Genomic DNA, 57,081 nt, shown 5'->3' with positions numbered 1-57,081 from the left:
GCGCTGGCACTCCACACCGGTTCACCGTTTTGCGCGTCGAACAGGTCGACGTGAACCACCACCACCTGTTCCTGATAAGTCCGCACAATCGGCGTGCTGCCATACATGCCGTAGCCCGGGCCATAACCATAGCGGTTGTAGCCGCCGTAACCGCCGAAGTAACCGTAATCGTCCTGGACCTGACGCAAGCGGGTTTCCAGGCGCAGGTCTGCGCTGACGAACAGGTCCGCCGGCCGATTGTCATGCAGGGGCCGCAGGCCGCGCTGGTCCAGCGCGTTGCTGACGGCTTCGGCGACCTGCGCCGAATCCGCCCAGGTGGTGCCCGGCGGCAGTTGCCCATTGAGCCATGCCCAGCTGCGATAACGCCCGTAGTCCCGCGGTGGCGCCGGGTAGGCGCTGCGATCAAAGGTAGTGGCCGCCTGAGGCGGTGCCGGCGGCAGGGGTCTGGAACTTGCCACGTACGGATTGCTGCCCTCGCAGGCAGCGAGGCCCAGGCAGATCAACAGCAACCCTGAACAACTTTTCATTTCGAGCTCCGATCAGACCGGCCGACAGATCCAGTGCAAATAACGTCCAAGCCCGGCAAAGGCTGGATGGCGACGGTGGGCCAACTCCATTTCGAGCAGGTCCACCAGTTCGGCGCGGGCCTGGAATTCCACCGGCATGTAATCGTGAAAAACCCGCACGCCACTCTGGCTTTCGACCTGCCACAGGCCCTCAAGTTGCGCCGCCAACTCCCGTGGGTCCAATGGCTGTTGCGGGGTCAGGCTCTGCTTTTCGCCGGCCATGTCGTTCTTGCGCATCTTGCGGAAATGGCCCTTGAGCAAGTTGCGGTAAATCAGCGCGTCACGGTTGTAGAAGGCCAGGGATAGCCAGCCGTCGGCCTTGGTCAGCTGATGCAGCACGGGCAGGATGGCGTGCGGCTCGGCCAGCCATTCCAGCACGGCATGACACAGCACCAGGTCGTAGGGTTCGGTGAGCTGGCCGAGCAGTTCCTGCCAGGGCGCCTGGATGAATGTGGCAGTCTGACCCGCGTCGGCAAAGCGTTTGCGGGCGCCTTCGAGCATGGGTTCGGCGGGTTCGGCCAAAGTCACCTGGTGGCCACGCTGGGCCAGCCACAACGACATGTGGCCAAGGCCAGCGCCGATATCCAGAACCCGCAGCGGCCGATCCGGCAGGGCCTCGGCCAGATCGGCCTGCAGTACCGCCAGACGAATCGCGCCTTTGGCGCCGCCGTAGATTTTTTCGGCGAAGCGTGTCGCCAGTTGATCGAAATGACGGTCACTCATCAGCCGAACCTCCGCTCGCTGTCCGCCAGCTTGCTGCGCACAACGTCATTCATGTCCAGGCCCAGTTCGCCGCAGAGCAATAACAGATAGAGCACGATATCGCCGATTTCCTGCCCGGCATGGGCCAGCGTGTCCGCTGGCAGCTGCCGTGACTGGTCTTCGCTCAGCCACTGGAAAATCTCCACCAGCTCGGACATTTCGACACTCGCGGCCATGGCCAGGTTTTTCGGGCTGTGAAATTGCCGCCAGTCATTGCGATCACGGATGGCGTGCAGGCGTTCGGTCAGTTCAACAAGGTTCATCGGGCTCTCCTGAAGGCGTATAGCTTCGGGGGGATGACGGGGGAAGGCAAGTGCCTGGCAGCGTTGTCGGTCTTTGCTCCATAATCATTCGATGGCGAGCTTCGTGGCGCCTGTGAAAATTCGCTGGCAAGCCAGCTCCTACAGAAGACAGGACGTTCATTCCATGCAGGTAGAAGGTTTTTTCGAATGGCTTGGCCAGATCCTGGGGACAGCCATCCGTTTCATCGTTGACGCCCTCAGCGGTCTGTTCCAACTGGTGAGTCGCGCCAGCAGCCATTTTGTCGAAGGCTTGTCCGAGGCGCTGGGCATGGACACCTCGATCATCAGCATCGTTACCCTGATCCTCGGGTTGGTGCTGTTATGGTCGGCGATCCGCGCGTTCATGAACGCCTCGATCATCATGGGGATCATCTGGTTGATGCTGGGGTTGTGGCTGCTCAGCTGGATCATGCACTGACCCCGGCAATGGATCGCTGCAGATTCTGCAGGGGTCGCTACAATGCCCGCTCCCCAAGGAGCCTGCATGTCCAACCTGATCGCCGACTGGCGCGACCGTCCAACCCATCGTCGGGTCTGGGCGCTGGCTGCGCCGATGATTCTCTCGAACATTTCCGTACCGCTGGTGGCGCTGGTCGACAGCACCGTCATTGGCCACTTGCCCCATGCCCATCAGCTCGGGGCCGTGGCGGTCGGGGCCAGCCTCTATACCTTCCTCGCCTGGGCCATGGGTTTTCTGCGCATGGGCTCCACCGGTTTTGCCGCCCAGGCTGCGGGGCGCGGGGATGGCGCGGCGCTGCGGCAGATTCTGTTGCAGGGCCTGCTGCTGGCCCTGGGGCTGGCGGTGGTCCTGGGTGCCTTGGGTGTTCCATTGAGCGGGGTGGCGCTGCACTTCATGCAACCGTCGGCGGAACTCGACCAGATGACCCGCGAGTTTTTCCACACGCGGTTGTTCGGCCTGCCAGCGGCACTGGCCAGTTATGCGCTGGTCGGCTGGTTCCTGGGCACGCAGAACGCCCGTGCGCCGCTGGTGATCCTGCTGACGACCAACCTGGTCAACATTGCCCTGAACCTGTGGTTTGTCCTTGGCCTGGAATGGGGAGTGGTGGGTGCGGCCAGGGCTTCGGTTATCGCCGAGTGGATCGGCGCGCTGATCGGCCTGTTGCTGACCCGCCAGGCCCTGCGCGCCTATCCCGGGCATATCGTCTGGGCCGGACTGGCGCTCTGGCGGAGTTGGCGACCGCTGCTGGCAGTCAACCGCGACATTTTCATCCGCAGCCTGGCGCTGCAATCTGTGTTTTTCCTGATCACCGTGCAAGGCGCCCGGCTGGGCGATGCGACCGTTGCCGCCAATGCCCTGCTGCTCAACGGCTTGCTGCTGACCGCACACGCGCTCGACGGCCTGGCCCATGCTGTGGAAGCCCTGTGCGGACACGCCATCGGCGCGCGCGACCGCGATGCCCTGCGCCGCTCCCTGGTGGTGGCCTGCGGCTGGTCATTGTTGGCGAGCCTGGGTTTTGCCGGCTTGTTCTTGTTTGCCGGACACCTGTTCATCCAGATGCAGACCGACATCACCAGCGTGCGCGACACCGCGTTCCTGTACCTGCCGTACCTGGCTGTGCTGCCGCTAATCGCGGTCTGGAGCTACCTGCTCGACGGGCTGTTCATCGGCGCCACCCGCGCCAGGGAAATGCGCAACGGCATGCTGTTGACGGTGGCGTTGCTGGTACCGCTCGCCTGTGCGCTGCAGGGATATGGCAACCATGGTTTGTGGATAACCTTTGTGCTGTTCATGCTGCTGCGCAGCCTGACGCTGGGTTTGATTGCCTGGCGCCTGCGCCGCAACGATGGCTGGTTCGCCCGTGCGCACTGAACCGGCGTCGTTTACAGCGCCAGCTCAGGGTGAGTCGTTCTGCCATAGATTGCGCAGGCTTTCGAGGCGCTCTTGCTGGCTAGCGCCCGATAATGGCCACACCGGCAAGGCGTCGGGATATTGCAAGCGCAGCCACATCCAGCCATCGAGCACCGGGCGTTCGCTGAATCCCAATGCCAGCCCCTCTTCCAGATGGCTCCACAGACGCGTGAAATCAGCCCCCGTTGATCGATTCCAGCGCAAGGCATGGTGTTCGAGCAGGCAGGTCTGCAGTTTTTCCCTCTGCCATGGGCTGAGATCTTCCTCGACCGCCAGAGGGCGTACGGCCAGCCCCGGGTTGAGCAACTGCTGCCAGCCCTGACAGCCAAGCGCGCGATCCGCCCAGGTGCCGCCGAACCAGCGCAACTGGCTGATCGGCCCCAACCAGCGACTGAGCTCCTCGGCATCGCAGGCATCAAAAAAATAACTGGCGGTGTTCGGGTTGTAGTAACTCAGCAAGGCCCGGTGATTCACGTTGAACGAGACAGTGAGCATGCGCCGCAAATGCGCCAGCAATGTCGACGCCGGGGCTTCACAGAACATCAGCAATCCGCGCCAGCGCTGCCCGTCGACGCAATACAGATCGGCCAGGGCCGGACAGGTCCGCAGATCGATGAGTACCGGACCCAGCTCCTGCAAAGCCTGCCACTCCGTGTCTTCGAACAACCGAAACCGACGGGCATGGGCAAAGGTGTCTTTCAGGGGCACACCCGCCTGCGGCGCGCCTGGCATGTCCAGTAACAACCATTGCGGGCTCGCATCCGGCGCCTGTACCGCAGTCATGCCGCACCGCTCTGGCCAAGGCGCGTCGTCGTGCGGCAGATGCAGAGCGCCTGAGCGCAATGATTGAAACTGCCGCCACCGGGCAGCAGGCACAGCAACATCAGCGGCTCGCCCGAACTAAGCCACTGCGGCACACCGTCGAGCGAGCAATCGTCGACACCCGTGGCGACGGCCACCTCATCCTGCGCCTCGACTGCTTCGACAGCGGCGGGGCCGCCGTGCAGAAACCCTGTAATCAACGGTTGGTCCGGGTCCCCTTCGGTGAAGCTCACCACCACCTCCGTGCCTTGCGCCAACCGCGCGCTGCTCGCAACCTTCAATGGCGCAGCCAATGGCAACCAGCAGTGGCTCGGCGCTGCGCCTTCGCCTTGATAAAGCCAGTCAAATTGCACTGCAACTGGCCTGGATGGATCAGGTTGCGGCTCATCAACATCGACCACCCATGCCCGTTGCAGGCCGTGCATCCTTGGCTTCATCGCCACATGAGGCGTTTCAAAAGGCAATACCCAGTGCTCCGCCCGCACCTTGTTGCTGTAGGTCTGGGTCGCACCCTGGGCGCCTTGATGCTCGATATGGGTCAACAGCCACGGCCGGTTCCATTCCCCAACCGGATGGCCGGACAGCGGCATGAACTGGCCGCTGCGCAGCGTTGTCAGGTCAGTGTCACCCTCAACGCGCTGCACCGCGCCATCGCTGCAGCGCTTGAACTCGAAACGCCGCACTGCCGGTTGCCCGCCCGCCGCACGGAAAACCGCACCCTCAGCGACCTGGAAATGCCCCAGCCCCTCGCCGAACACCACGCAATGCCTGTCAGCCCGGTGTTCAAAGTGATAGTGCAGGTGCTCCTGGGCGCACAAGCGCTGAAGAAACTGCAGGTCCGATTCCCGGTACTGCGTGCAGAAATCCCGGGGCGGGAATTCGCCAGCCAGTTCGAAGCGCCGCGCCTGATCGACAATACCGTGCTCCCTGAGCACCTGATCAAGAATTTGCGGCACCGTTCGGCCACTGAAAATGCGCTGGCTGAAGCGCTGGGCAAGACAGGCGAGTTTTGGTCCCAGCCGAACCTGACAGAGCCTGATCCCCAGGCCGTGATCGCGCTGGACCAGTTCATGCAATTGTCCATGAATGGCGTTTCCCGCCGGCCCGAAAAACAAGGATGCCGAACGGTACAGCAAGCTGGCGAGGTCGAGCGTCGGGTCTTCGATCAGCAGGTCCACGTCGAACACGAAAGGCTCGCTGATGGATTCTCTACCGGCAAAGGACAGAACCTCGAAGGCATTGGACAGACCTGCTACGTCCAGACGAAATGACGGCTCGTTGACTGGATCGACCATGGGTTTTTCTCTACAGGAGGGACAGCCGGGGATTCTCGCCGAGAGACATGGCCGAGTAGAGAGGGGAAATACAACTTAGGAAAAGGCCTACGCGAAAAGAGGACGAAATAGATTGGATAGCCGAGACGTGGTCCATTTCGCTGGAAAAAAGAGAAATGTCGCACCAGGTCATCTGAAATTTCCGCAGCAAACGGTACATTTTCAGACAACCTGATGAGAACGGTACTTACCCTCAGGAAGACAGGTAAGACGAACGGGTCAGGCCCAGGCGCAGGGCATCGAGGAACTGGGTGCGCTCGCTGGCACTGATGCGGGCACTGGCGCACTTGTCGCGGTAGTGGGTCATCAGTTCTTCCGGCGACAAGTGCACGTAACGCAGCATGTCTTCGATGGTGTCGTGGGTCTCGATACCGGCGTGATAGATGCTGCCATCCGCATTCTGGTAGATGTTCACCGAGTCGGTGTCACCGAACAGGTTGTGCATGTCACCGAGAATTTCCTGGTAGGCACCGACCAGGAACACGCCCAGCAGGTAGTCCTCGCCCTCGTTCAAGGCGTGCACCGGCAGGCTGGTCTCGATGCTCTGCTCGTCGACGTACTGGTTGATCTTGCCGTCGGAGTCGCAGGTCAGGTCTTGCAGTACCGCGCGACGCAGTGGCTCTTCGTCGAGGCGGTGCAGCGGGATGATCGGCAAAACCTGGTCGATGGCCCAGGTGTCCGGCAGGCTCTGGAACACCGAGAAGTTGCAGATGTACTTGTCGGCCAGCTTGTCGTTGAGCTCGTCCAGCACCTGGCGGTGGGAACGCTGACGTGCCTTCAACGAGTTATGCAGGCGACGGCACACGGCGAAGTAGCATTGCTCGGCCAGCGCTTTTTCCGCCAGGGTCAGTTTGCCGTCGGCGTACTGGGCGGCCACGTCGCTCATGTAGTGCGTGGCGCGCCAGTAGGTTTCGGTGACCATCTCGATGTCGGTCGGGCCCAGCAGGTCCACCAGCCACTGCACGGTTTCCGGCAGCGCTTCCTTGTTCTCGATCTGTGGCACGTCGTCGTTGTGCTTCTCGACGTCGGTCACCTGGATCACCAGCATGGCGTGGTGGGCGGTCAGGGAGCGGCCGCTTTCGGAGAAGATGTTCGGGTGTGGCAGGCTCTGCGCGTCGCAGAACTCCTTGAGCATCCCGACCACGACACCGGCGTAATCGTCCATGTCGTAGTTGATCGAGCTGGCGTTACGCGAGTGCGTACCGTCGTAGTCCACGCCCAGTCCACCGCCGACGTCGATGTGATCCACCGGCAGGCCGAGGTTGCGCAGTTCGCCGTAGTAACGGATCGCTTCCTTGAAGCCATGCTGGTAGTCGGCCAGGTTGGCGATCTGCGAACCCATGTGGAAGTGCAGCAGGCGAATGCCCTGGTCCAGGCCGGCCGCGCGGAAACGCTCGACCACTGACAGCAATTGCGCCGCCGACAGGCCGAACTTGGATTTCTCGCCACCTGTGTCAGCCCACTTGCTCGACGCCAGGGACGACAGGCGCACCCGCAGGCCAACCTGTGGCTTGACCTTGAGCGAGGCGGCTTCTTCGATCACCAGGCCGACTTCGGATTCTTTCTCGATCACGATGAACACGTTGTGGCCAAGCTTCTGGCCCATCAACGCCAGGCGGATGAACTCGCGGTCCTTGTAACCATTGCAGACGATGGTGCCGCCCTTCGGCGCCAGCGCCAGCACCGCCAGCAGCTCAGGCTTGGAGCCAGCTTCAAGGCCGATGGAGACGTTCTGGGTGGCGATGATGTTCTCGATCACCGCTTCTTGCTGGTTAACCTTGATCGGATACAGCGCGGTGTACTTGCTCTGGTATTCCAGGCGCTCGATGTTGGCGTCGAACGCACCGGTCAACTGACGCACGCGGTCTTGCAGGATGTCCGGGAAACGTACCAGCAATGGCAGGGACAGGCCGCTCTTGCGCAACTGGTCGACCTGCTCGAACAGATCGATCGGTGAACTGCTCGGACCGTTGGGACGAACTTCGACGCGACCGGCGTCATTGATCGCGAAATACCCGGCCCCCCAATGGCGAATCCCGTAAACACTGCGGCTGTCCGCAACTGTCCATTGGCTGCCATCGTCTTTGCGTGTGCGTCGTACGGACATTGAAGTCCCCTATAAAGAAGTCATAGTGCGTCGCCTGGATTCAGGCCGGCGCAGTCTAAAGAATGAAAATGACGGTTCGTCAACGAAGGGATAGACCTCGCCGACCGCAGTGAGTTTAGAAACCGGTCATGAACAGGCTCTGTGAAAACCATGGTGACGACGCCAGGCCTGCAGGTGGGCAGGTCTGGATCAAGCCGCGGGTGGTTTTCACAGAGGCTGCTAGCCGCCGGACTTCTTCGCCTTGAAACCGTGCTTGATCAGTTCAGCCAAGAGTAGCTCGACATGATCACCCTGGATTTCAATGATCCCGTCTTTCAACGCTCCCCCGGTACCACAGCGCTTTTTCAACGTCGTGGCCAGCTCCTTGAGCGCGTCTTCCGCCAACGGCACGCCGGTGATGGTGGTCACCGTCTTGCCGCCACGACCCTTGCTTTCGCGACGCACGCGAGCGATGCCGTCTCCGGCCGGGATAACGGTCTGTTTGCAGATGCAGGCGTCCACCGGTTTACTGCATTCCGGGCAATGACGACCTGCGTCGGTGGAAAATACCAGGCCACCAAGGGCGGCGAAGGATGCGGCTTTTTTGGCCACCGGCAATCCTCTTGGGAGGACAAAGACTGGTCGCGGCAACCTGGGCAGGTGCCATCGACCGCGAAGCCCCACTCAGGCAGGGGCAGCGCTACTGAAACGGTACAACATTGCTGAAACGCAATTGCTCACGAACGATGACGCCTTCTGTAGGAGCGAGCTTGCTCGCGATGGACGTCAACGATAATGCGCGGCATCAGGCAGCACGCGTTACCCTTGCGTTTTTCGCGAGCAAGCTCGCTCCTACAACAACCAGCAATACCGGTTCAGTTTGAAAAGGTCGCGCAGTGTAACGGCAAAAACGCCGATTGCTAAGAGCCAATCGGCGCCAATTTATGCCTCTTTTGCGACGTCTTCGCCGCGGGCCCGGAGATAGCGCTTCAAGGCGGCCAAAGAGTCCGGGCAGTAAGGCTTTTGCTCGATATCGCGCAGCACTTGCTCGATGGGTATGAAGCGCGCTTCCAGCACTTCTTCCGGCTGCAGGACCAGCGGGCCGTCCCACACCGCCGAAAACGCCGAACACCAGAGGCGATTGCCGGTGTCCTCGAAGAAAAAGTGGTCATGCACGGTCAACTCCACCCCGCTCACGCCCAGTTCCTCTTCAAGCTCCCGAGCGGCCGACTCGGCATAGGTTTCGCTGGCGAGCACCATGCCGCCCGCCGCTACGTCCCAATAACCCGGATAGATCGCCTTGCTCAGGGTGCGCCGGTGCACGCAGAGCTCACCGGCGGAGTTGAACAGCATGATGTAGGTACCGCGCCCGATCAGCCCGCGCTCGCGCAGGTCGGAACGGACCAGGGCGCCGAGCAGATTGTCCTGCTCGTCGACCCAGGCGATCTGTTCGGCATCCGAGGCCGCCCGATGGGCGGCTTCGCGCTGGCTATCGATGGAGCTATCGGCCATGGCTCAGCCCTGATTCAGCAATTGACGCAAGTCGATCACGGCGGCGTTGGCCCGGGAAATGTAGTTGGCCATCACCAGCGAGTGGTTGGCCAGCACGCCGAAGCCGCTGCCATTGAGGATCATCGGGCTCCACACCGCTTCCTGTGAGGCTTCCAGCTCACGAATGATCTGGCGCACGCTGACCGTGGCGTTCTTCTTGGCCAGTACATCGGCGAAGTCCACTTCGATGGCGCGCAGCAGGTGGGACAAGGCCCAGGCCTGGCCGCGAGCTTCGTAGAACACATTGTCGATCTGCAGCCATGGGGTTTCGACGATTTCTTCGTCGACCTGCGGCACCTGCCCCGGCGCCACGACTTCGGTTTTCAGCGCGGTATTGAGCTTGACCCGGCCAACGCTGGCCGACAGTCGTTGCGACAGCGAACCCAGGCGGGTACCGACATCACCCAGCCAGTTGTTCAGGTTGTCGGCACGGGCAAAGAACAGCGCGCTCTTCTGGTTCGGATCGGACAGGCGAGTCTGATAGCGGGTCAGGGAGTTGATACCTTCCTGGAACTCGGACTCACTGGAAGGCAGCACCCAGCTTTTATTGTCGAAGTTGAAACGCGGCTCGGCCTTGGCCAGGTCGGCGTCTTCGGTGGACTGCGACTGCGAACGGGCGAAGTCTTTACGAAGCGCACGGCTCAGGTCGCGCACCTGCACCAGCACGCCGTATTCCCAGCTCGGCATGTTGTCCATCCACAGGCCCGGCGGCAGGCGGTCGTTGGAAATGTAGCCGCCTGGCTTGTTCAGCAGGGTACCGGCGACGCTCTTGAGGGTTTCCACCGTGGTGTAGCCAACCACCATCTGCTTGCCGTCCCGTTCGGCGGCCAGTTGCGCATTCTGCTGTACCGGAAACAGGTCAGGTTCCGCGCTCCAGTACCAACCCAGAGCAATCGTCACCAGCAGGTAGATGCCAATCAGTGTGGCCAGCGCCCGGCTGAAAAACAGGCCGCCCAGATAACTGCGGGTAGCCGACTTCGGTTCAGCGGCACGTTCAGGCGCGCTACCGGCGCGGTTCTTCCAGTCCAGCATGGCGATATCCTTTCAATTACTTGAGTTCATCGATTCGACCACAACCATACAACAACGTGCCTTTGCCCGGCACCCGCCGATGGCTTTACAGCGAAATTTATCCAATGACTTCTAAGGGATTCCCTTAGCCCACAAAAGGCGGGCGACCAAACGGTCAGAAACTGAATGGGTTGCTGCCCAAGATTATTAACGGGCAGCACTCATGTAATGGAAAAGAGATGCTAGCATAGAGCCACCAGTCGACCTCAGCTTGCCCCCTAACCAGTAGTCAGGATATGACCGAGCCCGAAGAGCCCAGCCGCGAGCGCCTCAAGCAGCACTTTGCCCAGCGGGTAACTCATCAAGCACGCCAGGTACTTGAGATATGGCAGCGCCTGCAGCGCTCTGAATGGTCGACCCAGGAACTGGCAGAACTGAGCGAGGCCAACCTGCGCCTGCTGCGCTTCGCCGAACGCTTCGAACAACCGGATCACACCCAACTGGCGCGCCACATCGGCCAGTCCCTGGAGGCTGTCGACGCCAATCGCGGACGCCTCAGCAGCGGCCTGATCAGCGACCTCAACCGGTTGATGCAACGCCTGTCGCGCACCGGCCTGCGCCATGGCGATCAGCTCGACCAGACGTTCCTGCCGCCGTTACGCAAACCGATCTACGTGATGCTGCAGGATCATGACCGCGCCGAGCGACTGGCCAAGCAGCTGGAGTTTTTCGGGCTCAGCGCCCAGTCCCTGGAGAGCGTGCCGGCCTTCCGCTCCTCGATGGTCGAACGCCTGCCGGCAGCCATCGTCATGGACGTCGACTTCAGCGGCCCTGGCGTCGGCCTGAAACTGGCGGCCGAAGCCCAGGAAGGTCTCGACCAGCGTTTGCCGCTGCTGTTTTTCAGCCTGCATGAAACCGACACTCCGACCCGCCTCGCCGCCGTGCGCGCCGGCGGCCAGGAGTTCCTCACCGGCACCCTTGAAGCGTCGAGCCTGCTGGAAAAAATCGAAGTCCTGACCTGCGTCGCCCAGTACGAGCCCTATAAAGTGCTGATCATCGACGACTCGCGCGCCCAGGCCTTGCACACCGAGCGCCTGCTCAACAGCGCGGGGATCATCACCCGGACCCTGATCGAGCCAATCCAGGCCATGGCCGAGCTGGCGGATTTTCAACCGGACCTGATCATCCTCGACATGTACATGCCGGCCTGCACCGGTACGGAACTGGCCAAGGTGATCCGCCATAACGACCGCTACGTCAGCGTGCCGATCATTTATCTGTCGGCCGAGGACGACCTCGACAAGCAACTCGACGCCATGAGCGAGGGCGGCGACGACTTCCTGACCAAACCCATCAAGCCCCGGCACCTGATCACCACCGTGCGCAACAGGGCCGCACGGGCACGCAACCTCAAGGCGCGGATGGTGCGCGACAGCCTCACCGGCCTGTACAACCACACGCACATCCTGCAATTGCTTGAAGACTGCAGCTTTCGCGCCCGCCGCGAGGGCAAGCCGCTGAGCTTTGCGATGCTCGACATCGACCACTTCAAGCGCGTCAACGACAGCCACGGCCACCCCATGGGTGACCGGGTGATCAAGAGCCTGGCGCTGTTCCTCAAGCAACGCTTGCGCAAGACCGACTTCATCGGCCGCTACGGTGGTGAAGAGTTTGCCATTGTGATGCCCGACACCGACCTCGAAGCGGCCTGCAAAGTGCTCGACGAAATCCGGCAGCGCTTTGCCGAAATTCATTACCCCGCTCAACCCCAGGATCTCTGGTGTACCTTCAGCGCCGGGGTGGTGGATCTGTGCGAAGACTCCGACAGCCTGTTGATGGCCACTCGGGCAGACGAGGCGCTGTACGGTGCCAAAGGCGCGGGACGCAACCGGGTGCAGGCCGCCCGCAGACCAAAGCAAAGTGCCATCTTTTCATCGGAAGAGACCGATACAGTCATAACCCTGTAACAGAAACGCAATAACTTCAGGCACTTACCATTCTGCCGTTGGTAGTCCTTGATGCGCCTGAAACTGTTGACCAATTTCAACACCCTTCTTTTGGTGGCCGTGTGCGTGGCCCTTGGCGCCACACTGTGGTGGTCGCAAAAAGCCCTCGAACGCCCCTATCTATTAATGGAGCGCTATCTGGGGTTGTCCCAGCAGTTCCAGAATGAAGTGGCGCGCAACATTGTCGATTACCTCGCCAGCGGCGATGCACTGCGCTTGAGCAGCGCCAGCCAGGCCATCGACACCCTGCACAAGGAACTCGGCGAATTGCCACCGGCCCTGGCTGACACCTTGCGCCCGAGCCTGGCCGACCTGGACGAATTCGGCAAAACCGATCTGCTGGCCGCCGGCAAGCTCGCGGGCGACCCACAGGCCCTGCTCCTGCAAGCCGAACGAGAGCTGGGCGCCAGCCTCGATCAACTCAGCCAGTACGCCAGTGGCAACGCGAGTTACCTGACCCCGCTACTCACGGCTTCCCAACACCTGGGCAAGTTGTCGCTGGCTCGGGACAAGCTGGTCAGCAGCGGTCGCAGCGAACTGGCCGCCGATGTCGAGCGCGAAGTTGCCAACATCCGCAGCCAGGCCGAACAACTGGACGCCCTGCCGTTGTTGGGCGTGGCGGCCAGCAGTGAATCGAACACCGATGACTTCGCCGCGATGATGGGCCTGGAGAACACCGAGAAAGCTGCGGCCGAAGATGCCGGTGTCGGCTTCAAGCGTGAGCTCAACAGCCTGCTCGGCCGCTACCCGGCGGAACTGGCGCGCACTCGCGAACAAATCCACAAACGCACCGAACTCAGCGCCGCGACTCATTTGAAAATCGCCGCCGTGCAACAGGCCATCGCCGGGCTGGAGCCAGTGGTTCGCGCCCAGCACGGGCAGATCCAGAGTGAAGTGCGGCTGATGCAAGGGCTGATGATCGGCTTGATCCTGTTGATCGCCCTGCTGATCGACACCCTGCAACGCAAACTGGCCCGCACCCTGACCAGACTCTCCCCGGCCCTGTCGACCTGGGCCGAAGGCGACTTCAGCCGCGACATTCAACTGGGCAATACCAACCGCGAACTGCATGACATCGAAGCCTCGCTCAATCGTCTGCGCGCCTATCTGGTGGACCTGGTGGGGACCATTCGCCTCAACGCCGAACAGGTCGCCGGCAGCAGCCGAACCCTGGCCGAGCTGAGCAATGACCTGCACAGTGGCGCCGAAGACCAGGCCGGTGATACGGCGATGATCCGCGACTCCCTGGGCGAACTGGAAGCGACCATCCAGCAAGTGGCTGGCGATGCCAGCCAAGCCGCCGACGCCAGTCGCCATGCCGGCCAGGCGGTCGAACATGGCCAGAGAGTCATTGGCCTGAGCCTCGCCGGCCTGCATGCGCTGGTGGGAGAAGTGCAAGGCAACGCGCAGATGATCGAGCACCTGGCCGAAGAGTCCGCGACCATCGGTGGCGTGCTGACGGTGATCCGTTCCATTGCCGACCAGACCAACCTGCTGGCCTTGAACGCCGCCATCGAAGCAGCCCGGGCCGGGGAAATGGGTCGCGGCTTTGCCGTAGTGGCCGAAGAAGTGCGCTCGCTGGCACAACGCACCGCCGGGGCCACGGCCGAGATCCAGACCCTGATCGCCGGCCTGCAGACCGCGGCGCGCCAATCGGTCGAAGGTATGCGCGCCCAGGTCGAACACGCCGAAGCCACCGCCAGCCAGGCCCAGGCAGCGGACGGTGCGCTGGATAAAATCGTCGGAGCGATCCAGACCATTTCCGACACCGCCGTACGCATCGCCGATGTCACCGCCCAACAGAGCGGCGCCGTCAGCGAGATCCGCGATCACAGCGAGCGTATTCACCAACTGGGCGGGGATAACTTGCTGCGTATCGGCCAGGGGCGTGAGCAAGGGGAGAATTTGTTGGTATTGGGTGGGCGACTGCATACAGCCGTCCAGGCTTTCCGCGTCTGACAGATAGTCTTCGCGAGCAAGCCAGCTCCCACAGGAGTACGCATTTCAATGTGTGCGGGCTTGCTCGCGAAGGCGTCAGAACCATCAATACAGAAGTCTGCGCCCTGCACACCCCGCGACTGTCCGCTATCATCCCCCCAATTCCGATACGCGAGATCGTCATGCGCCGTTTGCTCTGCCTGCTGTTTCTGGTACTCGTCCTACCGGCCTCCGCCACCGGCTTGCTGGAAAGTCGCCCCAGTTCGACCCTGGGCTCGATCAACAACAGCGCCGACTTCCTGCCGGTGCGCGAAGCCTTTCAGTTGAGCCTGATAGACAGCACGCCGCAATCGATCAAACTGCGCTTCGTCGCCACCGAGGGTTATTACCTTTACCGGCATCGCTTCCAGTTCCGCGCCGACCCGACCGATATCACCTTCGGCCCGGCGCAATTACCCCAGGGCGAACAGAAGCACGATGAGTATTTCGGCGATGTCGAGGTCTACCACGGCGTACTCGATGTAGAACTGCCGCGCACCGATCAACGCGCCTTCACGCTGGTCGTGACCTACCAGGGCTGCGCCGACAAAGGCCTGTGCTATCCCCCCGAAACCGAGCGCCTGGCCATCGACGGCAACGGCCCGACCACAACCCAGGCCTGGAACTGGCGCGAACTTGCGCTGTTTTTCCTTGCTGGCCTGGGCCTGACCTTCACCCCGTGCGTGCTGCCAATGCTGCCGATCCTTTCCGGCGTGGTGTTGCGTGGCCAGGTGGGTGGCTGGCGCGGTTTCAATCTGTCGTTGGCCTATGTGTTGCCGATGGCCGCCTGTTTCGCCTTGCTGGGCGCGCTCATGGGCCTGTTCGGCGCCCAGCTCAACCTGCAGGCACGCTTGCAATCGGCCTGGGTGCTGGTGCCGTTCGCAATGTTTTTTGCGCTATTTGCCCTGGCCATGTTTGGCGTCTTCGAACTCAAATTGCCCCACGCCATCAGCAGTCGCCTGGACCGTATCGCCGGCCGCACCGAAGGCGGCTCGCTGTGGGGCGCTGCGGTATTGGGCGTGGTGTCCAGCCTGCTGGTTTCGCCCTGCGTCTCGGCGCCGCTGGCCGGCGCCCTGCTTTACATCAGCGCCAGTGGCGACGCACTGGGCGGCGGCCTGAAACTGTTCATGCTCGGCCTGGGCATGGGCGCCCCGCTGTTGCTGGTGGCCACCGGCGGTGCCGCCTGGCTGCCGAAAAGCGGACCCTGGCTGATCTACGTGAAAAATGCGATTGGCGTCCTGTTGCTCGGGCTGGCGATCGGCCTGCTCAGCCGGGTCCTGCCGGGGCAGATCACCTTGCTTCTGATCGGCCTGCTGGCCGCGGGTGTCGGGTTGTTCATGGGGGCTCTGGAGTTCGTCTACAAACCGCCGCGAAAGCGCCTGGGCCAATTGCTGGGGATGTTCCTGCTGTTTTATGCGCTGGCCTGTTGGTACGGCGCCTTCAGCGGCCAGACCGATCCGTTCAACCCGATCGGCCAACCGCGCATGGTGGTTGGCAACGAGCCCACGCAAAAGCCCAGCGCCTGGCAAACCGTCAGCACTGCGGCAGACCTCGACCGAGTACTCGCCGACGCCAGGGCGTCCGCCACCCCGCTGCTGCTCGACTGGTACGCCGACTGGTGCATCAGCTGCAAAGTCATCGAGCACCAGGTACTTGACGATGCCATCGTCGTCGAACGTCTCAAGGGCTATCGACTGGTCCGCTTCGACATCACCGCCAGCAACGCCGAACAACGCGCCCTGCTCGACCGCTACAAACTGTTCGGCCCACCCGCACTGATGTTTTTCGGCAAGGACGGCGTCGAACGTGCCGATGTGCGAGTGATCGGCGAAATCAATGCGGTGGACTTCGCCGAACGTGTCGCCAAGGCGAATGACCGGATTTAATCAAGCAGTCATATATTTCGCGCAAACATCGGTCATCGTGCTGGCTATTGCAGAGAACTGGACAGTCACAAAGGCTTTGCGGCATAGTCGCCGGGTTCTGACAAATGCACACGGATAACCAAGGAACAGCCGATGGCCACGCTACTCGTACTGCACGGACCCAACCTGAACTTGCTCGGCACCCGCGAACCGGGCACTTATGGCGCCACGACGCTGGCGCAGATCAACCAGGACCTGGAACGCCGCGCCCGCGAAGCCGGCCACCATTTGCTGCACCTGCAAAGCAATGCCGAGTACGAATTGATCGACCGCATCCATGCCGCCCGCAGCGAAGGCGTGGACTTCATTCTGATCAACCCAGCAGCTTTTACGCATACAAGTGTCGCATTACGTGACGCGCTGCTGGCGGTGAGCATCCCATTCATCGAAGTGCATTTGTCTAACGTGCACAAACGCGAACCTTTCCGCCATCACTCTTACTTCTCCGACGTAGCGGTGGGAGTGATCTGCGGCCTTGGCGCCAGCGGTTACCGACTGGCCCTGGAGGCCGCCCTAGAGCAGCTTGAAAGACCGGCAACAGCTTGAACAACAAGCGTTAAACGCCCCTGACCGACCCTTGGGAGTTGATGATTCATGGATATCCGTAAAGTTAAGAAACTGATCGAATTGCTGGAAGAGTCCGGCATCGACGAGCTCGAGATCAAGGAAGGCGAAGAGTCCGTACGCATCAGCCGCCATAGCAAGACCCCGGCTCAGCAGTACTACGCACCGGCTCCTATGCCTGCTCCGGCTGCCGCGCCTGTCGCTGCCGCCGCTCCGGCTGCCGCTGCCGCCCCGGCAGCTCCTGCTGCGCCAGTGTTGAACGGCACCGTTGCCCGTTCGCCAATGGTCGGTACGTTCTACCGCAAGTCTTCGCCAACCTCGCCGTCCTTCGTGGAAGTCGGCCAGACCGTGAAGAAAGGCGACACCCTGTGCATCGTTGAAGCCATGAAGATGATGAACCACATCGAAGCTGAAACCAGCGGTGTGATCGAATCCATCCTCGTCGAAGACGGCCAGCCGGTTGAGTACGACCAACCGCTGTTCACCATCGTTTGAACCGCGGAGAGCCTTTGATGACTGCGAAGTTGGAAAAAGTTCTGATCGCCAACCGCGGTGAGATCGCACTGCGGATTCTGCGCGCCTGCAAAGAGATGGGCATCAAGACCGTCGCCGTTTATTCCAAGGCTGACAAGGAACTGATGCACCTGGGCCTGGCAGACGAGTCCGTCTGCATCGGTCCGGCATCGGCCGCCCACTCCTACCTGCACATCCCGGCCATCATCGCCGCGGCCGAAGTGACTGGCGCCACCGCCATTCACCCAGGCTACGGTTTCCTCGCGGAAAACGCCGACTTCGCCGAACAGGTCGAGAACTCCGGCTTCGCCTTCATCGGCCCGAAAGCTGAAACCATCCGCCTGATGGGCGACAAGGTTTCGGCCAAGCACGCGATGATCGCCGCTGGCGTTCCAACCGTTCCGGGTTCCGACGGTCCGCTGCCCGAAGACGAAGAAACCGCTCTGCGCATCGGTCGCGAAGTGGGTTATCCGGTGATCATCAAGGCCGCTGGCGGCGGCGGTGGTCGTGGCATGCGCGTTGTGCACAAGGAAGAAGACCTGATTTCCTCGGCGAAACTGACCCGCTCCGAAGCGGGCGCAGCGTTCGGCAACCCGATGGTCTACCTGGAAAAATTCCTGACCAACCCGCGCCACGTGGAAGTCCAGGTCCTGTCCGATGGCCAGGGCCACGCCATCCATCTGGGCGACCGCGACTGCTCGTTGCAACGCCGTCACCAGAAAGTTCTCGAAGAAGCGCCGGCACCGGGCATCGACGAGAAGGCTCGCCAGGAAGTCTTCGCTCGCTGCGTCAAGGCGTGCATCGACATCGGTTACCGTGGCGCAGGCACTTTCGAGTTCCTGTACGAAAACGGTCGCTTCTACTTCATCGAGATGAACACTCGTGTCCAGGTAGAGCACCCGGTTTCGGAAATGGTTACCGGCATCGATATCGTCAAGGAGATGCTCAGCATCGCCGCCGGCAACAAGCTGTCGTTCACCCAGGATGACGTGGTCATCCGCGGTCACGCGCTGGAATGCCGGATCAACGCCGAAGACCCGAAAACCTTCATGCCGAGCCCGGGCACGGTCAAGCACTTCCACGCGCCAGGCGGCAACGGCGTTCGCGTCGATTCGCACCTGTACAGTGGTTATGCCGTTCCGCCGAACTACGATTCGTTGATCGGCAAGCTGATCACCTACGGCGCAACCCGTGACGAAGCCATGGCGCGCATGCGCAATGCGCTGGACGAGATCGTGGTCGACGGGATCAAGACCAACATCCCGCTGCACCGCGACCTGACCCGCGACGAAGGCTTCTGCAAAGGGGGCGTGAACATTCACTACCTCGAGCACAAGCTGGCTGGCGAGAAGCACTAAGCTTCGACCCTGCACCTGACAAAGCCGCCTTCGGGCGGCTTTGTTGTTTCTGGACATTTCATTTCACGAATCACCACCGACCCTGTGGGAGCGGGCATACGTTGATGCTCAAACCAAGCCACTCCCACAAAACCTTCGCGCTCGCGTAAACTTGCGCGCTTCTCGCAGCCCGCTAGGCTGCAATCAATATTTTTCAAAGGTGCCCGCCATGCCTTGGCTGCAAGTACGCCTCGCCATCAGCCCAGAACAAGCCGAAACCTACGAAGACGCTTTCCTTGAAGTGGGCGCCGTGTCGGTGACCTTCATGGACGCCGAAGACCAGCCGATCTTCGAGCCTGAACTCAACACCACGCCGCTGTGGTCCCACACCCACCTGCTGGCGCTGTTCGAAGGCGGCACCGAGCCCGGCCCGGTACTGGCCCATCTTGAGTTGCTGACCGGCAGCCCGCTGCCCGAGCATCACAGTGAAGTGATCGAGGACCAGGACTGGGAACGCAGCTGGATGGACGGTTTCCAGCCGATGCGCTTTGGCCAGCGCCTGTGGATCGTGCCGAGCTGGCACGCCGCGCCCGAACCAGACGCGGTGAACCTGCTGCTGGATCCGGGCCTGGCCTTCGGCACCGGCACTCACCCGACCACCGCGCTGTGCCTGGAATGGCTCGACGGCCAGGACCTCAAAGGCTGCAACGTGCTGGACTTCGGCTGCGGCTCGGGAATTCTCGCCATTGCCGCCCTGCTGCTGGGCGCCAAGGAAGCCGTGGGCACCGACATCGACGTGCAGGCGCTGGAAGCCTCTCGCGACAACGCCGGACGCAACGGCATCGCCGACGAACTGTTCCCGCTGTACTTGCCGGAAGATCTGCCGCAGGTTCAGGCCGATGTGCTGGTGGCCAACATTCTCGCCGGCCCGCTGGTTTCCCTGGCGCCGCAGCTGTCGGGCCTGGTCAAGTCGGGCGGTCGCCTGGCGCTGTCGGGCATCCTCGCCGAGCAAGGCGACGAAGTGGCCGCAGCCTACGCCAAGGACTTCGATCTGGACCCGATCGCCAATCGCGATGGCTGGGTGCGCATCACTGGCCGTCGGCGCTAGAATGGGCGCCTGCATCTACCGGATCGCCGCATGACCGACAGCTTCGTCACCCAGTGTCCGCATTGCCAAACCAGCTTCCGCGTCAACCATGCCCAATTGAGCGTGGCGCGCGGGGTTGTTCGCTGTGGCTCATGCCTGCAGGTGTTCAATGCCGCCAAGCAACTGCTGGAGCAGGCTGGCAAGGAAGCACCCGTGCCCACGCCGGCACCTCGGGAGACCGTCGAACCGCCGCAGCCGCGCGCCATCAGTCAAAAACAATGGAGCGCCACCGAGCTCGACCTGGACAGCCTCGACCTGGACGAAGAACTCGCCCGGCTTGAACAGCGGGAAATCCAGCCGACCACCGAGTTCGGCCGGCACCGCGAAGACACGCTCAGTGCTCGCCGCGATAGCGCCGAGCCCGACGAAGCCCACTGGCCCGACAGCCTGTTCAGCGAATCGGCTGCCGAGCGCGCCCAAGCAGCCGACACACTTGATACGCTCGATACGCTTGATGCACTCGATACCCCGGAGCTCCCGAGCGAGCCGAGCAAACCCGAGCGCACCGAACCGTCGCTGTCCCTGGAACCAGTTGACCTGGACGATGAACAGCAACCCCCTCAGCTGCGCCTGAACGATCCGCTCCACACTCCGGAGCATCACCCACGGCTGACGGCGACCGAAGAGATCGACGACGAACTGCCGTCGATCGAGCCTCCACGCAAGCGTCGCGAACGCAGCGATCCTGGTGTCCGCGCGGAAGTACTGCAGGACCTGACCGACGACCCACTGCAACTGGATTGGCAAAAACGCCGCTCGCCCTGGGGTCGCCGGCTGTTCTGGCTGTTGTTGATCCTGCTGGGGGCCGGCGCACTCGTCGGCCAGTACGTCGCCTATCATTTCGACGAGCTGGCGCGCCAGGACCAGTACCGCCCCTGGTTCCAGCAACTGTGCCCGCAAATCGGCTGCACGGTGCCCTCCAAGGTCGATATCGCGAAAATCAAGAGCAGCAACCTCGTGGTGCGCAGCCACCCGGAGTTCAGTGGCGCCCTTGTCGTCGATGCGATCATCTACAACCGCGCCACTTTCTCGCAGCCCTTCCCGTTGCTGGAGCTGCGCTTTGCCGACCTCAACGGCCACCTGATCGCCAGCCGCCGCTTCAAACCCGGCGAGTACCTCAATGGCGACCTCGAAGGCCGGGTGGAAATGCCTCCGCAAACGCCGATCCACATCGCCCTGGACATCCTCGACCCGGGCGCCAAGGCGGTGAATTACAGCCTGAGCTTCCACTCGCCCGAGTGAATCGATTCACTGCTCGGCAATTGACGACGGCTTTCTGACTTTGCCCGCTCGGACCAAACCGCTGGCAATAACAGAATAACTGTTCAGATTTTGTTCAATTCAGCCTTTATCCAGTCATCGAGAGCGGGTATCATGCCAACCCTTTTTCGAACTCTAATGATCCGGCCCCACAACAGGGAAGCCCTATGTCGGCGGTACGCATCGGTCCATACACATTACACAACGGCTTGATTCTCGCCCCGATGGCGGGCGTCACCGACCAACCCTTTCGTCAGCTGTGCAAGCGATTGGGCGCGGGGCTAGTAGTCTCGGAAATGGTCACCAGCGACATGAGTCTGTGGAACACCCGCAAGTCTCGCATGCGCATGATCCACGAAGGTGATCCCGAGCCACGCTCGGTACAGATCGCCGGTGGTGACGCGCGGATGCTGGCGGATGCGGCCCGGGCCAACGTCGAACTGGGTGCCCAGATCATTGATATCAATATGGGCTGTCCGGCAAAAAAGGTCTGCAACAAGGCCGCCGGTTCCGCACTGTTGAAGGATGAAGCATTGGTAACCGAGATCCTGCAGGCCGTCGTGGCTGCGGTCGATGTGCCGGTTACCCTGAAGATCCGTACCGGCTGGGACCGGGACAACAAGAACGGCCTGACAGTGGCGAAGATCGCCGAGCAGGCAGGCATTACGGCGCTGGCGGTGCATGGCCGCACCCGTGCCGACCTTTACACCGGCGAAGCCGAGTACGACACCATTGCTGCGATCAAGCAGGCGGTGTCGATGCCGGTCTTCGCCAACGGCGATATCGATTCGCCAGAGAAGGCCCGGTACGTGCTCGACGCGACCGGTGCCGACGGCCTGTTGGTGGGCCGGGCTGCCCAGGGGCGGCCATGGATTTTTCGCGAGATCGACCATTTCCTGCGTACCGGCGAGAAGCTCCCGGCGCTGGACCTGATCGAGGTGGAACGCATTCTGCTAGAGCATCTGGCTGCGCTGCACGCCTTCTATGGAGACGTGATGGGCGTACGCATTGCTCGAAAGCATGTGGGCTGGTATCTCGCAACCTTGCCGGGCGCCAGGGAGTTTCGCGCCCACTTCAATCGTTTGGATGGTACGCAAGCGCAATGCGCCAACGTCCGGGAGTTCTTCGCCGAGCGTTACAAGAGCCTGACAGGGGACGGAGAGTGGGTGGCCGCATGACGATGATGACCGAGACTTTAGTGAGTGGAACAACACCCGTGAGCGACAACGTGAATTTGAAACAGCACCTCAATACGCCAAGCGAAGAAGGCCAGACCCTTCGCGGGAGTGTCGAGAAGGCGCTGCACAATTATTTCGCCCACCTAGAGGGCGCTGCCGTCACGGACGTGTACAACCTGGTGCTCTCCGAAGTCGAGGCTCCCCTGCTCGAGTGCGTAATGAACTACGTCAAGGGCAACCAGACCAAGGCCAGCGAGATGCTCGGACTGAACCGGGGCACGCTGCGCAAGAAACTCAAGCAGTACGATTTGCTTTAAGCATTCAATCAAACCAGAAAGGCGCCCGCGTAAGACCGGTCGCCTTTTTTGCTGACTTCCTTTGCTTTTGATGGAAATTGAGATGACCGACCAGACTACCCGCCTGCCGATCCGCCGCGCCTTGATCAGCGTTTCCGACAAGACCGGGATCCTCGAATTCGCCAAGGAGCTTGAAGCCCTGGGTGTCGAGATCCTCTCCACCGGCGGGACGTTCAAGCTGCTGCAGGACAACGGCGTTGCCGCAGTGGAAGTCGCGGATTACACCGGCTTCGCCGAAATGATGGACGGTCGGGTGAAAACCCTGCACCCGAAAATCCACGGTGGGATCCTCGGTCGTCGCGGTATCGACGACGCCATCATGAACGAGCACGGCATCAAGCCGATCGACCTGGTAGCGGTCAACCTGTACCCGTTCGAAGCCACCATCAACAAGCCTGGCTGCGACCTGCCGACTGCCATCGAGAACATCGACATCGGCGGCCCGACCATGGTTCGTTCGGCAGCGAAAAACCACAAGGACGTGGCCATCGTGGTCAATGCCAGTGACTACGCCAACGTCCTGGAAAACCTGAAAGCCGGCGGCCTGACCTACGCCCAGCGTTTCGACCTGATGCTCAAGGCCTTCGAACACACTGCCGCCTACGACGGCATGATCGCCAACTATATGGGTACCGTGAACCAGACTGCTGACACCCTCAGCACGGAAGGTCGCAGCGAGTTCCCGCGCACCTTCAACAGCCAGTTCATCAAGGCCCAGGAAATGCGCTACGGCGAGAACCCGCACCAGAGCGCGGCGTTCTACGTGGAAGCCAAGCCTGCCGAAGTCGGCATCGCCACCGCGACCCAACTGCAGGGCAAGGAACTGTCGTACAACAACGTGGCCGACACCGATGCCGCGCTGGAATGCGTGAAGAGCTTCGTCAAGCCGGCCTGCGTGATCGTCAAGCACGCCAACCCGTGCGGCGTGGCCGTCAGCCCGGACGCCGAAGGCGGCATCCGTAAGGCCTACGACCTGGCCTATGCCACTGATACCGAGTCCGCGTTCGGCGGCATCATCGCCTTCAACCGCGAGCTGGACGCCGAGACCGCCAAGGCCATCGTCGAGCGTCAGTTCGTCGAAGTGATCATCGCCCCGAGCGTCAGCGAAGAAGCCCGCGCCATCGTCGCTGCCAAGGCCAACGTACGCCTGCTGGCCTGTGGCGAGTGGTCGGCCGATCGCGCCGCCGACTGGGACTACAAGCGCGTCAACGGTGGCCTGCTGGTGCAGAGCCGCGATATCGGCATGATTGGCGCCGATGACCTGAAAGTCGTGACCAAGCGCGCACCGACCGAGCAGGAAATCAACGACCTGATCTTCGCCTGGAAAGTCGCCAAATACGTTAAGTCCAACGCCATCGTATACGCCAAGAACCGTCAGACCATCGGTGTCGGCGCGGGCCAGATGAGCCGCGTGAACTCTGCCCGTATCGCTGCGATCAAGGCCGAACATGCTGGCTTGCAGGTCGCCGGCTCGGTAATGGCTTCCGACGCATTCTTCCCGTTCCGCGATGGTCTGGACAATGCGGCCAAGGTCGGCATCACCGCGGTGATCCAGCCAGGTGGCTCGATGCGTGATGCTGAAGTGATTGCCGCTGCCGACGAAGCCGGCATCGCCATGGTCTTTACTGGCATGCGCCACTTCCGTCACTGATAACACGTCCACTGTAGGAGCGAGCTTGCTCGCGATGATCGATCCGGCGCCGCGTTGATTCAGTCACCCCGCGTCATCGTTAACCACCATCGCGAGCAAGCTCGCTCCTACAGTTCCAGATTAGCGTCATCCGAGGTTTTTGAAATGAATGTCTTGATCATTGGCAGCGGTGGCCGTGAACACGCCCTGGCCTGGAAAGTAGCCCAGGATCCACGGGTGCAGAAAGTGTTCGTGGCACCGGGCAACGCCGGTACCGCCATCGAAGCCAAGTGCGAGAACGTCGCCATCGACGTGCTGGCCCTTGAGCAGCTCGCGGACTTTGCCGAGAAGAACGTTTCCCTGACCATCGTCGGCCCGGAAGTGCCGCTGGTCGCCGGCGTGGTCGACCTGTTCCGCTCCCGCGGCCTGGACTGCTTCGGTCCGACTGCCGGCGCCGCCCAGCTTGAAGGTTCGAAAGCCTTCACCAAGGACTTCCTGGCTCGCCACAAGATCCCGACCGCCGACTACCAGAACTTCACCGAGATCGAGCCTGCCCTGGCTTATCTGCGCGAAAAAGGCGCGCCGATCGTGATCAAGGCCGACGGCCTGGCCGCCGGTAAAGGCGTGATCGTCGCCATGACCCTGGCCGAAGCCGAAGACGCGGTGCGCGACATGCTCGCGGGCAATGCGTTCGGCGATGCCGGTTCGCGCGTAGTGATCGAAGAATTCCTCGACGGCGAAGAAGCCAGCTTCATCGTCATGGTCGACGGCAAAAACGTCTTGCCAATGGCCACCAGCCAGGACCACAAGCGCGTCGGCGACGGCGACACTGGCCCGAACACTGGCGGCATGGGTGCCTACTCCCCTGCCCCGGTGGTGACCAGCGAAGTTCACCAGCGCGTCATGGACCTGGTGATCTGGCCGACCGTGCGCGGCATGGCCGCTGAAGGCAATGTCTACACCGGTTTCCTGTATGCCGGCCTGATGATCGACAAGGCTGGCAATCCGAAAGTCATCGAATTCAACTGCCGTTTCGGTGACCCAGAGACCCAGCCCGTCATGCTGCGTTTGCAGTCGAGCCTGGTACTGTTGGTCGAAGCAGCCCTGGCGCAGGCGCTGGACAAGGTCGAAGCGCAATGGGATCCACGTCCAAGCGTCGGCATCGTACTGGCAGCAGGCGGCTATCCTGGTGACTACGCCAAGGGTGTGACCATCAATGGCCTGGATGCAGCCGCGGCACTGGAAGGCAAAGTCTTCCATGCAGGTACCGCGCTCAAGGACGGTCATGTCGTGACCGCCGGTGGCCGGGTGCTTTGCGCCACGGCCATGGGCGCCAGCGTCGATGCCGCCCAACAGCAGGCTTACAAGCTGGCGGCAACGATCGATTGGGAAGGCTGTTTCTATCGCAAGGACATTGGCTACCGCGCCATTGCCCGCGAGCGTGGCGAACAGGAATAAGCAACATTGCGACAGGCAGGGGTTTGCGACCCTTGCCTGGCTATTCCGGCGCCGCGCATAGTTATATTCTGGCATTAACCTACGAAGGGATTTCGCCGTGCGCTGGCTCAGGATTGCCATAAGTCTAACCGTCACATTGCTGACCTTGCTCTGCATGCTCCCGGCCCAGGCCGCGCAAGGCAGTGGCTGGGCCGTATTGCTCGACGAACAGGGTGACCTGCAACTGAGCGACATCCGCTCCGCCCGCTACACCAATCAATTCAGCCCCATCGAACTCGACCACCTCACGGCGGCCGAGCCCGACGGTGCGTTATGGCTGCGTTTCCGACTTGCACCGGGCAGGCATGAACAACTGTTGCGAGTGTTCGCACCCGACCTGTTGCACTTCAACCTGTATGTGCTTGACGGTGACAAGCTGATAGAGCAGTCCCATACCGGTAATGAGCAACCCCTGGCAGACCGCCCATTGCCCAGCAGCGACTTCATGCTGCCGTTGCCGCAAAGCGAAAAGACCCTGGACGTTTACCTGCGACTGGTTTCCGAACACCAGTTACGGCCCTACATCACCTTGCAATCGGCAGTCATCACCGCGGCCAATCAGAACCAGACGCTGATCTATGGACTGCTGCTGGGCTGCATTGCCATGCTGATCCTGCACAACCTCATCCGCTATGCCTATACCCGTTCGACGAGCAGTGTCTGGCTGGCGGTGTGCGAAGCGTTGTTGATGCTCAGCCTGGTGTTGTTGTTGAATCTGGCGGGACCCTGGATACCCAACTGGCAGGCCGTGCAGACGCCCGGAGCCTACCTCGCCTTGCTGTTGACGGCCCCCGCCGGCCTGATGTTCGCCTATCGTTTCTTCAAGCCCCTCGGCCCGCATCCGCTGAACAAGCTGTTAGTGGCCGACATCCTGTTCATCATGATCTGCAGCCTGTTGCTGTTGTTCGTCAACACGCTGCCACTGAATATCATCACCTACGCACTGGTCGCCCTGGCCGGCCTGAGCATGCTGTTCGTCAGCGCCTATCATTGGCAAAGGGGCTATCGCCCGGCGCGGCTATTCGTGGCGGCCATGGTGGTGTTCAACCTTGGCACCCTGATCATCCTGCCCGCCTTGCTTGGGCTGACCCTGATCGAACCCCATGACCTGATCACCACCCTGCTGCTGTTCATCTGCATCAGTGGCCTGTTGATGAGCATTGCCCTGAGCGAACGCCAGCGCAGCATCACCGAAGCTCGTTTCAGTATCAGCCGTGACCTGGCGGCCAGCAACGCCGAGATCAACGCCAAGGCCGAGTTTCTGGCAAAGATCAGCCATGAGATCCGCACCCCGATGAATGGCGTGCTGGGCATGACCGAGTTGCTGCTGGGCACGCCGCTGTCGGTCAAGCAGCGCGACTATGTGCAGACCATCCATAGCGCCGGCAACGAACTGCTGACATTGATCAACGAAATTCTCGACATTTCCAAACTCGAATCCGGACAGATTGAACTGGACGATGTGCAGTTCGATCTCAACGCTTTGATCGACGACTGCCTGAGCATCTTCCGCGCCAAGGCCGAGCAGCAGAACGTCGAGCTGATCAGTTTCATTCAGCCACAAGTACCACGCGTCATCAGTGGCGACCCGACGCGCTTGCGCCAGACGTTGCTGAGCCTGCTGGAAAACGCGTTGAAGAAAACCGACGAAGGCGAGATCCTGATCGTGGTCGCCCTCGACGAACGTAGCAGCCATCCACGCCTGCGCATCGCCGTGCAAGACAGCGGCGAACCGATGGACGCCGAAGAGCGCGACGCGCTGATGCACGCCGAACTGCACAGCAAGCATTTCCTCTCGACCAATCACCTGGGCGGTAATCTGGGGCTGGTGATCGCCCGTCAGTTGATTCGCCTGATGCAAGGCGAATTCGGCATCAAGAGTGGTAACAACCAGGGCAGTACCTTGTGGCTGACCTTGCCGCTGGACCCTGACCGCCTGGAGCATCCGACTTCGGACCTCGATGGCCCGTTGCAGGGCGCACGGGTGCTGGTGGTGGATGACAACGACACCTGTCGCAAGGTGCTGGTGCAGCAGTGCAGCGCCTGGGGCCTGAACGTGAGCGCCGTGCCCTCGGGCAAGGAGGCGTTGGCGCTGTTGCGCACCAAGGCGCACCTGCGTGACTACTTCGATGTGGTCCTGCTGGACCAGAACATGCCCGGCATGACCGGCATGCAACTGGCCGCCAAGATCAAGGAAGACCCGAGCCTGAACCACGACATCCTGCTGATCATGCTGACCGGTATCAGCAATGCGCCGAGCAAGATCATCGCGCGCAACTCGGGGATCAAGCGCATCCTGGCCAAACCGGTGGCCGGCTATACCCTCAAGACTACCCTGGCCGACGAACTGACCCAGCGCAACAAAGGGCTGGCGGTTCCGCAGCATCTGCCATCCGGCCCGCCTCTGCCGATCAAGGTGCCCAGCGATTTCCGCATTCTGGTGGCCGAAGACAACAGTATTTCGACCAAGGTTATCCGCGGCATGCTGGGCAAGCTCAATCTGCAACCGGACACCGCCAGCAATGGCGAAGAAGCCTTGGTGGCAATGAAGGCGCAGCGCTACGACCTGGTGCTGATGGACTGCGAAATGCCGATCCTCGACGGCTTTTCGGCGACCCAGCAGCTGCGTGCCTGGGAGGTCGGCAATCAGCGGACCCGCACCCCGGTGGTGGCGTTGACCGCGCACATCCTCGCCGAGCATAAGGAGCGTGCACGCCAGGCCGGCATGGATGGACACATGGCCAAGCCGGTCGAGCTCTCGCAGTTGCGCGAATTGATCGAACACTGGGTTGCCCAGCGCGATCAGAACCGTACGACGACACCAACGTCCTGAGCCGACAGACTCCACGGCGCCTGTTAGACTCCCCCTCGACTTCCATCGCCAGTGAGCCTGTCCCATGCTCCACGTGTTGTTCAGCGTTTACCTGAAGATGCTGGTGCTCTACAGCCCGTTCTTCGTGTTGTCCTGCTTCATCAGCCTGACCCGCGGTTATTCGCGCAAGGAACAACGTCGACTGGCGTGGAAAGTGGCCATTGCCACCTTGGTTTCCAGCGTCTTGCTGTACCTGTTCGGCCGGGTGATTTTCAGCGTGTTCGGCATCACCGTGGACGCCTTCCGCATCGGCGCCGGCAGCGTGCTGTTCATCTCGGCGCTGGGTATGGCCCAGGGCAAATCGGCGGTGCAGACCGACAACGTGCAACAGGACGTGACCATCGTCCCCTTGACCATCCCGCTGACCGTCGGGCCCGGCACCATTGGCGCCTTGTTGGTGATGGGCGTGAGCCAGCCGCACTGGGACGACAAACTCACGGCCATTGTCAGTATTGCCTTGGCCAGCTTCACCGTTGGGGTCGTGCTGTACCTGTCCAACCGTATCGAACGCATTCTCGGCGACCAGGGCTTGCAGATTGTAAGCCGGTTGATGGGGTTGTTCGTGTGTGCGTTGGCGGCGCAGATCATTTTCACGGGTGTGAAGGGTTACCTGGTGCCCTGATTATTGTGCACGTTTGCGTCGCTGAAACCTTTTCACCAACTGCGTGCTCCGGTGCAGATTGAGCACTGCTTCAATGTCTGCCTTGACGTGAGAGTACTCAAGCGGGTTGAAGGTGATAAAAGAGGCCGCGCGGAAGGTATTCAGGTCCGAGGTCTTCCAGTCAAAAAACAGCACCCCGCCATCATTTTTGTCGGCATTGCTGTCGATGGACGACAACATGATCAGGACCAGTCCATTCTTCAGTTGTTCACAGGGCACTATTGCCAGCCTGACACCCTTGGTTTTCGTGACTTCATAGTTGAAAACCTTGATGGTTTCGGGCTCTTTCTTCAGCGCGTCCAAGGTGGAATCCGCGACCGCGCCCAGTACTGTCACACCAGGAATGGCCGCTTTTGCCGCATCGATACCCGCCTTGATAATGTCTGTGACGATGTTGCTCATCGTCAGCTGCACAGCGCTTCGGCTGTGCTCGACGTATCCGCTGTCAGGAACATGACAACCCAAATCTTTCATACATTCTAGAAATGCCCGATGCCACTCCTTTGGCTTTTTATCGCCCGGAACTTCCAGAGTCGCCTCCATCTTCGAAAAGTTAATGATGTTTTCGATAATTCCCATGTTCTCGAGTGACACATTGTCGCCGTAACCGACCAGGGTATTTCCCAAGACAACGGCATCGAGCTCCTTGGTAGGACTCGTAACTTCCACGGCCGCCAGATTTTGCCTTCGAGCAACATCAGGCATCAACGCCCGACGCCGCGCAATACGCCAGCCGACCAGGTCTTTACTTTCTTCTATGTTAAAAGAACCTTCATTACTTACCATATCCAACAATCCTTATTAGTTTCGTTTAGTGCCCTCCTGGGCAAAACAAATCTAACTCACCGCACCACCGCCCACAAATCCTGCTAATGACCATATGTGTACCGCTTGAATCCGAAACAAAAAAAATCGCCCGGGCAAACAACTCGGGCGATCCAGTGTTTTCAAACTGAAAAGAGAAATGTCTATTTGATGTCGATCAACTTGTCACCATAACTTCGCGGCGTGTACACCCAGGACAACCCATGCGAGCGTGGAAACACCCGAGTCGTGGATGAACCGATCAACACCATGGTTCGCATGTCGACCTGATCCGGCGTCAGTTGACCGAGAGTCGTTACCCGCAAGGTCTGTCCCGGACGCGCGATATCACGCCCCAACACCACCGGTGTATCGGCTGCGCGGTGCCGGGCGACGACCTCCAGCGCGCGGCCCAACTGCCATGGCCGTGAACGCGAAATGGGGTTGTAGAACGCCATCGCCAGATCGGCTTGTGCCGCCAGGTCCAGGCGTTTCTCGATGATATCCCATGGCTTGAGGTTGTCCGACAGCGACAACACGCAGAAGTCATGCCCCAGCGGTGCGCCCGCCTGGGCGGCTGTCGCCAGTGAGGCCGAGACACCCGGCAGGATCTCCAGGTCGACCTGATGCCAGGCCGGGTCGCGAGACTCATGCAGCGCCTCGAGCACCGCCGCTGCCATGGCAAACACGCCGGGATCCCCGGAGGACACAACCACTACGCTGCGGCCTTGCACAGCAAGCTCAAAGGCATGTCGGGCGCGCTGCATTTCTTCACGGTTGTCGGTGCAGTGCAGCACCTGGTCAGGCCGATACGGGCCCGCCATGCGCACGTAAGTTTCATAGCCCAGGACGTCGTTGGCCCGCGCCAGCTCCGCCTTGACCGCCGGCACCATCAGCTCGACAGCACCCGGCCCGATGCCGATGACAGCCAGGCGTCCGCGGGGACGACCGATCAGCGTGACGTCCAGCGGCTGCTCGGCAACCGCCAGGGTGATGCCCTTGTCGGTGTGCAGAACCACCGGTTGCCCGATCACTTCCTCGACGCTGCCCGCTGCCGCAAACCGCAGCGCAACACCCAGCACCAGCGCCGCGTCACGCAGCGCCGGGTTGCCCATCAGCTGCTCGCCGGCCAACAGGCACGCCAAGGATTGCTGAGCAATTTTCGCCCGACGCAAAGCCTGGCGAATGGCCTCGGGCAGGTCTGCAATGTCGTCGCTCACCAGCGCTACGACGCTTTTCGGGTAGATCAGCAGTTCATTGGCCGCAGGTTCACGCTCGGCGATGCTGACATGAATCGACAGATGCGCCTGCTGATCCTGGGCCAACTGCGCTTGCGCCAACCAGGGTGCCTCACCTTCGATCCGCACACTTTCGCCGCCGAGCAGGTCAGATACAAAGCGTTTACCGAGCTCCAAGTCAGCCAATGCATAGCCGTTTGGCGGGTTGAGCAAACAGGTGCCGAAGCGCAGCTCACCACTGGTGGTGATCGCCGCTGCCACGCCCAGCCCTTGGGCAATTTCCCGGGCCAACAGATTGACGCCGCCCAGGCCGCCCAACAACGGCACCACCGCGCTGCCATCTTCGGCCACTGCCAGGACCGGCGGCTCCACGCCCTTTTCCAGCAGCAGCGGCGCCAGGGTGCGAATCACGATACCGGCCGCGCACAGTGCAACGATCGGAGTGTCCTGTTGATAGAGTTCACGCAAAGTCGCACCGAACTCATGGTAGATCTGGTCAGCACCGTCGACCCGTTCGGCCAGGCCGTGGATCAAGGCGCCCGGGTACAACTGCTGGATTGTGCGTGCGGTAGCGAGACTGCCATTGCCAAGAATGACAATCGCCGGAACGGGACGAGTCATCAGCCTTGCCACCTTTCACCGGGAACGATGATCAGCGAGAAATACGGCGAAGACAGCGGATCGACCTGATCCAGCGGCACGATCTTTTGATTGGCCATGGTCGCGCGCTCGACGTACAGCGCTCGCCCGGCCAGGCCCAGCTCTTCCAGCACCTGGCGGACTTTGGGGAAATTACGCCCCAGCTTCATGACCACCGCGGCATCGGCATCGGCCAGGCGGCGCTTGAGCTCTTCGTGCGGCAGCACGCCGGACAACACCGACAGACTCTGATTGCGGTACACCAGTGGCGCACCGAGCACCGAGGCACCACCCAGCATCGAGCACACACCCGGCACGACTTCGGCTTCATAGCGCTCGGCCAGACGGTCGTGCAGGTACATGTAGGAGCCGTAGAAGAACGGATCGCCTTCGCAGATCACGGCCACGTCACGGCCAGCATCGAGATGCGCGGCCAATTGTTCGCCAGCGGTATCGTAGAAATCGCTGATCACCTGCTCGTAGGACAGTGGCGCCGGCAAGGCCTCGGTGGTGACTGGATAAACCAGTGGCAAAAGTGTCTGCGCATCCTGCAAATGTGCTTCGATAATGCCGAAGGCATTGCCCTTTTTACCCTTGGCCACAAAATACGCCACGACCGGCGATTCCCGTAACAGGCGCAGGGCCTTGACGGTAATCAGTTCCGGATCACCGGGGCCGACGCCAAGGCCGATCAAACGTCCTGGTTGCTGCATCATTCGATCTCCGTGGCGAGGGCATTGACGGCGGCGGCGGCCATGGCGCTACCACCCAGCCGGCCTTGCATGATCACGAATGGCACGCCGCGACTGTTCGCCGCGAGCATCGCCTTGGACTCGGCGGCACCGACAAACCCCACCGGAAAACCGAGAATCAGGGCAGGCTTGGGAGCACCGGCATCGAGCATTTCCAGCAGGTAGAACAAGGCAGTCGGCGCATTGCCAATGACCACCACACTGCCTTCCAGGTAGGGGCGCCACAGCTCCAACGCCACGGCCGAGCGCGTATTGCCCAGCTCACGGGCCAGGTCCGGCACGCTGTCATCGCGCAGGGTGCAGATCACTTCGTTGTTCGCCGGCAAGCGCGCGCGGGTCACGCCCTCGGAGACCATTCGCGCGTCGCACAGGATCGGCGCACCCGCAGCCAATGCATCGCGCCCGGCCTTGCCTGCGCCGGCGGAAAATTGCAGGCCGTCGATCGCCTCGACCATACCGCAGGCATGGATCACCCGAACCGCGAGTTTTTCCAGATCAGCGGGGATTCGCTCCAGGTTGGCCTCGGCGCGAATGATCGCGAAAGAGTTGCGATAGATCTCCTGACCGTCGCGGATGTAATCAAGCATCAAGGGAACTCCGTGGGTGGGCATCAAGCCATGCGCCAGCCGCTTCAATTGTGAGATTGCGTGCTTGCAGCGCGCCGAAACCCGGCAACGCTGCATCGCGAAAATAAAGATCGTAGTGACCGGCACCGGTCGCGAGCAAAGTGACGGGTGCCGTATGGGCGCATGCACAGGAGCGCGGGCAACCCGACAGGTGCACCTGCACCCGCTCCGGTTGATCGTGCAGCTGTGCCGCCAATTGCCGCGCATCACCCTTGGTATCCGCCAGCCCTTTGCCACAACCGGCTGAGCCGGTGCAGGCCACCACAGAGCACAGGGCCTGACGGGCGTCGACCAGGAAACCCAGGGCCTGCAATTGTTGGATGACGAGCGGGGCATCCTGGTGACGGATGTTGGGCAGCAACAGGCTTTGCCACGGCGTCAGGCGCAGGCTGGCATCACCCAGTGTTTCGCACAGTTGAGCCGCCCCCTTGAGCATCGTCGGGTCCAGCCGTCCTAGTGGCGGCATGGCGCCGACATACACCAGGCCTTCCTGACGTTGTGGATAACTGCCGATGGGCAGACCCGAACGGCGCGCCGGCGCTTGCCATTGCCCGATATCGAGCAAGGGAACGCGCTCGGCAAGCGTTTGCAGCAGCGAATCGCGCGAATATTCGGCCAGCAGATGGCGCATCCGGGTCTGGTCCGGCCGTGCGAGTTCCAGAAACAAATCCAGCACGGCCACCACCAGGCGATGCCCATCTCTCAGCAATACCGCGCCGACGGGCGTGTCTACAGGACTCCCGGCAAGACCGAAGACCAGCAACGCCTCACCGTTTCGCTCAACCGCGCTCAACCACAGGTCATGTGGATGCTCGAGCATCGCCAGGCTTTCACCGCCATCGAGCTGCACCGCGAACTTGGCCGATAACTCATGGACGCGCGGATGGGCTTGCAAGCTGTCGAGGATTTGCCGGGCCAGGGGGCGAGTGTCGATCAGCATGCCCTGATCGACGCCGGCACTCGGGCTCAGCATCAGATTGCGCACGTCGTCGCCAAGGGCGGTGGTGGGCCCCAGTCCGGCGGCCAGCAGACTCTCGATCAACACCGACTCCTGCTGACCAATCCCGCGGATTTGCAGGTTCGCCCGGTTGGTCGCTTCGATGACGCCACCGGCATACCGCTGGGCAGCGTCAGCGACTGCTACGGCCTGGTCCGCGCGCAGGGAGCCGCCGTCGAGTTTGATCCGGCAAATACCACCGTCCAGCGCCTGGACGACACGCAACAACCCGGGACAGGCCGAAGGGCGCAGAAGACTGGATGCTTGACGTGAATTCACGGGATGACCGGTAACGGGACGAAGAGCGGCATTATGCCTGCTTTATCCAGCCGGATGAAAAGCTCGAGTGGATTGACGACGAAGCGCAAGTACTTACAGAAAGAATCAATTAACGAGTCGAGAAAATTTCAACTGCCGGGGGGCTCTTGTACTTTGCATTGACCAACAAGGACGTTCGTCAGGAGGTTGCATATGGATAATAAAACCCCGGCAGGCCTGTTAACCGGCCCCAATTTGATTTCGTGCATTGGAGAACTCTCGCTGCAAGACGTTGACGACCTGACCCATTGCACACAGATCGCCACTCGATCCGCCGATATGCTCTGCAGTCGCTTTGCCGACTCGCCACAGTGGCTCAATGAATATGTCAAAACCCTGAATTTTCTCGGCTGGTCTGTCTTTGAAGAAGCCATCACCACCCGCATTCGCAGTGATGTCTCGAAAAGTGTCGCGGACTACCTGGTACAACGCGCCCAGGCCATGCCGGACACCCGCCAGGGCAACGCCATGATCGACACGCTCGACGCACTGAGACCGGATAAATCGGCGCTCTACTCTCTGGATACGGAAAGCCTGATGGGAGAGCGCTTTCAAGTCATGCCTGCGCGCTACGACGCCAAGGGTTTCCTGGAAATTGCCGTGTTCAATCTGGAACTGGTGAGTTATGCAAAAAAAAGCGCTTTTCTGTTCTTCAACTGGGAGGGGCAGGCTTCAAAGATCATTCAACAACGGGTTTACCTGAAACTGGACAGAAATAAACTCGACATTAAAAGAGCACTCATCGAGAAGAAGCGTCGCGAAATTCTCATGAACAAGTTCGACTTGCGAAGGAACACAGGATGACGCGCTTGGCAGCGATTTCACCGACTGACCGCAGGCCAATGTAATCAACACCGCGCTATGATGCGCACCCGTGCAGGTCGACACACACCTGAGCGCGGTGATGACAGCTTCGCTTTGCAAATGAGGAACAGCATGACCCCCTGGCTGACAGTGGTAGGTATCGGTGAAGACGGCTTCAAGGGCCTGGGTAAAAACGCCCGACACGCTCTATTGGGCGCTTCGCGGATCATTGGCGGTCAACGGCAGCTGGATCTGTTGCCAGCTTGCATCCCGAGTGAACGGCTGTCATGGCCCAGCCCGTTCTCCCTCGATCCGCTACTGACCAGACGCGGCGAACCTGTCTGCGTCCTGGCCAGTGGCGATCCGATGTTCTTTGGCGTCGGCGCCAGCCTCGCCCGACAACTGCCTGTCGATGAGATGCTGATCCTGCCGGCCCCCTCGTCCTGCTCGCTGGCCGCCGCGCGAATGGGCTGGGCCCTGCAGGACGTGGTCACGCTTTCTGTCGTCGCCCGCCCTGTCGCCGCGCTAAACGCGCACTGGGCAAGCGGTGTGCGCCTGCTGGTACTGAGCAATGACGGCCGAAGCCCGGGCGAAATCTGCGGGTTGCTGTGTGAGCGCGGTTTCGGGGCGAGCCGTATCACCGTCCTCGAGCATCTGGGCGGCGAAGCCGAGCGCCGCATCGACGGCATCGCGAGCGACTGGCCCGACCCGCTGATCGCCGACTTGAACCTGATCGCCATCGACTGCATCGCCGATCCCGGCACTGCGCGCCTGTCACGACTGGCCGGCTTGCCCGACTCGGCATTCAAGCATGACGGGCAACTGACTAAACGCGATGTGCGTGCTATCACCCTCGCGCGCCTGGCACCGGTCCCTGGTGAATTGCTGTGGGATGTCGGTGCCGGCAGCGGTTCGATCGGCATCGAATGGATGCGCGCCCATCCGAGTTGCCGTGCGCTGGCAATCGAGGCCGATGCCGGGCGCCAGCAATTGATCGAGCACAACCGCGACACCTTGGGCGTGCCCGGCCTGCAACTGATTCGCGGCAGTGCGCCGCAAGCGCTGACAGAGCTCGAACGCCCGGATGCAATTTTCATCGGCGGCGGGGTCACCCGCGAAGGCGTGCTCGATACTTGCTGGGCAGCGCTCAAGCCCGGGGGCCGGCTGATCGCCAACGCGGTCACGCTGCAAAGTGAAATGACCCTGATGGCGTGGCGCGAACAGCACGGTGGCGAGCTGACGCGCGTCCATATTGCCCAGGCGCAACCACTGGGTGACTTCGATACCTGGCGTCAGGCGTTGCCCATTACCTTGCTGGATGTGACGAAGCCTTTCGATGCGTGACGAAACCGCCGAACAACCCGCCCCGCTGCGTAGCGGCCTGACCACGGGCAGCTGCGCCACCGCGACCAGCCTGGCGGCAGCTCGCCTGCTGCTCGGTGGTGAGAGCTCGGACGCCGTGGAAATCGTCCTGCCCAAAGGTAAGCAGGTGCAGATGCGCCTCGAGTTCTGCCGCCTGATCAAGGACGGCGCAGAGGCTGGGACGATCAAGGATGCCGGGGACGATCCCGACGTGACTCACGGTGCATTGCTCTACTCTCAGGTACGCCTCGGCCGTGAGCCGGGGGTTCGTTTCAAGGCCGGGCGCGGTGTTGGCACGGTCACCCGCCCAGGGCTGGTGTTGGGCGTTGGCGAGCCGGCAATCAATCCGGTACCGCGCAAGATGATCACCGATCACCTGACCCTGCTCGGCGTTGAGCTGGGTTACAGCGGTGGTTTCGAGGTCACGGTGAACGTCGAGGACGGCGAGGCTCTGGCATTGAAAACCATGAACCCACGCCTGGGGATTCTCGGCGGCCTGTCGATCCTCGGCACCAGTGGCATCGTCCGCCCATTTTCCTGCGCGGCCTACATCGCCTCGATCCACCAGGGCATCGACGTTGCCAAAACCAACGGTTACCTGCACATCGCCGCCTGTACTGGCAACGCCAGCGAAGACACCATGCGCAGGGTCTACAACCTGCCGGAAATCGCGCTGATCGAAATGGGCGACTTTGTCGGTGCAGTACTCAAGCACCTGCGCAAAGTGCCCGTGGATAAACTGAGCATTTGCGGCGGCTTCGGCAAGATCAGCAAACTGGCGGCCGGGCACATGGACTTGCACAGTCGGCATTCGAGCATCGATCTGCCGCAACTTGCCGAATGGGCCGCGGCGATTGGCGCCGATGCCGCATTGCAACAAGGCATCCGCGCAGCCAACACCAGTCAACAGGCGCTGGCCATGGCCAGCGCCGCAGGAATCGCCCTAGGCGATGCAGTGTGCCAACACGCCCTGGACTTCGCCCGCAGCGTGGTGCCGGCGCAGGTTCAGGTCGAAGTGTTTGCCATCGATCGCCAGGGCGGGATCGTCGGCCATGCGGGAGCTTTTCAATGAAACGCATTCTGCTGCTCGGTGGTGTGACCGAGGCCTTGGCGATTGCGCGAACCCTGGGGCCGCAACACATCTATAGCCTGGCCGGTATCGGTCGGGTGCCGACGGACTTGCACTGCCAGGTTCGTGTGGGTGGCTATGGCGGTGCCGAAGGCCTGGCACAATTCATCCGCGATGAACGGATTGATCTGCTGCTCGATGCTACTCATCCCTACGCCGCCCAAATCAGTCAAAACGCCGCGACGGCTGCTCACTTGAGCGGTATCGCCTGCTGGGCCCTGCGCCGTCCGGCCTGGCAACCCCAGGCCGGCGATGACTGGCGCGAAGTCTGTGATTGGGCCGAACTGATCGAAGCCCTCAAACCCTTCCGTCGACCGCTGTTCACCCTTGGCCGCGAGCCGTTGCAACATCTGGACGAGATTCCCCCGGAGCAATTCTGGACCTTGCGCGCGCTGGACGCTTATCCCGGCAATGAACGTTGCGAAGTGATCGGCGCACGGGGACCGTTCCTGATCGACGATGAGCGCGAGTTGTTCGCGCGTCGCAACATCGATGTGCTGATCAGCAAAAACAGCGGCAGTGCTGCGACCGAGCCGAAGCTTGAAGTGGCGCGGGAACGCGGGGTGCCGGTGCTGGTGTTGAAGCGGCCGGTGTTGCCGGAGGTAGAGCGGGAGTATGGGTCGGTCCCAGATATGCTGGTTGCCCTATCGAAGTCAGACATTCCTGAGACCTACTGAACCCTGCGATTTTGCCGGCAATACTCTCGGAAAGATCTGACTTTCCACGCCTGGGCTCTAACCCTATAGTCCTCTTCCTCCTGATCCCATCAAGCGCACCCACCATTTACAGGGATCAATTGCTTCGCCTCGAGAAAAGTGTTGCTTGCCACAATGTATCCCAAGGAATACGATTCACATGATCGAGTTTGAACAATCCAGAGTATTTGCCGATTGGCTGAATGCACTGAGGGACACCATAGGCAAAGCTCGAATAATCGCCAGACTTCGAGCCGCCGAGCATGGAAATTTTGGTGATTGTGAATCCGTAGGCGCAGCCGTTCATGAAATGCGCGTTCATTACGGCCCTGGCTACAGGCTGTACTTCACTCGCAAGGGTGAAGTGATTTACTTGCTGTTGATCGGGGGCGACAAATCGACTCAAAAACGATATATCAAACGTGCTGTTCAAATGGCACAAAACATCGGTAATGAGGAGTAAGTCATGGCCGAACGATTCACCCGTTTTGACGCCGCCGAGTTTCTCAAAACGCCGGAAGAAATGGCGGCTTATCTTGACGCCTGCTTTGAAGAGGATGCTGGCGACGGTGTGCTGATACGTGCAGCTCTGAACGATATAGCCCGAGCGAAGGGTATGACACACATTGCCCGTGATGCCGGCCTGGGACGCGAGAGCCTTTACAAAGCGCTGAGCAGCAGTGGCAATCCTGAATTCGCGACTATCATGAAGGTTATGAAAGCCTTGGGCCTGCGTTTGCATGCCATCGCTGTCTGATAGCGCTGCGACACCACACCGCACGCAGTCTTTTTACTTATCGGCCCTGATCAGGCTAAATAGCCGCGCCTGATCGCCCACCCACCGGATTTGTCCCATGTCCCGACAACGGCTCGCAATTGCTTGGATCGCCTGCTTCGCAGTGCTGTTCAACATGCTCGCCATGCCGATGTCCGGAGCGATGGCGCAGACGGCGAAGTCGCCAGCAGAACAATTGTTGTGGGGCAGTTTCTGCTCGTCCGGCGGCACCAAGATGGTGGCGATCTCCCTGGGCGATATCGAGCAGAAAAAACCGCAAAGCGACGATCATTCCAACATGCAGCATTGCTGGTGCTGCTCCGGCTCCGCACCACTGGTGGCGTTGCCCGGGCATGAGCCGCAGCTGTATTTCGCGCACTTCGAGTCGAATCGAAGCCTGCCGCCTCCATCCCTCAACACGCCGACACCCCGCCAGCAATGGCCAAGCCTCAACCCTCGTGCCTCCCCTCTGGTGTGATTGCTGCTCGCAATTGACCTGCGTTTCGAATCGCTCCGGAGAACTGCCATGTTGAACAAACTCATTGTTTTGGCCGCGTTGCTGCTGCCTGCCTGCTTTGCCAATGCCCACGAATACAAGGTCGGCGCACTGGAAATCGCTCACCCGTGGTCGCAGGAGCTGCCGCCCAATGCCCCCAACGTCGCCGCGTATTTCGTGATCCACAACACGGGTAACTCAGCCGACCGCCTGCTCAGCGTCGACTCGCCAATCTCGGGCAAAGCGCAGTTGCATGAACATGTGATGCAAAACGACCTGATGAAAATGCAGCAGGTGCCCAGTGTGGAAATCCCCGCCGGCGGCGACATCACCTTTGCCCCGATGGCCTACCACGTCATGTTGCTGGAGCTGAATGACCGCAGCCTGCTCAGCGATGGCAAGCGCTTCCCGCTGACCCTGCACTTCGAGAAGTCCGGTGACGTGACGGTTGAAGTGGCGGTGCAGAAGCAGGCGCCCGAGGCCACGCAACAGCACGCGCACGTTCAATAACCCACTACCGCGACGCCGCCCATGCGCCCGCCAGGCACCAGGTCATCCGCCCACCGTCGTCAGCCATTGAGCCTGACGCGCGGCAGCTGGATCAGCCTGTTCGCCATGCTGATGATCTTTATCGGTCCACTGATTTCTCAGTCGATGCCGATGGATCAGCGCACCTCGACGACCATGAACATGTCGATGGACATGAGCATGGATATGTCGGCGATGGAGCACGCCGATCACGGCGCACAACCAACTGCCGAGCATTGCCCGCCAGCGTCCGGGCACCATGCAATCTGGGAAAAATGCGGCTATTGCAGCCTGCTGTTCAACTGCCCGGCGCTCACCGGTGGCGGCTCATTCACTGCGTTCGACACCCCCCCCGCCAACACTTTCACCACGCCATCCCCTCGCCTGGGCCATGCCCGGCAAACCTTCTTCCCCGGCGCCCGCACCCGCGCCCCGCCCGTCGTCGCGTAAACACTCTCTGCTGATTTCACACGGTTGAGCAGACAGCTTCAGGTTGTCGGCCGTGTCGTTTACGACTGTTCGATGGAAATTGTCATGTCCAGGTTTGCTGCTGTCCCCTGCTTGAGCGCTGCCCAAGCCTCCTTTGCCCTGAACGAACCCAGTGTTCGATTCAGGCATGCCACCGCCATCCTGTGCGGTGCCTTGCTGGCGCCCTCCGCGCTGGCCGATGAACACGCAGGCTATAGTGAAGAGCTGAGCCCGACGGTCATTACCGCCATTGCTCCAAGTTCACCACTGACCATCGTCACTAATCCCAAGGACCCGCGCCAACCCGTGCCGGCCAGCGACGGTTCGGATTATCTGAAAACCATTCCGGGTTTCGCCCAAGTGCGCAATGGCGGCACCAACGGTGACCCGGTGTTGCGCGGCATGTTCGGCTCGCGCCTGAACATCCTCACCAACGGCGGCATGATGCTCGGCGCCTGTCCTGGTCGAATGGACGCACCGACCTCGTACATCTCCCCACAAACCTACGACAAACTGACCGTCATCAAAGGCCCGCAGACCGTGCTCTGGGGACCGGGGGCTTCGGCCGGTACCATCCTGTTCGATCGCGAGCCGGAAAGTTTCGGCGAACTCGGCACGCGGGTGAACGCCAGTGTGCTGGCCGGCTCCAACGGTCGATTTGACAAATTGGTGGACGCGGCCGCCGGTGGGCCATTGGGCTACGTGCGGGTAATCGGCAACACCGCCCAGGCCGACGACTACAAGGATGGCAACAACGACACCGTGGCATCGCGTTATGACAAATGGAACGGCGACGTCGCTCTCGGCTGGACCCCGGACGCCGATACCCTGCTGGAACTGACCGCCGGCAAGGGTGACGGCGAGGCGCGTTACGCTGGACGCGGCATGGATGGTTCGCAGTTCAAGCGCGAGAGCCTCGGCCTGCGCTTCGAGAAGTCCAACATCGGCGACGTGCTGGAAAAGCTCGAGGCGCAGGTTTACTACAACTACGCCGACCATGTGATGGACAACTACACCCTGCGCACGCCGTCCGGCACCGGGATGATGGCCGGCCCCATGGCGTCCAACGTCGACCGCCGTACGCTCGGCGCGCGAGTCAAGGCCACTTGGCGCTGGGCCGATGTGCAGTTGATCAGCGGCATTGACGCGCAGACCAACGAACACCGCCAACGCAGCGCCATGGGCATCGACACTTACAAGGACCTGCCGTACACCAAGGATGCCGACTTCCACAACTACGGGGCGTTCAGCGAGCTGACCTGGTACGCCGCCGAGCGCGATCGACTCATCACCGGCGCACGCCTGGACCGCGCATCGGCCAAGGATTTTCGGCAAACCATCGGCTCGGGGATGATGACCCGCCCCAACCCCACCGCCGACGACACCCGTGCCGATACGCTGCCCAGTGGTTTTATCCGCTACGAACACGACCTGGCCGACAGCCCGACCACGCTGTATGCGGGACTGGGCCATACCCAGCGATTCCCGGATTACTGGGAATTGTTTTCGCCCAATTCCGGCCCCGCCGGATCAGTGAATGCCTTCGATTCGATCAAGCCCGAGAAAACCACCCAGCTCGACTTCGGCCTGCAATACAAGACCGAAGACCTCGATGCCTGGGCTTCGGCTTACATCGGCCAGGTGCGTGATTACATCCTGTTCAATTACACGCCCGGGATGATGGGGATGACCTCGCAAGCCGAGAACGTCGACGCGCGAATCATGGGTGGTGAGCTGGGTGCGGCCTACAACTTCACCGAACACTGGAAAGCCGACGCCACCCTGGCCTACGCCTGGGGCAAAAACAGCAGCGATGGCAGTGCATTGCCGCAAATGCCGCCGCTGGATGCCCGCTTCGGCTTGACCTACAGCGAAGACAACTGGAGCGCCGGCGCACTGTGGAGAGTGGTTGCCGCGCAAAACCGCATCGACCAGAACAAAGGCAACGTGGTCGGCAAGGACTTCGACAAGACCCCGGGTTTTGGCGTGTTCTCGCTCAATGGCGCCTATCGGATCAACCAGCACTGGAGGGTTAGCAGCGGCATCGACAACTTGTTCGGCAAGGCCTACGCCGAACACTTGAACCTGGCCGGCAACGCCGGTTTCGGCTACCCGGCCAATGACCCGCAAGCCATCAAGGAACCGGGGCGTACGCTCTGGACGAAGATCGATATGAGTTTCTAACAACAAAAGTCAAAAGATCGCAGGCTCCCGCAGGAGCTGTCGAGTGAAACGAGGCTGCGATCTTTTACAGACAATTGATTCGCCAAGCGGAGCACAACCGATGAAACAGCCCAAAGTGAATTTCTACAACCTGGCCTGGCGCTGGCATTTTTATGCCGGATTGTTCGTTGCGCCATTCATGGTGATGCTGGCCCTGACCGGCACCATTTACCTGTTCAAGCCGCAACTCGACTCGCTGATGTACAGCAGCCTGCTCAACGTCCCGGCAGGTCACCATACCGTTCCAGCGGACGACCTGCTCAAGCGGGTAAAAGACGCGTACCCACAAGGCACGATCAAACAGTACCTGCCGCCGGTCAACGCCGAGCGCAGCGCCCAGTTTGTCGTGCTCAACGGCGGTAACGAACTGAACGTGTTCGTCGACCCGTACCACGGCGACATCCTCGGCGAGCAAGACGCCAAGAAAAACCTGCAAGCGATCGCGCGAGCGATTCACGGCGAGCTGATGATCGGCACCGTCGGCGACCGCCTGGTGGAACTGGCCGCGGGTTGGGGGGTGGTGCTGGTGGTGTCCGGGGTGTTCCTGTGGTGGCCACGCGGTCAAGCCGCGGGAATTCTCTGGCCACGCCTGAGCAGTCGAGGCCGGGTGTTGTGGCGTGACCTGCACGCCGTCACCGGATTCTGGGGCGCTTCGTTACTGCTGGTGATGCTGCTCAGCGGTATGACCTGGACCGGCTTCTGGGGGCAGCAATACGCCGCCGTCTGGAATGTCTTTCCAGCGGCGATGTGGGACAACGTGCCCAAGTCCGACGTAGAAGCGCGCAGTCTTAACAGTGCCACCCGCCAGACCGTGCCGTGGGCCATGGAAAATACGCCGATGCCGATGTCAGGTGACCACGCCGAACACATGGCCCACGGTGGTGCGCAAGCAGGCCCGGCCGCGCCGACCATCAGCCTGCAGGACGTGCAGAACATTGCCATGCAACGCAAGGTCGAGCCGGGTTACAGCATCACCTTCCCGACCACGGCCACCGGCGTGTTCACCATTGCCGTGTTCGCCGATGACCCACGCAACGACGCCACCCTGCATGTCGATCAATACACCGGCGACGTCCTCGCCGACGTCCGCTACGAGCACTACGGTGCCGTCGCCCGCGCCACGGAAATCGGCGTGATGCTGCACGAAGGCAAGATGTTCGGCACGCTCAACCAGATCATCGTGTTGCTGATCTGCCTGATGATTTTGCTCAGTGCGATCAGCGGCGTAGTGATCTGGTGGAAGCGTCGCCCCCAAGGCAGGCTCGGTGTCCCACCGCTGCGTCACGACCTGCCGAAATGGAAAACCGCGATGGTGATCATGTTCGCCCTGGCGGTGGCGTTTCCGTTGGTGGGGGCTTCACTGGTGGTGGTGTGGGCGCTCGATAAGCTGCTGTTGGCACGCCTCAACCGGCAAACTGAACCCGACTCGGCTGCTTGAGCAATACCTGAACAAGCAACAACCCTGAGCGCAAAACCCCTTCAGCGTCAGTCGCTGAAGGGGTGTTTTTGGCTAGCGGTCTTTGAGCCACCTGCGCACAGGGGTAGCACAACTACGGTTCAGAGTGCCGGCGGCCTGCTCTTGCTCATTCCTTGCAATAACTTCGACGAGACCTGGCCACGGGGTCTCCAGAATCCATCAGGCTCCAGAATGTAGAACGCTTCGCGCAATTCCGTTGGAGGGATAAAACTGCGAGACACCGGATCACTCGGCAACTCCTCAGGCTGTCGGTCTGGAGCGCATAGATAAAGCCCCTGTACCGCATACCCGGTCGGTAGCTGTCCCCTCGGAAAAAACCGCTCGAATGAAAACTTCAAGTCATCGCCAATGACCCACCGGGGCCAGGTATCCGAGAAGCTGCGGCTGCCAGTGCATAAAAGCGACCGCCCTCATGTTGAAGAATCGCCCCGCCGTATTCCTTGTCCCTCTTATTGCCAATGGCCTCATGTGCAAGCAACGCCGCATCATCCGCACTAATGAAAGGCGGGCTTAGTGCAGGTAGTTCGACTGCCACATTGGGTACACGCTTTACGCGATGCAATACGTTATCCATGAATTGATCATCCGTGAGCTTGGAAAGTCCTTTAACGTTTCCTCAAAACAGAATTTGGGAAACAGCACATCCCCCGACTTCAAATCGAGTGTTACAGTTCATCCCGAGTGGGCTTGTCGGTCTTAGCCGAAGCTTGTTCGCGTTCGATCCTCCACAGAATTCCGAGACGGCCGGCCTGCATCCAGTCAGATGCGGCCCTCAGGACTTTCAGAATCCCGATGTCCGCCAGCCTGGAAATGAACTGATCGGCAGCCAGCGCCGGTTCGGTGAGCAACAGGGCCTTCTCGGCCGGACTGTAGGCCGGCACGTATGTGAACAAAGCCCCACCGCGGGTCGAGAAATAGTAGGCCTTGATGTCAAACCCCTTGGCCTTCAAGGCATGCGTGTGTGCCATCACCTGGTTTGGCGGCGGAAAGTTCAGATCACTGGCTGTCCAAATGGGATCCTGCGGCGAGATCAACTGGTGGCCTGCCATCAGCTTGTAACCGTCAGGAAATCCTGGCGCCTTGTTTCTGCCATTGGTTGAGGCATCACTGGCGGTGCGGAAGATCCGCTTGATGGCCTCATGGGGCGAAGCGGGATCGACGATGGGCTCCAGTGCAACGTAGGAGTTGGCATTGGCACCCGTCAGAATCGCACTGGCGTGCGAGCTCCTGTCGCCGGAGACGGTTCCTGCTCGCCTGTGTGCAAAATACGCCGCATCATCCGGATGATGGAACACCGGCCCAAGCGGCAACTCGGGTTTGAGTGTCCAGAGTTCATCAGCGGAGCGGGCAGGCATTCGTGGTTGCCAGTCCTGCCCCACAGGCCCTGCACAAGACCAGTAGGCACTGGTCACCAGAACCTCCAGCTCTCCAGCGGCGGCCATGCGTCGAATGTAGTTGCTCACCGTGAACAGGCCCCGGCTGACGGCGTCCCAGTCACGTCGCGCCTGCTCAAGCGTCGCAAACGGGTTTGGCCGAAACTCGACCTGACCATGTTCATCCAGTGTGTAGCTCGGCTCAAAGGCGCTGAGCCTCAACCGTAGCAAGGCACCGTCGGCGCAAGAAAAATAAATCGGCCTGTATCCCTGAGAGTTCTTGACACTGTTGCGGGCCAGACTCACATCCATGGGCGAAAAGAAGTGGCGATAGTCTTCGTCCGGCAGGCCCTGCGGCGTCTGCTCAGCGCACAGGATGATCGCGCTGTCGACGTAGCGGTACGGCAGCACATCGGGAAAGACCCGGTCATAAGCCAGCCGCGAACCCTGCTCCGCAACGGGCAGGGTTGAGACGTAGGTACCATCCCGGACCTTTCTGAGAATGAAGCCGAAGCTCAGCTCGGACCGACTGCCCGCCTGTTCATGGGCCAGACGTGCGGCATCCTTTTCTCGAATGCAAACGGGTGTGTAAGCCGGCGCCGTCAATGCCCGAGGGTAATCTTGCGCGACCGCTTGCTCAGGATAGGGTTCGAACTCCGCCACCGTACGTGGCGCCCCCCACAGTTGGCTACCTACGACCACTTGCAACTCGCCCGCTTTCGCCAGCTTTTTCATCAAGTCCGTCGGCGTCAGGGCCCGCGAATAAATCTGCTCCTTTATCCACGCGCCCCTAAGATCACGAGGTGGTATGTACGTATTGCTGAGAACAATGCCCAGGTCGGCCCTGAATCTATCCCAGGGACCGGGGCGATAACGTGTTATCGACCCGTCTGGCGCAAACAGGTACTCATCGTATGTCTTTACACCAAGCAAGAAGGCCGAATAAACAACGTCGATTGAGAGCATGTTGCGGTAGAGCGCTTTGTCGACCGTTGACATGAGGACCGACAGCGCTCGGGCATTGCGTGAGCGGTAACGCGCGATAATGGTACACCCTGTGGGGAACTGTCCGAGTCTGACGGCATCGTCCGGGAAAACCCGCTCGATATCAAAATTCTCCTGGGCGATCGCAACAGGCTCGGTGGCGACGTAAAAGCCGTCAGCACGCACGAGAATCAAGCCACCATACGCTTCTGCGCGGCCCCACCGCACTTGGGAGCGAGCATAAACGGCAGCATCATTGGCGGTCAGGAAAACCGGACCAAGCGTACGCCGCTCCAGGTTCAGGCTCGGCATCCAATAGCGGTCGATCAGACCTATTCGGTCCCAACACAGGCTGGTGCGCATCACGCGCAACTGTCCGCTGTTGGCAACGACCCTGACATAGCCGGTTGACGTCAACTTGCCGCTGGCCACATTGTTGACGACCTCCGGGTAGTTCAGGGTCGGGTCGTCATCGTCGAACAGTTTGGTGCCTTCGCGAGCGTCATACTTGAGCAAGGCGCCATCCTGGGTCGCTGCATAGAGCGACAGGCTGCAATCAGGCTTGGTGACGAGACGCCGATGCTTTTTCATGTCATCGACGGCCAACACCAAGTCCCTGGGCGCAACGAAGTGTTGCGACAGCCATTGACTGGACGCATCCACCCCACGCTTGACCCGTTGGCGCATGTAGAAATAGGAACAGAGTTCGAAGGCCTCGGGAAAGATACGACCGGAGGGTTTCCTGGAGTCGCCGAACAGGCCGCGTTTCGAGAAAAGCTTGTAGATCCCGTCGCCGACGGGGATCAGTTCGGTGGCAATGTACTCGTCCTTGCCTTTCTGCTTGAGGATGAATCCGAACAAGGTTCGCTCCTCATCGCTCAATCCCGACTCTCGGGAGTGGCGGTCCAGCGCCGCCGCCTCGGCCGACGGGAAGACCGCACCGAACGACACCCGCTGCGGGATGTGGCGCTCCCATGGAGCTGGCGCGACAGTCGCCGTAACTTTACCCCGAGGTCGCCACCGACCGTTGCTGACGATGACCTGCAAATCGCCAGCGGCTGCGGTTTCGACCACGAGCTGTTCGGGTTTCGCAGCGCCCGTGCCGAGACCCAAGGCAAGGGTTCCAGGTTGAAGCGCGGTGCCCAGTAAAGCCTGCAGGCTTGACGAACCTGCCCCACTCGGTGTGAAGCCGATCAAACTGTCCTCGGCCCCGGACAGGTAGATCGGCACTTTACCGACAAGACTGAAATGCAGCTCCTCGACGCTGAACATCATCAGGCTCGCCAGCATTTCATCAGTAGTGCGATTGAGGTGCGCTAGTGTTTCGGGTTCCAGTGTCGACATTCCAGGATGGGAATAAAAGCGACTGTGAAGGCTATGTTTGTCGGGTAATTCCTGAAAAACAGCACGTGGGGCTGACGCTTGCTCAGTCAGCTCGGACAACACAAAACGTTGATCATCACGTTGAAGTATATAAGCGAAGAACCTGTGATCACGTCGTCGACCGACCTGCTCATGGCCAAACAGGGCTGCATCCTCGGCCGACAGGAATACCCTGTCCAATATTTGCAGCTTCTGTGAAACCGGACTTATCACAACGGGTTGTGGTGATTGGTCATCCATGACGCGGCGCTCCCTTGAGTTAGTAGGCAACCACTATCGCGCCAACGTTTACGCCAATGGCGGTACATAGTTATTGCCCATGCCTGGCGCCTGACATGTGCCGGGCACCACATGAGCGCATCGTCATGCCCGCACGCGGTTTTTATGCTCGTTCACGGTGCAGCCAATACACAGCCAGCAACATTCGCCCCTTCAGCCCGTGTGTTTTGGCCCCTCGGCACAGCCCTTGCTAAAGCCCCTTCAGTAGTCCGCATCTGCCACCCAGAAAATTCATAAAGTTCATGGAGATCGCACAATGAAGCGTCGCAGCTTGATCAAGGCTTTCACACTCACGGCAAGCATTGCCGCGATGGGCATGACCTGGACTGTCCAGGCCGCCGAGACCATCAAGGTCGGGATTCTGCATTCGTTGTCCGGGACCATGGCGATCTCCGAGACATCATTGAAAGACATGGCGCTGATGACCATCGACGAGATCAACGCCAAGGGCGGTGTAAACGGCAAGATGCTCGAACCGGTGGTGGTGGACCCGGCGTCGAACTGGCCATTGTTCGCCGAGAAAGGCCGGCAGCTGCTGACCCAGGACAAGGTCGCCGTGGTGTTCGGATGCTGGACCTCGGTGTCGCGTAAATCGGTGTTGCCGGTGTTCGAAGAACTCAATGGCCTGCTGTTCTACCCGGTGCAGTACGAAGGCGAGGAGATGTCGCCGAACGTGTTCTACACCGGCGCCGCGCCGAACCAGCAAGCAATCCCGGCCGTTGAATACCTGATGAGCGAAGAAGGTGGCGGCGCCAAGCGCTACTTCCTGCTGGGCACCGACTACGTCTACCCGCGCACCACCAACAAGATCCTGCGTTCGTTCTTGCACTCCAAAGGCGTGGCGGATAAAGACATCGAAGAGGTCTACACGCCGTTTGGTCACAGCGACTACCAGACCATCGTCGCCAACATCAAGAAGTTCTCGGCCGGCGGCAAGACTGCGGTCATCTCCACCGTCAACGGCGACTCCAACGTGCCGTTCTACAAGGAGCTGGCGAACCAGGGTCTGAAAGCCACCGACGTGCCGGTCGTGGCGTTCTCGGTGGGTGAAGAGGAACTGCGCGGCATCGATACCAAGCCACTGGTGGGCAATCTTGCGGCGTGGAACTACTTCGAGTCGGTGGAGAACCCTGCCAACAAGCAGTTCGTGGCCGACTGGAAAGCCTACGCGAAGAAACACAACCTGCCGGGTGCCGACAAAGCGGTGACCAACGACCCGATGGAAGCCACTTACGTCGGCATCCACATGTGGGCGCAAGCGGCAGAAAAAGCCAAGTCCACCGACGTCGACAAAGTCCGCGAAGCTTTGGGCGGCCAGACTTTTGCCGCACCGTCCGGCTACACCCTGACCATGGACAAGACCAACCACCACCTGCACAAGCCGGTGATGATCGGCGAGATCCAGGCCGACGGGCAGTTCAACGTCGTCTGGCAGACCGAAGGACCGATCCGCGCCCAGCCGTGGAGCCCGTTCATCCCCGGCAACGACAAGAAGCCGGAATATGCGGTGAAGAGCAACTAAGCCACTGGATGTCGGGCCTGAAACACGTTGTTCATGCCCGACACAACACCTGTAGGAGCTGGCTTGCCAGCGATGGCATCACCTCGGTACATCAAATACACCGAGGCGCGCTCATCGCTGGCAAGCCAGCTCCTACAGGGTCCGCGCATGACCAGGACGTTTGACATGCCCACCGCCCTTTACCGCTTCATCCTTGCCATCGCACTTTTGCTGCCGATGGCCTCGCACGCCAATGACGCCGAAGACTTCGTCGCCGCCAATCCCGTGCAGCAAGCCAGACTGCTGGAAGCCTGGGCTGCGCAGCCCGATCCAGCCCGTATCGAACTGATCAGCGCCCTTCAACAAGGCGAATTGACCGTCGATGGCCAACCGAAAACCTTGCGCCTGAACAACCGCCTGCGGGGTCTGATCGATACCGCACTGGCCAGTCATCAGTTACTCGCTACCGACGCCAAAATCCGTCTGGCGGCAGCGCAGCAATTGCAGAAAAGTGCCAAGCCGGCACAGTTGAAATTCCTCGACCAGCAATTGGCAGGCGAGAAAGACGAGAGTGTTCACGCCGCCCTCAGCCTGACCCTGGCCAATCTGCAACTGGTCGACAGCGATCCGGCCGTACGACTCGCCGCCATCCGTTTGCTCGGCGAAACCGGCGATCCGCTGGCCCGCACCCGCCTGGAAAATCTGCTTGCGCCGGGCGTTGAAACCGACGCGAATGTGCGCACCGCCGCCGAAACCAGCCTCGCCCAGGTCAAACGCAAACTGCTGGTCGGCGAACTCCTCGGCCAGGCCTTCAGCGGCATGTCGCTGGGTTCGATCCTGCTGCTCGCCGCCCTGGGACTGGCGATCACTTTCGGCCTGCTCGGCGTGATCAACATGGCCCATGGCGAGATGCTGATGCTCGGCGCCTACTCGACCTACGTGGTGCAGTTGATGTTCCAACGCCTCGCCCCCCAGGCCATCGAGTTCTACCCGCTGATCGCATTGCCGGTGGCGTTTTTTGTCACCGCCGGGATCGGCATGGCGCTGGAGCGCACGGTGATTCGCCACCTCTACGGCCGCCCGCTGGAAACCCTGCTCGCCACCTGGGGCATCAGCCTGATGCTGATCCAGGTGGTGCGCCTGGTGTTCGGCGCGCAGAACGTCGAGGTCGCCAACCCGGCGTGGCTGTCGGGCGGGATACAGGTGCTGCCCAACCTCGTGCTGCCGTACAACCGCATCGTGATCATCGCGTTCGCCCTGTTCGTGGTGGTGCTGACCTGGCTGCTGCTGAACAGGACGCGCCTGGGCCTGAACGTGCGTGCCGTCACCCAGAATCGCAACATGGCGGCCTGCTGCGGCGTGCCCACCGGGCGCGTCGATATGCTCGCCTTCGGCCTCGGCTCGGGCATTGCCGGCCTCGGTGGCGTGGCTCTCAGCCAGATCGGCAACGTCGGCCCGGACCTCGGCCAGAGCTACATCATCGACTCGTTCCTGGTGGTGGTATTAGGTGGTGTCGGGCAACTGGCCGGTAGCGTATTGGCTGCGTTCGGCTTAGGCATCGCCAACAAGATTCTTGAACCGCAAATCGGTGCCGTGCTCGGCAAGATCCTCATCCTCGCGCTGATCATTCTGTTCATCCAGAAACGTCCGCAAGGCGTCTTCGCACTGAAAGGACGGGTGATCGACTGATGAACCAGCCCCTGCTCGTTACCGCGACACAAAAAGCCGGCCCGAAAGTCACGATTGCCGTTGGCGCGGTGATCCTCGTTCTGCTCCTGGCGTTGCCGCTGCTCTCGCTGTTGCCAGCCGACAGTGCGCTGCACGTCTCCGCCTACACGCTGACCCTGGTGGGCAAGATCCTGTGCTACGCCATCGTTGCCCTGGCGCTGGACCTGGTCTGGGGTTACGCCGGCCTGTTGTCCCTGGGCCACGGCCTGTTTTTCGCCCTCGGCGGTTATGCCATGGGCATGTACCTGATGCGCCAGGCCTCGGGCGATGGCTTGCCGGCCTTCATGACGTTCCTGTCGTGGAGCGAATTGCCCTGGTACTGGACCGGCACCAGCAGCTTTCTCTGGGCCATGTGTCTTGTTGTATTAGCGCCGGGATTGCTTGCGCTGGTGTTCGGCTTCTTCGCTTTCCGCTCCCGGATCAAGGGCGTGTATTTCTCGATCATGACCCAGGCCCTCACCTTCGCCGGCATGCTCTTGTTCTTCCGCAACGAAACCGGGTTTGGCGGCAACAACGGCTTCACCAACTTCCGCACGATTCTCGGCTTTGGCATCACCGAACCTGGCACCCGTGCGGTGCTGTTTTTTGCCACGGTGCTGTTGTTGGTGGCGAGCCTGTACATCGGCTGGCGCCTGGCGCAGAGCAAGTTTGGCCGAGTGCTGACCGCCCTGCGCGACGCGGAAAACCGTTTGATGTTCTGCGGCTACGACCCGCGGGGATTCAAGCTGTTCGTGTGGGTGTTGAGCGCAGTGTTGTGCGGCCTGGCCGGTGCGTTGTACGTGCCGCAAGTGGGCATCATCAACCCGAGTGAAATGTCGCCGACCAACTCGATCGAAGCAGCTGTATGGGTCGCCCTCGGTGGTCGTGGCACGCTGATCGGCCCGTTGCTTGGCGCGGGCGTGGTCAATGGCATGAAGAGCTGGTTCACCGTGGCCTTCCCGGAATACTGGCTGTTCTTCCTCGGTGCGCTGTTCATCGTCGTGACCCTGTACCTGCCCAAGGGCGTGATCGGCTTGCTGAAAAAAAGAGGTGAACAATGAGAGTCACTGCGACCGCTGAATTCATGCTCGAACCGGCCTTTTTTCCCGTGGAGCCAAACAAGGACGCCGGCACCAGCCGCGATGTCATCGGCCTCGGCCAGCGCGCAGGCAAAGGCCTGAACACCCGCCATGGCACCATCCTGACCCTGGAAGACGTCAGCGTCAGCTTCGATGGCTTCAAGGCGTTGAACGACTTGAACCTGTACATCGGCGTCGGCGAATTGCGCTGCATCATCGGCCCCAACGGCGCGGGCAAGACCACGCTGATGGACGTGATCACCGGCAAGACCCGCCCCAGTCACGGCAAGGCCTGGTTCGGCGAAACCCTGGACCTGACGCAAATGAGCGAAGTGCAGATTGCCCAGGCCGGCATTGGCCGCAAGTTCCAGAAACCGACCGTGTTCGAAGCCCTGAGTGTGTTCGAAAACCTGGAGCTGGCGCAGAAAACCGACAAGTCGGTGTGGGCCAGTTTGCGGGCGCGCTTGAGCGGCGAGCAGAAAGACCGTATCGCCCAGGTGCTCGACACCATTCGCCTGACCGCTTCGGTCAATCGCCCCGCTGGTTTGCTGTCCCACGGCCAGAAACAGTTTCTGGAAATCGGCATGCTATTGATGCAAGACCCGCAACTGCTGCTGCTCGACGAACCGGTGGCCGGCATGACCGACGCCGAAACCGAATTCACCGCCGAACTGTTCAAGACCTTGGCCGGCAAGCATTCGCTGATGGTGGTGGAACACGACATGGGGTTCGTCGGTTCGATCGCCGACCACGTCACCGTGTTGCACCAAGGCAGTGTGCTGGCCGAAGGCTCGCTGGAACAGGTGCAGGAAAATGAACGGGTGATCGACGTGTATCTCGGTCGCTGAGTGCTCTGTGTAGGAGCGAGCTTGCTCGCGATGGACGTTAACGATAACGCGTTGTTTCTGAATGAACGTGTCGCCCCAAGGTTCTTCGCGAGCAAGCTCGCTCCTACAGGGGATTGAGGAGAATTGAAGAATGCTGCAAGTCGACAAATTGCACCAATACTACGGCGGTAGCCACATCCTGCGCGGCCTGACGTTTGACGTGAAGGTCGGCGAAGTCACCTGCCTGCTCGGTCGAAATGGCGTGGGCAAGACCACCCTGCTCAAGTGCCTGATGGGCCTGCTGCCGGCCAAGGAGGGCGTGGTGAATTGGGAGGGTAAGCCGATCACCACGTTCAAGCCGCACCAGCGGGTGCATGCCGGCATCGCCTACGTGCCGCAGGGCCGGGAAATCTTCGGTCGCCTGACCGTAGAGGAAAACCTGCTGATGGGTCTGTCGCGCTTCCCCGGTTCCGAAGCCAGGGAAGTCCCGGCGTTCATCTACGAACTGTTTCCGGTGCTGTTGCAAATGAAGCAACGGCGCGGCGGTGACTTGTCCGGCGGCCAGCAGCAGCAATTGGCGATTGGCCGAGCGTTGGCCAGCCGTCCACGCCTGCTGATTCTCGACGAGCCCACCGAAGGTATCCAGCCGTCGGTGATCAAGGAAATCGGCGCAGTGATCAAGAAGCTCGCCGCCCGTGGTGACATGGCCATTCTGCTGGTAGAGCAGTTCTACGACTTCGCCGCCGAACTGGCCGATCAATACCTGGTGATGTCCCGCGGTGAGATCGTGCAACAGGGCCGCGGAGAAAACATGGAAGCCGAAGGTGTACGCGGCCTGGTAACGATCTAATCTGGGGCCTCCTGACGATAATCAGAAACTATGAATCTACCTCTTCCTACTGCCCTGTTTACCCCGAGCTGGCATGCCGAGCTGGAGCTGGGCTACGCCCGATTTGGCGAGAGCACGCGCCCGGTTCAGCGACGGCACAAAGGCCCGCTGCGGGTGCAGAAGCACTTGTATGCCGAAGGGCCCGAGGTGTGCCAGCACATTATCGTGCATCCGCCTGGCGGGATTGCGGGCGGTGACCGGCTGGACATCAGCGCCAGCGTCGGCTACGCGGCGTGGGCGCAAATAACCAGCCCCGGCGCGGCCAAGTGGTATCGCGCCAAAGGGCCGGCTTATCAGACACTCGACCTGAAAGTGGCCCACGGCGCGACATTGGAATGGTTGCCGCAAGAGACGATCATCTTCAGCGACGCCCGGGCCGAGCTCAGCACGTCCATTGATTTGCAAGGTGATGCGCGGCTGTTCTATTGGGATGTGGTGGCGCTGGGTCGCCCGGCCAGTGGCGAGCGTTTCGATCTCGGGCATTTCCAGGCGCAACTGGATATCCGCCGCGACGGCCAGTTGCTCTGGTACGAACGCCAGCGCATTGTTGGCGGTGATGGCTTGCTCGATTCGCCGATCGGGTTGGATGGGCAACCGGTGTTTGCGACCCTGCTGGTGACCGGGGAAATCGATAGCGATCTGCTGGAGCGTTGCCGTTCGCTGCCCCATTCCGTGCGCGGGGATCTGACGCAATTGCCGGGGCTCTTAGTCGCACGTTGTCTGGCCAGTGAGGCCCTGTTGGCAAGGGGTTGGCTGATTGATTTATGGCGACTACTCCGGCCGGCACTGCTCGGTCGCGAAGCCGTCCCACCCAGAATATGGAGCACCTGAACACCGCTCCCCCTGTAGGAGCTGGCTTGCCAGCGAAGGCGTACTCAATGACGCCAAAAAGCTTCGCTGGCAAGCCAGCTCCTACAGGTGATGTATTTACAGATCCGATTTTTTAATCTGCCCAGATGGATTCCAACGATGGACCTGACCCCACGTGAAAAAGACAAGCTGCTGATCTTCACCGCCGGCCTCGTTGCCGAGCGGCGTTTGGCCCGCGGCGTGAAACTCAATTACCCGGAGGCCATGGCCTACATTTGCGCGGCGCTGCTTGAAGGCGCCCGTGACGGCCAGACCGTGGCCGAGCTGATGCACTTTGGCACCACTCTGCTCTGCCGCGAACAAGTGATGGAAGGCATCCCGGAAATGATCCCGGAGATCCAGGTGGAAGCCACCTTCCCCGACGGAACCAAACTGGTCACCGTCCACCAACCCATCGCCTGAGGACGCGCCATGACTTATCACATCCGCGATGCGGTGCATGCCGATCTGCCGGCGATCCGCGACATCTACAACGATGCAGTGCTCAATACCACGGCAATCTGGAACGAACAGGCCGTGGACCTCGGCAACCGCCAGGCCTGGTTCAGCGCTCGGCAATCCCAGGGTTATCCGATCCTGGTGATCGTCGACGGCGAGAACAGTGTGCTGGGCTACGCTTCGTTTGGTGACTGGCGACCGTTCGATGGTTTCCGCCACACCGTCGAACACTCGGTCTATGTGCGCAGCGACCAGCGCGGTAATGGTCTGGGCCCACGATTGATGGACGTGCTGATCGAGCGCGCCAGGCTCTGCGACAAACATGTGATGGTCGCCGCCATCGAAAGCGGCAATGCCGCCTCCATTCGTCTGCATGAACGCGTCGGGTTCAAAACCACCGGTCAAATGCCGCAGGTCGGTACCAAGTTCGGTCGCTGGCTGGACCTGACCTTCATGCAACTGACGCTCAATCCTGGCGCCGAACCGCCGCCCGCCAACAAGGAGTAACGCTGATGAACGCCGCTCAACTGCGACGCGTCAACATTGAAAGCTTTGCGCACTATCGTCAGGGTTTGATCGATTTGCTGCTCGACGCCGTCGGCTATGGCGCCAGTGTCGGCTTCATGGCGAATCTGGACGCGACGCAGGCCCGCGCCTATTTCGATGAAGTTCAAGAAAACCTGGACAAGGGCAACGTACTGCTGTGGGTGGTGGTCAAGGACGAGCAGGTACAGGCCAGCGTACAACTGACCCTGTGCCAGAAAGCCAATGGCCTGAACCGCGCCGAAGTGCAGAAACTGCTGGTGCGCGAGCACGCCAGGCGCCGTGGCCTGGGTCAGCAATTGATGAGTGCACTGGAGCAGGCCGCCCTGCAGCACAAGCGCGGCATGCTCTACCTCGATACCGAGGCCGGCTCCCCTGCCGAGGATTTCTACAAGGCCCTGGGTTACACCCGCGTCGGCGAAATCCCCGACTACGCCTGCGACCCGAGCGGCCGCTACAAGCCAACCGCCCTCTACTACAAGATTCTCCAGGGAGCCCATTGATGATTCCCGGTGAATACCAGATCCAGCCCGGCGACATCGAACTCAACGTCGGCCGCCGTACGGTCAGCTTGAAGGTGGCCAACAGCGGCGACCGGCCGATCCAGGTCGGCTCGCACTACCACTTTTTCGAGACCAACGACGCCCTGA

52 protein-coding genes (2 of these 52 running past the window's edge) are annotated in these 57,081 nt (G+C 61.0%); 37 read left to right on the top strand and 15 right to left on the bottom strand.

The genetic code is table 11. The features are described from left to right. The 3 genes in view from ACYP2Q_RS14195 to ACYP2Q_RS14185 are tightly spaced (at most 12 nt apart) and all read right to left on the bottom strand, a layout consistent with a single transcriptional unit that may run on beyond the window. A protein-coding gene (locus ACYP2Q_RS14195; protein ID WP_459731026.1) for a DUF4136 domain-containing protein crosses the window boundary here: on the bottom strand, window positions 1-527 show its 5' portion. 91 nt of this gene lie to the left of the window's left edge; only the first 527 of its 618 coding nucleotides appear in the window; the start codon lies at window positions 525-527; its stop codon lies off the left edge, out of view. Window positions 528-539: 12 nt separating this feature from the next. Beyond that, window positions 540-1,289, bottom strand: coding sequence for a methyltransferase domain-containing protein (locus ACYP2Q_RS14190; RefSeq protein WP_459731025.1), 750 nt, complete (start codon window positions 1,287-1,289; stop codon window positions 540-542). Next, a complete protein-coding gene (locus tag ACYP2Q_RS14185; protein WP_459731024.1) occupies window positions 1,289-1,591 on the bottom strand; it encodes a MazG-like family protein in 303 nt (100 codons plus the stop codon). Before ACYP2Q_RS14185 ends, ACYP2Q_RS14190 begins: the two co-directional genes overlap by 1 nt. A gap of 163 nt (window positions 1,592-1,754) precedes the next feature. Between ACYP2Q_RS14185 and ACYP2Q_RS14180 the strand changes: the two genes are divergently transcribed. Continuing rightward, window positions 1,755-2,048, top strand: a complete 294-nt coding sequence (locus ACYP2Q_RS14180; protein ID WP_274077475.1) for a hypothetical protein — start codon at window positions 1,755-1,757, stop codon at window positions 2,046-2,048. A 66-nt stretch (window positions 2,049-2,114) separates the two neighbouring features. Then, entirely contained in the window at window positions 2,115-3,461 is a 1,347-nt protein-coding gene (locus ACYP2Q_RS14175) for an MATE family efflux transporter (protein ID WP_459731022.1), read from the top strand. Window positions 3,462-3,485: 24 nt separating this feature from the next. Here ACYP2Q_RS14175 and ACYP2Q_RS14170 read toward each other — a convergent pair whose 3' ends face one another. The 6 genes from ACYP2Q_RS14170 to ACYP2Q_RS14145 form a co-directional block, all read right to left on the bottom strand. Next, window positions 3,486-4,283 (bottom strand): DUF4123 domain-containing protein, encoded by a 798-nt coding sequence (locus ACYP2Q_RS14170; RefSeq protein ID WP_459731021.1) that lies wholly within the window; start codon window positions 4,281-4,283, stop codon window positions 3,486-3,488. Then, window positions 4,280-5,617 (bottom strand): contractile injection system protein, VgrG/Pvc8 family, encoded by a 1,338-nt coding sequence (locus ACYP2Q_RS14165; protein ID WP_459731020.1) that lies wholly within the window; start codon window positions 5,615-5,617, stop codon window positions 4,280-4,282. Before ACYP2Q_RS14165 ends, ACYP2Q_RS14170 begins: the two co-directional genes overlap by 4 nt. A 232-nt stretch (window positions 5,618-5,849) precedes the next feature. Beyond that, the gene (speA, locus tag ACYP2Q_RS14160; RefSeq protein WP_077185337.1) at window positions 5,850-7,763 is read right to left on the bottom strand and encodes an arginine decarboxylase; all 1,914 of its coding nucleotides are present in this window, start codon (window positions 7,761-7,763) and stop codon (window positions 5,850-5,852) included. 219 nt (window positions 7,764-7,982) lie between these two features. Further along, on the bottom strand, window positions 7,983-8,354 hold the full coding sequence (locus tag ACYP2Q_RS14155; RefSeq protein WP_007914613.1) for a translation initiation factor Sui1: 372 nt from the start codon (window positions 8,352-8,354) through the stop codon (window positions 7,983-7,985). 330 nt (window positions 8,355-8,684) lie between these two features. Beyond that, on the bottom strand, window positions 8,685-9,254 hold the full coding sequence (locus ACYP2Q_RS14150; protein ID WP_459731019.1) for an NUDIX hydrolase: 570 nt from the start codon (window positions 9,252-9,254) through the stop codon (window positions 8,685-8,687). Window positions 9,255-9,257: 3 nt separating this feature from the next. Then, window positions 9,258-10,325, bottom strand: a complete 1,068-nt coding sequence (locus ACYP2Q_RS14145) for a DUF2333 family protein (protein WP_401314076.1) — start codon at window positions 10,323-10,325, stop codon at window positions 9,258-9,260. 275 nt (window positions 10,326-10,600) lie between these two features. Here ACYP2Q_RS14145 and ACYP2Q_RS14140 point away from each other — a divergent pair, with 275 nt between their 5' ends. The 14 genes from ACYP2Q_RS14140 to ACYP2Q_RS14075 all read left to right on the top strand — a co-directional run bounded on the left by ACYP2Q_RS14140 (window position 10,601) and on the right by ACYP2Q_RS14075 (window position 29,188). After that, entirely contained in the window at window positions 10,601-12,271 is a 1,671-nt protein-coding gene (locus ACYP2Q_RS14140) for a diguanylate cyclase (protein ID WP_459731018.1), read from the top strand. 51 nt (window positions 12,272-12,322) lie between these two features. Continuing rightward, on the top strand, window positions 12,323-14,269 hold the full coding sequence (locus ACYP2Q_RS14135) for a methyl-accepting chemotaxis protein (RefSeq protein WP_459731017.1): 1,947 nt from the start codon (window positions 12,323-12,325) through the stop codon (window positions 14,267-14,269). Window positions 14,270-14,430: 161 nt separating this feature from the next. Then, window positions 14,431-16,173: a protein-disulfide reductase DsbD gene (locus tag ACYP2Q_RS14130; protein WP_459731016.1), complete on the top strand. Its 1,743-nt coding sequence runs from the start codon at window positions 14,431-14,433 to the stop codon at window positions 16,171-16,173. 132 nt (window positions 16,174-16,305) lie between these two features. Continuing rightward, window positions 16,306-16,758: a type II 3-dehydroquinate dehydratase gene (gene aroQ, locus ACYP2Q_RS14125; protein ID WP_020797556.1), complete on the top strand. Its 453-nt coding sequence runs from the start codon at window positions 16,306-16,308 to the stop codon at window positions 16,756-16,758. Window positions 16,759-16,806: 48 nt separating this feature from the next. Further along, a complete protein-coding gene (accB, locus tag ACYP2Q_RS14120) occupies window positions 16,807-17,271 on the top strand; it encodes an acetyl-CoA carboxylase biotin carboxyl carrier protein (protein ID WP_034149717.1) in 465 nt (154 codons plus the stop codon). A gap of 17 nt (window positions 17,272-17,288) precedes the next feature. After that, window positions 17,289-18,647, top strand: coding sequence for an acetyl-CoA carboxylase biotin carboxylase subunit (gene accC / locus ACYP2Q_RS14115; RefSeq protein WP_034149716.1), 1,359 nt, complete (start codon window positions 17,289-17,291; stop codon window positions 18,645-18,647). A gap of 208 nt (window positions 18,648-18,855) precedes the next feature. Then, a complete protein-coding gene (prmA, locus tag ACYP2Q_RS14110; RefSeq protein ID WP_459731015.1) occupies window positions 18,856-19,734 on the top strand; it encodes a 50S ribosomal protein L11 methyltransferase in 879 nt (292 codons plus the stop codon). Between the two features lie 30 nt (window positions 19,735-19,764). Beyond that, a complete protein-coding gene (locus tag ACYP2Q_RS14105; protein ID WP_459731014.1) occupies window positions 19,765-21,015 on the top strand; it encodes a DUF3426 domain-containing protein in 1,251 nt (416 codons plus the stop codon). Between the two features lie 185 nt (window positions 21,016-21,200). Beyond that, window positions 21,201-22,211, top strand: coding sequence for a tRNA dihydrouridine synthase DusB (gene dusB / locus ACYP2Q_RS14100; protein ID WP_459731013.1), 1,011 nt, complete (start codon window positions 21,201-21,203; stop codon window positions 22,209-22,211). Continuing rightward, window positions 22,208-22,528: a DNA-binding transcriptional regulator Fis gene (gene fis / locus ACYP2Q_RS14095; protein WP_015093301.1), complete on the top strand. Its 321-nt coding sequence runs from the start codon at window positions 22,208-22,210 to the stop codon at window positions 22,526-22,528. Before dusB ends, fis begins: the two co-directional genes overlap by 4 nt. Before the next feature lie 82 nt (window positions 22,529-22,610). Next, window positions 22,611-24,218 (top strand): bifunctional phosphoribosylaminoimidazolecarboxamide formyltransferase/IMP cyclohydrolase, encoded by a 1,608-nt coding sequence (purH, locus tag ACYP2Q_RS14090; protein WP_459731012.1) that lies wholly within the window; start codon window positions 22,611-22,613, stop codon window positions 24,216-24,218. 144 nt (window positions 24,219-24,362) lie between these two features. Further along, a complete protein-coding gene (gene purD, locus ACYP2Q_RS14085) occupies window positions 24,363-25,655 on the top strand; it encodes a phosphoribosylamine--glycine ligase (protein ID WP_459731011.1) in 1,293 nt (430 codons plus the stop codon). 97 nt (window positions 25,656-25,752) lie between these two features. Beyond that, window positions 25,753-28,527, top strand: coding sequence for a hybrid sensor histidine kinase/response regulator (locus tag ACYP2Q_RS14080; RefSeq protein WP_459731009.1), 2,775 nt, complete (start codon window positions 25,753-25,755; stop codon window positions 28,525-28,527). A gap of 64 nt (window positions 28,528-28,591) precedes the next feature. After that, a complete protein-coding gene (locus ACYP2Q_RS14075) occupies window positions 28,592-29,188 on the top strand; it encodes a MarC family protein (protein ID WP_008058841.1) in 597 nt (198 codons plus the stop codon). Here ACYP2Q_RS14075 and ACYP2Q_RS14070 read toward each other — a convergent pair whose 3' ends face one another. From ACYP2Q_RS14070 to cobG, 5 genes are all read right to left on the bottom strand, one after another. Beyond that, a complete protein-coding gene (locus ACYP2Q_RS14070) occupies window positions 29,189-30,013 on the bottom strand; it encodes a hypothetical protein (RefSeq protein WP_459731008.1) in 825 nt (274 codons plus the stop codon). It lies immediately after the preceding gene. Window positions 30,014-30,195: 182 nt separating this feature from the next. Then, complete coding sequence (cobJ, locus tag ACYP2Q_RS14065; protein WP_459731007.1) at window positions 30,196-31,890, bottom strand: precorrin-3B C(17)-methyltransferase; 1,695 nt, start codon at window positions 31,888-31,890, stop codon at window positions 30,196-30,198. Next, entirely contained in the window at window positions 31,890-32,621 is a 732-nt protein-coding gene (locus ACYP2Q_RS14060) for a precorrin-2 C(20)-methyltransferase (RefSeq protein WP_274077514.1), read from the bottom strand. The genes cobJ and ACYP2Q_RS14060 overlap by 1 nt, the downstream gene beginning before the upstream one ends. Next, window positions 32,621-33,247 carry a precorrin-8X methylmutase gene (locus ACYP2Q_RS14055; RefSeq protein ID WP_274077493.1) on the bottom strand — a complete coding sequence of 209 codons (627 nt, stop codon included), beginning with the start codon at window positions 33,245-33,247 and terminating at the stop codon, window positions 32,621-32,623. The genes ACYP2Q_RS14060 and ACYP2Q_RS14055 overlap by 1 nt, the downstream gene beginning before the upstream one ends. After that, entirely contained in the window at window positions 33,240-34,562 is a 1,323-nt protein-coding gene (gene cobG / locus ACYP2Q_RS14050) for a precorrin-3B synthase (RefSeq protein WP_459731006.1), read from the bottom strand. Before cobG ends, ACYP2Q_RS14055 begins: the two co-directional genes overlap by 8 nt. Before the next feature lie 192 nt (window positions 34,563-34,754). Between cobG and ACYP2Q_RS14045 the strand changes: the two genes are divergently transcribed. The 11 genes from ACYP2Q_RS14045 to ACYP2Q_RS13995 all read left to right on the top strand — a co-directional run bounded on the left by ACYP2Q_RS14045 (window position 34,755) and on the right by ACYP2Q_RS13995 (window position 44,519). Then, window positions 34,755-35,405 (top strand): hypothetical protein, encoded by a 651-nt coding sequence (locus ACYP2Q_RS14045; RefSeq protein ID WP_459731005.1) that lies wholly within the window; start codon window positions 34,755-34,757, stop codon window positions 35,403-35,405. Window positions 35,406-35,537: 132 nt separating this feature from the next. Then, window positions 35,538-36,749, top strand: a complete 1,212-nt coding sequence (cbiE, locus tag ACYP2Q_RS14040; protein WP_459731004.1) for a precorrin-6y C5,15-methyltransferase (decarboxylating) subunit CbiE — start codon at window positions 35,538-35,540, stop codon at window positions 36,747-36,749. Next, window positions 36,742-37,839: a cobalt-precorrin-5B (C(1))-methyltransferase gene (locus ACYP2Q_RS14035; RefSeq protein ID WP_459731003.1), complete on the top strand. Its 1,098-nt coding sequence runs from the start codon at window positions 36,742-36,744 to the stop codon at window positions 37,837-37,839. Before cbiE ends, ACYP2Q_RS14035 begins: the two co-directional genes overlap by 8 nt. Further along, window positions 37,836-38,573, top strand: a complete 738-nt coding sequence (locus ACYP2Q_RS14030; RefSeq protein ID WP_459731002.1) for a cobalt-precorrin-6A reductase — start codon at window positions 37,836-37,838, stop codon at window positions 38,571-38,573. Before ACYP2Q_RS14035 ends, ACYP2Q_RS14030 begins: the two co-directional genes overlap by 4 nt. Window positions 38,574-38,751: 178 nt before the next feature. Further along, window positions 38,752-39,054, top strand: a complete 303-nt coding sequence (locus tag ACYP2Q_RS14025; protein WP_459731001.1) for a type II toxin-antitoxin system RelE/ParE family toxin — start codon at window positions 38,752-38,754, stop codon at window positions 39,052-39,054. Between the two features lie 3 nt (window positions 39,055-39,057). Beyond that, on the top strand, window positions 39,058-39,348 hold the full coding sequence (locus ACYP2Q_RS14020) for an addiction module antidote protein (protein WP_459731000.1): 291 nt from the start codon (window positions 39,058-39,060) through the stop codon (window positions 39,346-39,348). Between the two features lie 97 nt (window positions 39,349-39,445). After that, window positions 39,446-39,844 (top strand): DUF2946 domain-containing protein, encoded by a 399-nt coding sequence (locus tag ACYP2Q_RS14015; RefSeq protein ID WP_459730999.1) that lies wholly within the window; start codon window positions 39,446-39,448, stop codon window positions 39,842-39,844. Between the two features lie 48 nt (window positions 39,845-39,892). Continuing rightward, on the top strand, window positions 39,893-40,372 hold the full coding sequence (locus tag ACYP2Q_RS14010; RefSeq protein ID WP_459730998.1) for a copper chaperone PCu(A)C: 480 nt from the start codon (window positions 39,893-39,895) through the stop codon (window positions 40,370-40,372). A gap of 21 nt (window positions 40,373-40,393) precedes the next feature. Then, window positions 40,394-40,840 carry a DUF2946 domain-containing protein gene (locus ACYP2Q_RS14005; RefSeq protein ID WP_459730997.1) on the top strand — a complete coding sequence of 149 codons (447 nt, stop codon included), beginning with the start codon at window positions 40,394-40,396 and terminating at the stop codon, window positions 40,838-40,840. 84 nt (window positions 40,841-40,924) lie between these two features. Continuing rightward, window positions 40,925-43,042, top strand: coding sequence for a TonB-dependent copper receptor (locus tag ACYP2Q_RS14000; RefSeq protein ID WP_459730996.1), 2,118 nt, complete (start codon window positions 40,925-40,927; stop codon window positions 43,040-43,042). A gap of 100 nt (window positions 43,043-43,142) precedes the next feature. After that, complete coding sequence (locus ACYP2Q_RS13995) at window positions 43,143-44,519, top strand: PepSY-associated TM helix domain-containing protein (RefSeq protein WP_459730995.1); 1,377 nt, start codon at window positions 43,143-43,145, stop codon at window positions 44,517-44,519. A 704-nt stretch (window positions 44,520-45,223) separates the two neighbouring features. On the opposite strand, the gene ACYP2Q_RS13990 is transcribed toward ACYP2Q_RS13995, so the two are convergent. Beyond that, entirely contained in the window at window positions 45,224-48,538 is a 3,315-nt protein-coding gene (locus ACYP2Q_RS13990) for a hypothetical protein (protein ID WP_459730994.1), read from the bottom strand. Between the two features lie 295 nt (window positions 48,539-48,833). Here ACYP2Q_RS13990 and urtA point away from each other — a divergent pair, with 295 nt between their 5' ends. The 10 genes from urtA to ACYP2Q_RS13940 all read left to right on the top strand — a co-directional run. Then, window positions 48,834-50,099 (top strand): urea ABC transporter substrate-binding protein, encoded by a 1,266-nt coding sequence (urtA, locus tag ACYP2Q_RS13985; RefSeq protein WP_459730993.1) that lies wholly within the window; start codon window positions 48,834-48,836, stop codon window positions 50,097-50,099. A gap of 165 nt (window positions 50,100-50,264) precedes the next feature. Continuing rightward, a complete protein-coding gene (gene urtB / locus ACYP2Q_RS13980; protein WP_459730991.1) occupies window positions 50,265-51,767 on the top strand; it encodes an urea ABC transporter permease subunit UrtB in 1,503 nt (500 codons plus the stop codon). Continuing rightward, window positions 51,767-52,846 carry an urea ABC transporter permease subunit UrtC gene (gene urtC, locus ACYP2Q_RS13975; RefSeq protein ID WP_046819719.1) on the top strand — a complete coding sequence of 360 codons (1,080 nt, stop codon included), beginning with the start codon at window positions 51,767-51,769 and terminating at the stop codon, window positions 52,844-52,846. The genes urtB and urtC overlap by 1 nt, the downstream gene beginning before the upstream one ends. Next, entirely contained in the window at window positions 52,843-53,712 is an 870-nt protein-coding gene (gene urtD, locus ACYP2Q_RS13970) for an urea ABC transporter ATP-binding protein UrtD (RefSeq protein ID WP_459730990.1), read from the top strand. The genes urtC and urtD overlap by 4 nt, the downstream gene beginning before the upstream one ends. Before the next feature lie 130 nt (window positions 53,713-53,842). Continuing rightward, window positions 53,843-54,541: an urea ABC transporter ATP-binding subunit UrtE gene (urtE, locus tag ACYP2Q_RS13965; RefSeq protein WP_459730989.1), complete on the top strand. Its 699-nt coding sequence runs from the start codon at window positions 53,843-53,845 to the stop codon at window positions 54,539-54,541. 30 nt (window positions 54,542-54,571) lie between these two features. Continuing rightward, window positions 54,572-55,411, top strand: a complete 840-nt coding sequence (locus ACYP2Q_RS13960) for an urease accessory protein UreD (RefSeq protein ID WP_459730988.1) — start codon at window positions 54,572-54,574, stop codon at window positions 55,409-55,411. A 138-nt stretch (window positions 55,412-55,549) separates the two neighbouring features. Then, on the top strand, window positions 55,550-55,852 hold the full coding sequence (ureA, locus tag ACYP2Q_RS13955) for an urease subunit gamma (protein WP_459730987.1): 303 nt from the start codon (window positions 55,550-55,552) through the stop codon (window positions 55,850-55,852). A 9-nt stretch (window positions 55,853-55,861) separates the two neighbouring features. Then, entirely contained in the window at window positions 55,862-56,395 is a 534-nt protein-coding gene (locus ACYP2Q_RS13950; RefSeq protein ID WP_459730986.1) for an N-acetyltransferase family protein, read from the top strand. Window positions 56,396-56,400: 5 nt separating this feature from the next. Continuing rightward, entirely contained in the window at window positions 56,401-56,934 is a 534-nt protein-coding gene (locus ACYP2Q_RS13945) for a GNAT family N-acetyltransferase (protein WP_459730985.1), read from the top strand. After that, window positions 56,934-57,081, top strand: the 5' portion of a protein-coding gene (locus ACYP2Q_RS13940) for an urease subunit beta (RefSeq protein ID WP_008146494.1). 158 nt of this gene lie beyond the right edge of the window; only the first 148 of its 306 coding nucleotides appear in the window; it begins with the start codon at window positions 56,934-56,936; its stop codon lies off the right edge, out of view. The genes ACYP2Q_RS13945 and ACYP2Q_RS13940 overlap by 1 nt, the downstream gene beginning before the upstream one ends.

The sequence above is a fragment of the Pseudomonas sp. MHK4 genome, from assembly GCF_054600775.1.
This window is presented reverse-complemented; position numbering and strand designations above follow the sequence as displayed.

Excerpts from the sequence above, each read along its gene's own strand:
- ACYP2Q_RS14190 (WP_459731025.1), bottom strand. The coding sequence starts at position 1,289 with ATGAGTGACCGTCATTTCGATCAACTGGCGACACGCTTCGCCGAAAAA.
- ACYP2Q_RS14185 (WP_459731024.1), bottom strand. The coding sequence starts at position 1,591 with ATGAACCTTGTTGAACTGACCGAACGCCTGCACGCCATCCGTGATCGC.
- ACYP2Q_RS14180 (WP_274077475.1), top strand. The coding sequence starts at position 1,755 with ATGCAGGTAGAAGGTTTTTTCGAATGGCTTGGCCAGATCCTGGGGACA.
- ACYP2Q_RS14175 (WP_459731022.1), top strand. The coding sequence starts at position 2,115 with ATGTCCAACCTGATCGCCGACTGGCGCGACCGTCCAACCCATCGTCGG.
- ACYP2Q_RS14170 (WP_459731021.1), bottom strand. The coding sequence starts at position 4,283 with ATGACTGCGGTACAGGCGCCGGATGCGAGCCCGCAATGGTTGTTACTG.
- ACYP2Q_RS14165 (WP_459731020.1), bottom strand. The coding sequence starts at position 5,617 with ATGGTCGATCCAGTCAACGAGCCGTCATTTCGTCTGGACGTAGCAGGT.
- speA (WP_077185337.1), bottom strand. The coding sequence starts at position 7,763 with ATGTCCGTACGACGCACACGCAAAGACGATGGCAGCCAATGGACAGTT.
- ACYP2Q_RS14150 (WP_459731019.1), bottom strand. The coding sequence starts at position 9,254 with ATGGCCGATAGCTCCATCGATAGCCAGCGCGAAGCCGCCCATCGGGCG.
- ACYP2Q_RS14145 (WP_401314076.1), bottom strand. The coding sequence starts at position 10,325 with ATGCTGGACTGGAAGAACCGCGCCGGTAGCGCGCCTGAACGTGCCGCT.
- ACYP2Q_RS14140 (WP_459731018.1), top strand. The coding sequence starts at position 10,601 with ATGACCGAGCCCGAAGAGCCCAGCCGCGAGCGCCTCAAGCAGCACTTT.
- ACYP2Q_RS14135 (WP_459731017.1), top strand. The coding sequence starts at position 12,323 with ATGCGCCTGAAACTGTTGACCAATTTCAACACCCTTCTTTTGGTGGCC.
- ACYP2Q_RS14130 (WP_459731016.1), top strand. The coding sequence starts at position 14,431 with ATGCGCCGTTTGCTCTGCCTGCTGTTTCTGGTACTCGTCCTACCGGCC.
- aroQ (WP_020797556.1), top strand. The coding sequence starts at position 16,306 with ATGGCCACGCTACTCGTACTGCACGGACCCAACCTGAACTTGCTCGGC.
- accB (WP_034149717.1), top strand. The coding sequence starts at position 16,807 with ATGGATATCCGTAAAGTTAAGAAACTGATCGAATTGCTGGAAGAGTCC.
- accC (WP_034149716.1), top strand. The coding sequence starts at position 17,289 with ATGACTGCGAAGTTGGAAAAAGTTCTGATCGCCAACCGCGGTGAGATC.
- prmA (WP_459731015.1), top strand. The coding sequence starts at position 18,856 with ATGCCTTGGCTGCAAGTACGCCTCGCCATCAGCCCAGAACAAGCCGAA.
- ACYP2Q_RS14105 (WP_459731014.1), top strand. The coding sequence starts at position 19,765 with ATGACCGACAGCTTCGTCACCCAGTGTCCGCATTGCCAAACCAGCTTC.
- dusB (WP_459731013.1), top strand. The coding sequence starts at position 21,201 with ATGTCGGCGGTACGCATCGGTCCATACACATTACACAACGGCTTGATT.
- fis (WP_015093301.1), top strand. The coding sequence starts at position 22,208 with ATGACGATGATGACCGAGACTTTAGTGAGTGGAACAACACCCGTGAGC.
- purH (WP_459731012.1), top strand. The coding sequence starts at position 22,611 with ATGACCGACCAGACTACCCGCCTGCCGATCCGCCGCGCCTTGATCAGC.
- purD (WP_459731011.1), top strand. The coding sequence starts at position 24,363 with ATGAATGTCTTGATCATTGGCAGCGGTGGCCGTGAACACGCCCTGGCC.
- ACYP2Q_RS14075 (WP_008058841.1), top strand. The coding sequence starts at position 28,592 with ATGCTCCACGTGTTGTTCAGCGTTTACCTGAAGATGCTGGTGCTCTAC.
- ACYP2Q_RS14070 (WP_459731008.1), bottom strand. The coding sequence starts at position 30,013 with ATGGTAAGTAATGAAGGTTCTTTTAACATAGAAGAAAGTAAAGACCTG.
- cobJ (WP_459731007.1), bottom strand. The coding sequence starts at position 31,890 with ATGACTCGTCCCGTTCCGGCGATTGTCATTCTTGGCAATGGCAGTCTC.
- ACYP2Q_RS14060 (WP_274077514.1), bottom strand. The coding sequence starts at position 32,621 with ATGCAGCAACCAGGACGTTTGATCGGCCTTGGCGTCGGCCCCGGTGAT.
- ACYP2Q_RS14055 (WP_274077493.1), bottom strand. The coding sequence starts at position 33,247 with ATGCTTGATTACATCCGCGACGGTCAGGAGATCTATCGCAACTCTTTC.
- ACYP2Q_RS14045 (WP_459731005.1), top strand. The coding sequence starts at position 34,755 with ATGGATAATAAAACCCCGGCAGGCCTGTTAACCGGCCCCAATTTGATT.
- cbiE (WP_459731004.1), top strand. The coding sequence starts at position 35,538 with ATGACCCCCTGGCTGACAGTGGTAGGTATCGGTGAAGACGGCTTCAAG.
- ACYP2Q_RS14035 (WP_459731003.1), top strand. The coding sequence starts at position 36,742 with ATGCGTGACGAAACCGCCGAACAACCCGCCCCGCTGCGTAGCGGCCTG.
- ACYP2Q_RS14030 (WP_459731002.1), top strand. The coding sequence starts at position 37,836 with ATGAAACGCATTCTGCTGCTCGGTGGTGTGACCGAGGCCTTGGCGATT.
- ACYP2Q_RS14025 (WP_459731001.1), top strand. The coding sequence starts at position 38,752 with ATGATCGAGTTTGAACAATCCAGAGTATTTGCCGATTGGCTGAATGCA.
- ACYP2Q_RS14020 (WP_459731000.1), top strand. The coding sequence starts at position 39,058 with ATGGCCGAACGATTCACCCGTTTTGACGCCGCCGAGTTTCTCAAAACG.
- ACYP2Q_RS14015 (WP_459730999.1), top strand. The coding sequence starts at position 39,446 with ATGTCCCGACAACGGCTCGCAATTGCTTGGATCGCCTGCTTCGCAGTG.
- ACYP2Q_RS14010 (WP_459730998.1), top strand. The coding sequence starts at position 39,893 with ATGTTGAACAAACTCATTGTTTTGGCCGCGTTGCTGCTGCCTGCCTGC.
- ACYP2Q_RS14005 (WP_459730997.1), top strand. The coding sequence starts at position 40,394 with ATGCGCCCGCCAGGCACCAGGTCATCCGCCCACCGTCGTCAGCCATTG.
- ACYP2Q_RS14000 (WP_459730996.1), top strand. The coding sequence starts at position 40,925 with ATGTCCAGGTTTGCTGCTGTCCCCTGCTTGAGCGCTGCCCAAGCCTCC.
- ACYP2Q_RS13995 (WP_459730995.1), top strand. The coding sequence starts at position 43,143 with ATGAAACAGCCCAAAGTGAATTTCTACAACCTGGCCTGGCGCTGGCAT.
- ACYP2Q_RS13990 (WP_459730994.1), bottom strand. The coding sequence starts at position 48,538 with ATGGATGACCAATCACCACAACCCGTTGTGATAAGTCCGGTTTCACAG.
- urtA (WP_459730993.1), top strand. The coding sequence starts at position 48,834 with ATGAAGCGTCGCAGCTTGATCAAGGCTTTCACACTCACGGCAAGCATT.
- urtB (WP_459730991.1), top strand. The coding sequence starts at position 50,265 with ATGCCCACCGCCCTTTACCGCTTCATCCTTGCCATCGCACTTTTGCTG.
- urtC (WP_046819719.1), top strand. The coding sequence starts at position 51,767 with ATGAACCAGCCCCTGCTCGTTACCGCGACACAAAAAGCCGGCCCGAAA.
- urtD (WP_459730990.1), top strand. The coding sequence starts at position 52,843 with ATGAGAGTCACTGCGACCGCTGAATTCATGCTCGAACCGGCCTTTTTT.
- urtE (WP_459730989.1), top strand. The coding sequence starts at position 53,843 with ATGCTGCAAGTCGACAAATTGCACCAATACTACGGCGGTAGCCACATC.
- ACYP2Q_RS13960 (WP_459730988.1), top strand. The coding sequence starts at position 54,572 with ATGAATCTACCTCTTCCTACTGCCCTGTTTACCCCGAGCTGGCATGCC.
- ureA (WP_459730987.1), top strand. The coding sequence starts at position 55,550 with ATGGACCTGACCCCACGTGAAAAAGACAAGCTGCTGATCTTCACCGCC.
- ACYP2Q_RS13950 (WP_459730986.1), top strand. The coding sequence starts at position 55,862 with ATGACTTATCACATCCGCGATGCGGTGCATGCCGATCTGCCGGCGATC.
- ACYP2Q_RS13945 (WP_459730985.1), top strand. The coding sequence starts at position 56,401 with ATGAACGCCGCTCAACTGCGACGCGTCAACATTGAAAGCTTTGCGCAC.